The organism is Streptomyces sp. NPDC035033, assembly GCF_040636735.1.
Lineage (GTDB): Bacteria > Actinomycetota > Actinomycetes > Streptomycetales > Streptomycetaceae > Streptomyces.
The window spans coordinates 1-54,690 of record NZ_JBEZUZ010000040.1 but is presented as its reverse complement, the minus strand read 5'-3'; the positions used below and the strand labels follow the sequence as shown (position 1 = coordinate 54,690).

General features: G+C 73.9%; 54 protein-coding genes and 1 riboswitch (1 of these 55 only partly in view). Of the genes, 26 read left to right on the top strand and 28 right to left on the bottom strand.

The window, feature by feature from the left end; all coding sequences use genetic code 11:
- Window positions 1–404, bottom strand: the 5' portion of a protein-coding gene (locus AB0E83_RS18385; RefSeq protein ID WP_362112279.1) for a response regulator transcription factor. 241 nt of this gene lie to the left of the window's left edge; only the first 404 of its 645 coding nucleotides appear in the window; its start codon is at window positions 402–404; its stop codon lies off the left edge, out of view.
- The gene (locus AB0E83_RS18380; RefSeq protein ID WP_362112276.1) at window positions 397–1,542 is read right to left on the bottom strand and encodes a GAF domain-containing sensor histidine kinase; all 1,146 of its coding nucleotides are present in this window, start codon (window positions 1,540–1,542) and stop codon (window positions 397–399) included. The genes AB0E83_RS18385 and AB0E83_RS18380 overlap by 8 nt, the downstream gene beginning before the upstream one ends.
- A gap of 681 nt (window positions 1,543–2,223) precedes the next feature.
- Here AB0E83_RS18380 and AB0E83_RS18375 point away from each other — a divergent pair.
- Window positions 2,224–3,003, top strand: coding sequence for a transglycosylase SLT domain-containing protein (locus tag AB0E83_RS18375; protein ID WP_362112273.1), 780 nt, complete (start codon window positions 2,224–2,226; stop codon window positions 3,001–3,003).
- A gap of 72 nt (window positions 3,004–3,075) precedes the next feature.
- On the opposite strand, the gene AB0E83_RS18370 is transcribed toward AB0E83_RS18375, so the two are convergent.
- Entirely contained in the window at window positions 3,076–5,646 is a 2,571-nt protein-coding gene (locus AB0E83_RS18370; RefSeq protein WP_362112270.1) for an FHA domain-containing protein, read from the bottom strand.
- Between the two features lie 385 nt (window positions 5,647–6,031).
- Here AB0E83_RS18370 and serB point away from each other — a divergent pair, with 385 nt between their 5' ends.
- Window positions 6,032–7,270 carry a phosphoserine phosphatase SerB gene (gene serB, locus AB0E83_RS18365; protein WP_362112267.1) on the top strand — a complete coding sequence of 413 codons (1,239 nt, stop codon included), beginning with the start codon at window positions 6,032–6,034 and terminating at the stop codon, window positions 7,268–7,270.
- Window positions 7,271–7,374: 104 nt separating this feature from the next.
- On the opposite strand, the gene AB0E83_RS18360 is transcribed toward serB, so the two are convergent.
- From AB0E83_RS18360 to AB0E83_RS18345, 4 genes are all read right to left on the bottom strand, one after another.
- On the bottom strand, window positions 7,375–7,893 hold the full coding sequence (locus tag AB0E83_RS18360) for a histidine phosphatase family protein (protein ID WP_362112265.1): 519 nt from the start codon (window positions 7,891–7,893) through the stop codon (window positions 7,375–7,377).
- Window positions 7,894–7,928: 35 nt separating this feature from the next.
- Window positions 7,929–8,132 (bottom strand): hypothetical protein, encoded by a 204-nt coding sequence (locus tag AB0E83_RS18355; RefSeq protein ID WP_362112262.1) that lies wholly within the window; start codon window positions 8,130–8,132, stop codon window positions 7,929–7,931.
- A 262-nt stretch (window positions 8,133–8,394) separates the two neighbouring features.
- Complete coding sequence (locus tag AB0E83_RS18350; protein ID WP_277349137.1) at window positions 8,395–8,511, bottom strand: SGM_5486 family transporter-associated protein; 117 nt, start codon at window positions 8,509–8,511, stop codon at window positions 8,395–8,397.
- Between the two features lie 17 nt (window positions 8,512–8,528).
- Entirely contained in the window at window positions 8,529–9,851 is a 1,323-nt protein-coding gene (locus AB0E83_RS18345; RefSeq protein ID WP_362112259.1) for an MFS transporter, read from the bottom strand.
- An 80-nt stretch (window positions 9,852–9,931) separates the two neighbouring features.
- Between AB0E83_RS18345 and AB0E83_RS18340 the strand changes: the two genes are divergently transcribed.
- Window positions 9,932–10,633 (top strand): FCD domain-containing protein, encoded by a 702-nt coding sequence (locus tag AB0E83_RS18340; protein ID WP_362112256.1) that lies wholly within the window; start codon window positions 9,932–9,934, stop codon window positions 10,631–10,633.
- Here AB0E83_RS18340 and AB0E83_RS18335 read toward each other — a convergent pair.
- From AB0E83_RS18335 to fabG, 3 genes are all read right to left on the bottom strand, one after another.
- Window positions 10,581–10,988, bottom strand: a complete 408-nt coding sequence (locus tag AB0E83_RS18335; protein WP_362112252.1) for a hypothetical protein — start codon at window positions 10,986–10,988, stop codon at window positions 10,581–10,583. The genes AB0E83_RS18340 and AB0E83_RS18335 overlap by 53 nt on opposite strands.
- 170 nt (window positions 10,989–11,158) lie before the next feature.
- Window positions 11,159–11,932, bottom strand: coding sequence for an enoyl-ACP reductase FabI (gene fabI / locus AB0E83_RS18330; RefSeq protein WP_362112249.1), 774 nt, complete (start codon window positions 11,930–11,932; stop codon window positions 11,159–11,161).
- A gap of 2 nt (window positions 11,933–11,934) precedes the next feature.
- Entirely contained in the window at window positions 11,935–12,651 is a 717-nt protein-coding gene (fabG, locus tag AB0E83_RS18325; protein WP_362112247.1) for a 3-oxoacyl-[acyl-carrier-protein] reductase, read from the bottom strand.
- A gap of 186 nt (window positions 12,652–12,837) precedes the next feature.
- Between fabG and AB0E83_RS18320 the strand changes: the two genes are divergently transcribed.
- Genes AB0E83_RS18320 through tyrS form a run of 3 tightly spaced genes read left to right on the top strand, consistent with a single transcriptional unit; the run spans window position 12,838 to window position 17,089 of the window.
- Complete coding sequence (locus AB0E83_RS18320; protein WP_362112244.1) at window positions 12,838–14,370, top strand: TldD/PmbA family protein; 1,533 nt, start codon at window positions 12,838–12,840, stop codon at window positions 14,368–14,370.
- Window positions 14,367–15,770: a metallopeptidase TldD-related protein gene (locus tag AB0E83_RS18315; protein WP_362112242.1), complete on the top strand. Its 1,404-nt coding sequence runs from the start codon at window positions 14,367–14,369 to the stop codon at window positions 15,768–15,770. Before AB0E83_RS18320 ends, AB0E83_RS18315 begins: the two co-directional genes overlap by 4 nt.
- A 53-nt stretch (window positions 15,771–15,823) precedes the next feature.
- Window positions 15,824–17,089, top strand: a complete 1,266-nt coding sequence (gene tyrS, locus AB0E83_RS18310) for a tyrosine--tRNA ligase (protein ID WP_362112238.1) — start codon at window positions 15,824–15,826, stop codon at window positions 17,087–17,089.
- A gap of 78 nt (window positions 17,090–17,167) precedes the next feature.
- Here tyrS and AB0E83_RS18305 read toward each other — a convergent pair whose 3' ends face one another.
- Complete coding sequence (locus AB0E83_RS18305; protein WP_362112235.1) at window positions 17,168–17,443, bottom strand: GlsB/YeaQ/YmgE family stress response membrane protein; 276 nt, start codon at window positions 17,441–17,443, stop codon at window positions 17,168–17,170.
- Window positions 17,444–17,612: 169 nt separating this feature from the next.
- Between AB0E83_RS18305 and AB0E83_RS18300 the strand changes: the two genes are divergently transcribed.
- Together AB0E83_RS18300 and AB0E83_RS18295 are read left to right on the top strand one after the other, a co-directional pair.
- Window positions 17,613–17,957, top strand: a complete 345-nt coding sequence (locus AB0E83_RS18300) for a DUF3099 domain-containing protein (protein WP_362112232.1) — start codon at window positions 17,613–17,615, stop codon at window positions 17,955–17,957.
- Window positions 17,958–18,185: 228 nt separating this feature from the next.
- A complete protein-coding gene (locus tag AB0E83_RS18295; protein WP_362112229.1) occupies window positions 18,186–18,440 on the top strand; it encodes a hypothetical protein in 255 nt (84 codons plus the stop codon).
- Here AB0E83_RS18295 and moaA read toward each other — a convergent pair.
- The 3 genes from moaA to AB0E83_RS18280 form a co-directional block, all read right to left on the bottom strand.
- Entirely contained in the window at window positions 18,423–19,412 is a 990-nt protein-coding gene (moaA, locus tag AB0E83_RS18290; protein WP_362112226.1) for a GTP 3',8-cyclase MoaA, read from the bottom strand. The genes AB0E83_RS18295 and moaA overlap by 18 nt on opposite strands.
- A gap of 151 nt (window positions 19,413–19,563) precedes the next feature.
- Window positions 19,564–21,213: a cation acetate symporter gene (locus tag AB0E83_RS18285; RefSeq protein WP_362112223.1), complete on the bottom strand. Its 1,650-nt coding sequence runs from the start codon at window positions 21,211–21,213 to the stop codon at window positions 19,564–19,566.
- Window positions 21,210–21,575, bottom strand: coding sequence for a DUF485 domain-containing protein (locus AB0E83_RS18280; protein WP_362112220.1), 366 nt, complete (start codon window positions 21,573–21,575; stop codon window positions 21,210–21,212). Before AB0E83_RS18280 ends, AB0E83_RS18285 begins: the two co-directional genes overlap by 4 nt.
- A 274-nt stretch (window positions 21,576–21,849) precedes the next feature.
- On the opposite strand from AB0E83_RS18280, the gene AB0E83_RS18275 reads away from it, so the two are divergent.
- Together AB0E83_RS18275 and AB0E83_RS18270 are read left to right on the top strand one after the other, a co-directional pair.
- Window positions 21,850–23,394 (top strand): S8 family serine peptidase, encoded by a 1,545-nt coding sequence (locus AB0E83_RS18275; protein WP_362112217.1) that lies wholly within the window; start codon window positions 21,850–21,852, stop codon window positions 23,392–23,394.
- An 84-nt stretch (window positions 23,395–23,478) separates the two neighbouring features.
- Entirely contained in the window at window positions 23,479–24,777 is a 1,299-nt protein-coding gene (locus AB0E83_RS18270) for a CoA transferase (RefSeq protein ID WP_362112214.1), read from the top strand.
- Here AB0E83_RS18270 and AB0E83_RS18265 read toward each other — a convergent pair.
- The 3 genes from AB0E83_RS18265 to AB0E83_RS18255 are packed head-to-tail and all read right to left on the bottom strand — an operon-like array spanning window position 24,767 to window position 27,333.
- A complete protein-coding gene (locus AB0E83_RS18265; RefSeq protein WP_362112211.1) occupies window positions 24,767–25,810 on the bottom strand; it encodes a zinc-dependent alcohol dehydrogenase family protein in 1,044 nt (347 codons plus the stop codon). The genes AB0E83_RS18270 and AB0E83_RS18265 overlap by 11 nt on opposite strands.
- 15 nt (window positions 25,811–25,825) lie before the next feature.
- Window positions 25,826–26,458, bottom strand: a complete 633-nt coding sequence (locus tag AB0E83_RS18260) for a lysoplasmalogenase (RefSeq protein ID WP_362112208.1) — start codon at window positions 26,456–26,458, stop codon at window positions 25,826–25,828.
- A complete protein-coding gene (locus tag AB0E83_RS18255) occupies window positions 26,455–27,333 on the bottom strand; it encodes a sterol desaturase family protein (protein WP_362112205.1) in 879 nt (292 codons plus the stop codon). The genes AB0E83_RS18260 and AB0E83_RS18255 overlap by 4 nt, the downstream gene beginning before the upstream one ends.
- 377 nt (window positions 27,334–27,710) lie before the next feature.
- On the opposite strand from AB0E83_RS18255, the gene AB0E83_RS18250 reads away from it, so the two are divergent.
- The 5 genes from AB0E83_RS18250 to AB0E83_RS18230 all read left to right on the top strand — a co-directional run bounded on the left by AB0E83_RS18250 (window position 27,711) and on the right by AB0E83_RS18230 (window position 32,608).
- Entirely contained in the window at window positions 27,711–28,682 is a 972-nt protein-coding gene (locus AB0E83_RS18250; RefSeq protein ID WP_362112202.1) for a DEDDh family exonuclease, read from the top strand.
- A 64-nt stretch (window positions 28,683–28,746) separates the two neighbouring features.
- The gene (locus tag AB0E83_RS18245) at window positions 28,747–28,980 is read left to right on the top strand and encodes a hypothetical protein (protein WP_037706760.1); all 234 of its coding nucleotides are present in this window, start codon (window positions 28,747–28,749) and stop codon (window positions 28,978–28,980) included.
- 98 nt (window positions 28,981–29,078) lie between these two features.
- On the top strand, window positions 29,079–29,909 hold the full coding sequence (locus AB0E83_RS18240) for an SURF1 family protein (RefSeq protein ID WP_362112199.1): 831 nt from the start codon (window positions 29,079–29,081) through the stop codon (window positions 29,907–29,909).
- 154 nt (window positions 29,910–30,063) lie between these two features.
- The gene (locus AB0E83_RS18235; protein ID WP_362112196.1) at window positions 30,064–31,848 is read left to right on the top strand and encodes a glycoside hydrolase family 15 protein; all 1,785 of its coding nucleotides are present in this window, start codon (window positions 30,064–30,066) and stop codon (window positions 31,846–31,848) included.
- Window positions 31,849–31,852: 4 nt separating this feature from the next.
- On the top strand, window positions 31,853–32,608 hold the full coding sequence (locus AB0E83_RS18230; protein ID WP_362112193.1) for an SDR family oxidoreductase: 756 nt from the start codon (window positions 31,853–31,855) through the stop codon (window positions 32,606–32,608).
- 18 nt (window positions 32,609–32,626) lie between these two features.
- Here the strand turns inward: AB0E83_RS18230 and amaP are convergent, their stop codons facing one another.
- The 5 genes from amaP to AB0E83_RS18205 are packed head-to-tail and all read right to left on the bottom strand — an operon-like array spanning window position 32,627 to window position 34,922.
- The gene (gene amaP, locus AB0E83_RS18225; RefSeq protein WP_362112190.1) at window positions 32,627–33,238 is read right to left on the bottom strand and encodes an alkaline shock response membrane anchor protein AmaP; all 612 of its coding nucleotides are present in this window, start codon (window positions 33,236–33,238) and stop codon (window positions 32,627–32,629) included.
- Window positions 33,235–33,867: a DUF6286 domain-containing protein gene (locus AB0E83_RS18220; protein WP_362112187.1), complete on the bottom strand. Its 633-nt coding sequence runs from the start codon at window positions 33,865–33,867 to the stop codon at window positions 33,235–33,237. Before AB0E83_RS18220 ends, amaP begins: the two co-directional genes overlap by 4 nt.
- The gene (locus tag AB0E83_RS18215) at window positions 33,864–34,223 is read right to left on the bottom strand and encodes a hypothetical protein (protein ID WP_362112184.1); all 360 of its coding nucleotides are present in this window, start codon (window positions 34,221–34,223) and stop codon (window positions 33,864–33,866) included. Before AB0E83_RS18215 ends, AB0E83_RS18220 begins: the two co-directional genes overlap by 4 nt.
- Before the next feature lie 6 nt (window positions 34,224–34,229).
- Entirely contained in the window at window positions 34,230–34,421 is a 192-nt protein-coding gene (locus tag AB0E83_RS18210) for a hypothetical protein (protein ID WP_362112181.1), read from the bottom strand.
- A gap of 48 nt (window positions 34,422–34,469) precedes the next feature.
- Window positions 34,470–34,922: an Asp23/Gls24 family envelope stress response protein gene (locus AB0E83_RS18205; RefSeq protein ID WP_362112178.1), complete on the bottom strand. Its 453-nt coding sequence runs from the start codon at window positions 34,920–34,922 to the stop codon at window positions 34,470–34,472.
- Between the two features lie 93 nt (window positions 34,923–35,015).
- Between AB0E83_RS18205 and AB0E83_RS18200 the strand changes: the two genes are divergently transcribed.
- A complete protein-coding gene (locus AB0E83_RS18200) occupies window positions 35,016–35,699 on the top strand; it encodes a hypothetical protein (RefSeq protein ID WP_362112175.1) in 684 nt (227 codons plus the stop codon).
- A 15-nt stretch (window positions 35,700–35,714) separates the two neighbouring features.
- On the opposite strand, the gene AB0E83_RS18195 is transcribed toward AB0E83_RS18200, so the two are convergent.
- From AB0E83_RS18195 to AB0E83_RS18185, 3 genes are all read right to left on the bottom strand, one after another.
- Complete coding sequence (locus AB0E83_RS18195) at window positions 35,715–36,515, bottom strand: enoyl-CoA hydratase/isomerase family protein (protein WP_362112172.1); 801 nt, start codon at window positions 36,513–36,515, stop codon at window positions 35,715–35,717.
- 132 nt (window positions 36,516–36,647) lie between these two features.
- Window positions 36,648–36,869: a helix-turn-helix domain-containing protein gene (locus AB0E83_RS18190; protein WP_006123601.1), complete on the bottom strand. Its 222-nt coding sequence runs from the start codon at window positions 36,867–36,869 to the stop codon at window positions 36,648–36,650.
- 321 nt (window positions 36,870–37,190) lie between these two features.
- Window positions 37,191–38,789, bottom strand: coding sequence for an ABC-F family ATP-binding cassette domain-containing protein (locus tag AB0E83_RS18185; protein WP_362112169.1), 1,599 nt, complete (start codon window positions 38,787–38,789; stop codon window positions 37,191–37,193).
- Between the two features lie 266 nt (window positions 38,790–39,055).
- On the opposite strand from AB0E83_RS18185, the gene AB0E83_RS18180 reads away from it, so the two are divergent.
- Window positions 39,056–39,949, top strand: a complete 894-nt coding sequence (locus AB0E83_RS18180) for a neutral zinc metallopeptidase (protein ID WP_362112166.1) — start codon at window positions 39,056–39,058, stop codon at window positions 39,947–39,949.
- 103 nt (window positions 39,950–40,052) lie between these two features.
- Window positions 40,053–40,454, top strand: a complete 402-nt coding sequence (locus AB0E83_RS18175; protein ID WP_362112163.1) for a VOC family protein — start codon at window positions 40,053–40,055, stop codon at window positions 40,452–40,454.
- Window positions 40,455–40,476: 22 nt separating this feature from the next.
- On the opposite strand, the gene AB0E83_RS18170 is transcribed toward AB0E83_RS18175, so the two are convergent.
- Window positions 40,477–41,898: a hypothetical protein gene (locus AB0E83_RS18170; RefSeq protein ID WP_362112160.1), complete on the bottom strand. Its 1,422-nt coding sequence runs from the start codon at window positions 41,896–41,898 to the stop codon at window positions 40,477–40,479.
- A gap of 402 nt (window positions 41,899–42,300) precedes the next feature.
- On the bottom strand, window positions 42,301–43,428 hold the full coding sequence (locus AB0E83_RS18165) for a hypothetical protein (RefSeq protein ID WP_362112157.1): 1,128 nt from the start codon (window positions 43,426–43,428) through the stop codon (window positions 42,301–42,303).
- Between the two features lie 414 nt (window positions 43,429–43,842).
- Here AB0E83_RS18165 and AB0E83_RS18160 point away from each other — a divergent pair, with 414 nt between their 5' ends.
- The 7 genes from AB0E83_RS18160 to AB0E83_RS18130 all read left to right on the top strand — a co-directional run bounded on the left by AB0E83_RS18160 (window position 43,843) and on the right by AB0E83_RS18130 (window position 52,220).
- Window positions 43,843–45,114 carry an inorganic phosphate transporter gene (locus AB0E83_RS18160; RefSeq protein ID WP_362112154.1) on the top strand — a complete coding sequence of 424 codons (1,272 nt, stop codon included), beginning with the start codon at window positions 43,843–43,845 and terminating at the stop codon, window positions 45,112–45,114.
- Window positions 45,115–45,151: 37 nt separating this feature from the next.
- Window positions 45,152–45,373, top strand: coding sequence for a hypothetical protein (locus AB0E83_RS18155; RefSeq protein WP_030492788.1), 222 nt, complete (start codon window positions 45,152–45,154; stop codon window positions 45,371–45,373).
- Between the two features lie 157 nt (window positions 45,374–45,530).
- Window positions 45,531–45,610, top strand: a riboswitch (cobalamin riboswitch).
- 54 nt (window positions 45,611–45,664) lie between these two features.
- The gene (locus AB0E83_RS18150; protein WP_362112151.1) at window positions 45,665–46,639 is read left to right on the top strand and encodes a cobalamin biosynthesis protein; all 975 of its coding nucleotides are present in this window, start codon (window positions 45,665–45,667) and stop codon (window positions 46,637–46,639) included.
- Window positions 46,636–48,144 carry a cobyric acid synthase gene (locus AB0E83_RS18145; protein WP_362112148.1) on the top strand — a complete coding sequence of 503 codons (1,509 nt, stop codon included), beginning with the start codon at window positions 46,636–46,638 and terminating at the stop codon, window positions 48,142–48,144. The genes AB0E83_RS18150 and AB0E83_RS18145 overlap by 4 nt, the downstream gene beginning before the upstream one ends.
- Window positions 48,145–48,238: 94 nt before the next feature.
- Complete coding sequence (locus AB0E83_RS18140) at window positions 48,239–50,278, top strand: putative cobaltochelatase (RefSeq protein WP_362112145.1); 2,040 nt, start codon at window positions 48,239–48,241, stop codon at window positions 50,276–50,278.
- On the top strand, window positions 50,278–50,886 hold the full coding sequence (cobO, locus tag AB0E83_RS18135; RefSeq protein WP_362112143.1) for a cob(I)yrinic acid a,c-diamide adenosyltransferase: 609 nt from the start codon (window positions 50,278–50,280) through the stop codon (window positions 50,884–50,886). The genes AB0E83_RS18140 and cobO overlap by 1 nt, the downstream gene beginning before the upstream one ends.
- Entirely contained in the window at window positions 50,880–52,220 is a 1,341-nt protein-coding gene (locus AB0E83_RS18130; RefSeq protein WP_362112140.1) for a cobyrinate a,c-diamide synthase, read from the top strand. The genes cobO and AB0E83_RS18130 overlap by 7 nt, the downstream gene beginning before the upstream one ends.
- Window positions 52,221–52,222: 2 nt before the next feature.
- On the opposite strand, the gene AB0E83_RS18125 is transcribed toward AB0E83_RS18130, so the two are convergent.
- Window positions 52,223–52,951, bottom strand: a complete 729-nt coding sequence (locus AB0E83_RS18125) for a ZIP family metal transporter (RefSeq protein WP_362112137.1) — start codon at window positions 52,949–52,951, stop codon at window positions 52,223–52,225.
- A gap of 30 nt (window positions 52,952–52,981) precedes the next feature.
- Between AB0E83_RS18125 and cobC the strand changes: the two genes are divergently transcribed.
- Window positions 52,982–54,559 carry an Rv2231c family pyridoxal phosphate-dependent protein CobC gene (gene cobC, locus AB0E83_RS18120; protein WP_362112134.1) on the top strand — a complete coding sequence of 526 codons (1,578 nt, stop codon included), beginning with the start codon at window positions 52,982–52,984 and terminating at the stop codon, window positions 54,557–54,559.
- Window positions 54,560–54,690: the final 131 nt, after the last annotated feature.

Genomic DNA, 54,690 nt, shown 5'->3' with positions numbered 1-54,690 from the left:
CCGGCGACCTCGGGTTCGAGGAGGACGTGGCCGGCGTGGACGGAGCGGATGGCGCCGGCGAGGGCGTCGGGGTCGATGTCCTTGTAGACGTACCCGGAGGCGCCGGCGCGCAGGGCGGGGACGACGGTGCGCTGCTCGATGAAGCTGGTGACGATCAGGACCCTGGCCGGGTTGTCGAGGGCCCGCAGCCGCTTGAGGGCCTCGATGCCGTCGGTGCCGGGCATCTTGACGTCCATGAGGACGACGTCGGGGCGGAGCTCCTCCGCGCGGGCGACGCCCTCGGCGCCGTCGGCGGCCTCGCCGACGACCTCTATGTCGTCCTGGACCTCCAGGAAGGTGCGCAGGCCGCGGCGGACGACCTGGTGGTCGTCGACCAGGAGCACGCGGATGGGCTTGTCAGCCACCGGGGACCTCCATCTCGATCGTGGTGCCCTCGCCGGGGGCGGAGGTCACGGTGAGGGCGCCGCCGGCTCCGGCGGCTCGGTCGCGCATGGACACCAGGCCGAGGTGGCGGCCGGCGCTGCGGACCGCCTTCGGGTCGAAGCCGCGGCCGTCGTCGGTGACGGTGAGGCGGGCGCCCTGGCCGTGCCGGGCGAGGGTGACGGTGACCAGCGCGGCGCCGGAGTGGCGCAGCGCGTTGTGCAGGGCCTCCTGGGCGACCCGGAGGACGGCCTCCTCCTGGGCGGCGGGCAGCGCGCGGACGCCGGGGCTGTCGAAGACGACCCGGGCGGTGTGGGCGCGGTCGAGGACCTGGACCTGGGTGCGCAGGGTGTGGACGAGGCCGTCCTCGTCCAGGGCCGCCGGGCGGAGCTCGACGACGGCGGCGCGCAGCTCGTCGGCGGCCTCGGCGGCGAGGACGGCGACCTGCTGGAGCTCGCCCTTGGCGCGGGCGGGGTCGCGGTCGACGAGGGCGGCGGCGGCCTGGGCGGTGAGCCGGAGGGAGAAGAGCTTCTGGCTGACGGCGTCGTGCAGCTCGTGGGCGAGCCGGGAGCGCTCCTCGGCGATGGTGAGCTCGCGGCTGCGCTCGTAGAGGCGGGCGTTGGTGAGGGCGATGGCGGCGTGCTGGGCCAGGATGCCGAGGAGTTCCTCGTCCTCGGCGGTGAAGCCGCAGCTCCCCTCCGGCTTGGGACAGCGCTTGTTGGCGAGGAAGAGGGCGCCCAGGGTCTCGTCGCCGTCCCGGACGGGCAGGCCGAGGAAGTCGGAGAGCTCGGGGTGGGCGTCGGGCCAGCCGCCGAAGCGGGGGTCCTCGCGGACGTCGGCGAGCCGCTCGGGCTCGGCCTTGCGGAGCATCGCGGCGAGGACGCCGTGCTGCCGGGGCAGCGGGCCGATGGCCCGCCACTGCTCGTCGCTGACGCCGTCGACGACGAACTGCGCGAAGCCACCGTGGTCGTCCGGGACGCCGAGGGCCGCGTACTCGGCGTCGAGGAGTTCGCGGGCGGAGGCCACGATCGTCTTGAGGACGTCGCGGACCTCCATCTGCCTGCTCATCGCCAGGAGGGCGCTGCTCACGGCGGCGAGGCCGGAGCTCGGTCGGTGGCTCATGGTGCCACCGTACCGGCGGGGTGTGACGGTCCGTATGGGGCTGTGGACGGCGTGGGGGCGGGCCGCGGGACCTAGGTCGAAGGGCCTCCGCCGTGGGGGTGCCTCCCTGAGTGGGGCGCCCCTGGGCGACGGGCCGAGGGGAGCAAGGGGAGCACGCGCGCGTGCGCGAGGGCCGGCGGCGGGGCGGGCGGGGCGGGCGGCGGTCCGGGCGGGCTGGGTGCCGGGGCGTGGGGTGGCCGGGTGCCGGCCCGAACGGGGCGTGGGATGGCCGGGCGGCGGCCCGGCGGGGCGTGGGGCCTAGTGGGGCGTGGGGCCTGGTGGGGCTTCGGGAGGAGTTTTCCGGGGGTGCTCTCCTCCTGGGGGCGGAGAAGGGTCACCGTGTGCATTGCTGCCGCAACGGCTGGTGAGTTCGTTACGGGGCCGATGTGAGCCCGCGCATAGGACGCAGGTCACTTACGAGGCTGCTTAGTGGAGGCTTTCGGGCGGGTTCAGGGCGGGGCGAAACGGACCTGAAGCCATGTCTCGGGCACGTACACGGGTCCCTGATCCACTAGCCGGGATAGTACGTCACACCTTTGCCACGAGATTTTGCGGCCGCTAAGAATTGCCCCCGTCGCCGCCGAGCAGGCGCAGCGCCGCCCCGGCCCAGCGACCCCCAGCGATTCGAAGAGGTAGTCCTGCATGTCTCAGAACACCCCTGGCCACAGTCGTGGTCTGAAGAAGACCCACAAGGCCACGATCGCCGGCGTCGCCGCCCTGGGCGCAGCCGCTCTGACGCTCTCCCTCGTGCCGGGCAACGGCTCCACGGAGACCGAGCCGCAGGCGCTGCACACCAGCCAGAAGGTCGCCTGGTCCTACGACGCGGGCAGCCCGCAGGCGAAGGCGCTGGCCGCGAGCGTGACCGACCAGCACACCACCATCGGCCTGAAGGCCCAGCAGGACGCGGCGAAGGCGAAGGCCCAGGCCGCGGCCAAGGCCGCGAAGGCGAAGGCCGAGGCGAAGGCGAAGGCGAAGGCCGACGCGGCCGCGAAGAAGCGGGCCGCCCAGGCGAAGGCCGCGGCGAAGGCGAAGGCCGACGCGAAGAAGCGCGCCGCGAAGAAGACGGCCGCGAGCCGTTCCGTCACCCGGACCCCGGTCTTCGCGAACAACCTCGACGGCTGGATCCGCGAGGCGCTCTACATCATGGACAAGCACAACATCCCGGGCACCTACCACGGGCTGCACAAGAACATCATGCGCGAGTCCAGCGGCAACCCGTACGCGATCAACAACTGGGACATCAACGCCCGCAACGGCGTGCCGTCCAAGGGTCTGCTCCAGGTCATCTACCCGACCTTCAAGGCCTACCACGTGAAGGGCACCAAGTTCGACCAGTACGACCCGGTCGCCAACATCGTCGCCGCCGCCAACTACGCGGCCGACCGCTACGGCTCGATCGACAACGTCAACAGCGCGTACTGATCCGGTCGCGCGACGCCGGAGGGCGGCACCCCACGATCGGGGTGCCGCCCTCCGGGCGTGGTTCCGGGGCCGTTACTTGCGCATGACCTCGGGCTCGTGGCGGCGCAGCAGACGGGCGACCGCGATGCCGAGGACCGTGGTCATGAAGAGCAGCACGCCGACGTTGAAGCCCCACTGGCCGGCGCTGTGCTCCCACAGCGGGTCCAGGTCGGTGGGGTTCTTCGGGTCCCACGGCGCCATGAGGTGGGCGAGGTCGAGCGTGGTGCCGGCGCCGGCGATGGCCCAGCGGGACGGCATGAGCCAGGCGAACTGCTCCAGGCCGGGCGAGCCGAACACCTTGAAGAGGATGCCGGTGAAGACGACCTGGACGATCGCGAACATGACGAGCAGCGGCATGGTCTTCTCTGCGGTCTTCACCAGCGAGGAGATGACCAGGCCGACCATCATCGAGGTCAGGCCGAGCGCGATGACGGTGAGGCAGAGCTCGACGGCCGGCGGCATGAGCAGGCCCTCGGCGGGCAGGTCGCGGATGGCGAAGCCGATGGCGCAGAGGATGACGCCCTGGAAGGCCGTGATGACGCCGAGGACGATGACCTTGGACATCAGGTAGGCGGAGCGGGAGAGGCCGGTGGCGCGCTCCCGTTCGTAGATGACCCGTTCCTTGATCAGTTCTCGGACGGAGTTGGCGGCTCCGGAGAAGCACATGCCGACCGTGAGGATCAGCATGATGATGCCGGCGTCGCCGTTGAAGCGGGCCGGCGGCGTGGGCGGGGCGAGGCCGAAGTCGGCGGGGATGACGACGGAGACCGAGCCGATGACCGCCGGGAGGATCACCATGAGGGCGAGGAAGCCCTTGTCGGAGGCGATCACCGAGGTGTAGCGGCGGATCAGGGTCCACAGCTGGGAGCCCCAGCCCTGCGGCTTGGGCGGGCGGGACATCGCCTGCTGCGGCACGTGGACGGGCTGGGCGGCGACGGCGTCGATGTCGGCGGCGTACAGCTGGTAGTGCTGCGAGCCCTTCCAGCGGCCGGCCCAGTCGTAGTCGCGGTAGTTCTCGAAGGCCGAGAAGACGTCGGCCCAGGAGGAGTAGCCGAAGAAGTTCAGCGCCTCGTCCGGCGGGCCGAAGTACGCCACGGAGCCGCCGGGCGCCATCACGAGGAGCTTGTCGCACAGGGCGAGCTCGGCGACGGAGTGGGTGACGACGAGGACCGTGCGGCCGTCGTCGGCGAGGCCGCGGAGCAGCTGCATGACGTCGCGGTCCATGCCCGGGTCGAGGCCGGAGGTCGGCTCGTCGAGGAAGATCAGCGACGGCTTTGTCAGCAGCTCCAGGGCGACCGAGACGCGCTTGCGCTGGCCGCCGGAGAGGGAGGTGACCTTCTTCTCCTTGTGGATGTCGAGCTTGAGCTCGCGCAGCACCTCGTCGATGCGGTCGGCGCGCTCGCGCTCGCTGGTGTCCGCGGGGAAGCGGAGCTTGGCCGCGTACTTGAGCGCCTTCTGGACGGTCAGCTCCTTGTGCAGGATGTCGTCCTGCGGGACCAGACCGACGCGCTGGCGCAGCTCGGCGAACTGCTTGTAGAGGCTGCGGTTGTCGTAGAGGACGTCGCCCTCGTTGGCGGGCCGGTAGCCGGTGAGCGCCTTGAGGAGGGTCGACTTGCCGGAGCCGGAGGGGCCGATGACGCCGATGAGCGACTTCTCGGGGACGCCGAAGGAGACGTCCTTGAGGATCTGCTTGCCGCCGTCGACGGTGACCGTGAGGTGGCGGGCCGAGAAGGAGACCGAGCCGGTGTCGACGAACTCTTCGAGCTGGCCGCCGACGATCCGGAAGGTGGAGTGGCCGACGCCGACGATGTCCTGCGGGCCGAGGAGGGCGGTGCCGCCCTTGGGGATCGGCTGGCCGTTGACGTAGGTGCCGTTGTGCGAGCCGAGGTCGCGGATCTCCATGCGGCCGTCGGGCGTGGCGTGGAACTCGGCGTGGTGGCGCGAGACCTGGAGGTCGGAGACGACCAGTTCGTTCTCGAGCGCGCGGCCGATGCGCATCACGTGGCCGAGGGCGAGCTGGTGGAAGGTGGTCGGGCTGCGGTCCGAGTAGGCCGACGACGCCCCCGCGGCGCCGCTGGTCTTCTGGGCCAACTGCTCCACCGGACCGGGCCCCTGGTGGGGCACCTGCGGCGGGACCTGGCCGCCGTGCTGCGGGGCGGGCTGCTGCCAGCCGCCCTGCTGGGGCGGGGCGGCGGCCCACCCGGCCTGCGCGGGGGGCTGCGCCGGGGCGCCGCCCTGGTGGGCGTGGGCCTGCTGGGCGTGGGCCTGCTGCGCGGGCTGGGCCGGGACCTGTCCCGCGTGCGCGGCGGAGAGGTTCAGGCGCGGGCCGTCCGTCGGGTTGCCGAGGTGGACGGCGGTGCCGGGGCCGATCTCCAGCTGCTGGATCCGCTGCCCCCCGACGAAGGAGCCGTTGGTGGAGCCGTGGTCCTCGATGACCCAGCTCCGGCCGTTCCAGCTGATCGTGGCGTGCCGCCACGAGACCCTGGCGTCGTCGATGACCAGGTCCCCCTGGGGATCCCGGCCCAGGGTGTACGACCGGGACGGCTCGAGCGTCCAGGTCCTGCCGTTGAGTTCGAGTACGAGTTCTGGCACTCCATGCCCCACTGTGTGTCCCCCGATGCGCCCCCGTCTCGGGGGCCAGGGATGGCGAATCATCCTGGGGAACTATTTCAGGCCGGGTCCCGGATCCGAAAGTCGGGCGGCGTGAAGACCCGAGGGAGGGCTGGAAGGGGCGCCCGGCCGGGGAGCGGGGGCGGGCGGGGCGGGAGCGGAGAGCCGCCGGGCCGGGGGTGGGGAGCTGCCGGGCGGGGGTGGGAAGCCGCCGGGTGGGGACAGGGAGCCGCCGGGGCCGGGCGGGAACGGAAAGTCGCCAGGTGGGGACGGGGAGCCACCGTCCGGGGCGGGGAGCCGTCGGGTGGGGCCGGTCGGGTGTCCGGTACGCGGGACGGGGGGCCGGGGCGCGGCGGGTGCCCGATACGGTGGGAGCACCATGAGCGCATCGCAGACTCCGGACGTGCCCGCCGTTCCGCCCGCGGACGTCCCCACGCTTCTCGTCAAGATCTTCGGGAAGGACCGTCCCGGGATCACCGCCGGTCTCTTCGACACCCTGGCCGCCTTCTCCGTGGACGTCGTCGACATCGAGCAGGTCGTCTCGCGCGGCCGGCTCGTCCTGTGCGCGCTCGTCACCGAGCCGACCGTCGCCACCCAGGGCGAGCTGCGCGCCACCGTGCACAGCTGGGCCGAGTCCCTGAAGCTCCAGGCCGAGATCATCTCGGGCATCGGCGACAACCGGCCGCGCGGCGAGGGCCGCTCGCACGTGACCGTGCTCGGGCACCCGCTGACGGCCGAGCAGACGGCGGCCATAACGGCCAGGATCGCCGGGTCGGGCGGCAACATCGACCGCATCTTCCGGCTGGCGAAGTACCCGGTGACGGCGGTGGAGTTCGCGGTCTCGGGGTGTGCGACGGAGGCGCTGCGGACGGCGCTGGCCACCGAGGCGCACACCATCGGCGTGGACGTGGCCGTGGTCTCGGCCGGGCTGCACCGGCGGGCCCAGCGGCTCGTCGTGATGGACGTGGACTCGACGCTGATCCAGGACGAGGTCATCGAGCTGTTCGCGGCGCACGCCGGGTGCGAGGAGAAGGTCGCCGAGGTGACGGCGGCGGCGATGCGCGGCGAGCTGGACTTCGAGCAGTCGCTGCACGCGCGCGTGGCGCTGCTGGAGGGCCTGGACGCCTCGGTGGTGGACAAGGTGCGGGCCGAGGTGCGGCTCACGCCGGGGGCGCGGACCCTGATCCGGACCCTGAAGCGGCTCGGCTACCAGGTGGGGGTCGTCTCGGGCGGCTTCACCCAGGTCACCGACGATCTGAAGGAGCGGCTCGGGCTGGACTTCGCCCAGGCCAACACCCTGGAGATCGTGGACGGGAAGCTCACCGGCCGGGTGACGGGCGAGATCGTGGACCGGGCGGGCAAGGCGCGGCTGCTGCGCCGGTTCGCCGCGGAGGCCGGGGTGCCGCTGGCGCAGACGGTGGCGATCGGCGACGGCGCCAACGACCTGGACATGCTGAACGCGGCGGGGCTCGGGGTGGCGTTCAACGCGAAGCCGGTGGTGCGCGAGGCGGCCCACACGGCGGTGAACGTGCCGTTCCTCGACACGGTCCTGTACCTGCTGGGGATCACCCGCGAGGAGGTCGAGGCGGCGGACGGCGGCGAGGAGCTGCTGCACTGAGCCCGCGGGCCCGTGGAGCCCGTACGCGGAGGGGCCCGGCCGTCGTGAGGACGGCCGGGCCCCTCCGCGTGCGGGTGCGCCGGTCGGGCGTGCGGGTGCGCCGGTCAGGCGTGCGGGCTCCAGAACTCGACCAGGCGGGCGACGCCGTGCTCGACCGACTTCCAGCCGCCGGTGAAGGTGAGGACGGCGAAGGCGGAGGTCGGGTAGCCGCTGCGGTTCATGCGGGCGAGGGCGTCCCCCTCGGCCTCGCCGGCGAGGGCGTCGGCCAGGGCGTGCATGCCGGGGTTGTGGCCGACGAGGAGGACGTCGTTCACGTCCTCCGGGAGCTCGTTGAGGAGGGCGATGAGCTCGCCGAGGGACGCCTCGTAGATCCGCTCCTCGTAGACGGTCCGGGGGCGCTCGGGCAGTTCGTGGACGGCGAGCTTCCAGGTCTCACGGGTGCGCGCCGCGGTCGAGCAGAGGGCCAGGTCGAAGGCGATGCCCGTCTGGGCGAGCCGGCGGCCCGCCACGGGCGCGTCCTTGCGGCCGCGCTCGGCGAGCGGGCGTTCGTGGTCGGTCTCCTGGCCCCAGTCTGCCTTCGCGTGCCGGAGCAGCACGATCCTGCGGATTGTTTCGACGCTCATGGTCCACAGCTTGGCACGGATCCGCCCGTCCTGACTCAGAGAGCGAGGGTTTGCCCGATCCGCTGGACGAACCGGCCGATGCCGTCGTCCCCGCCGGTGGCGGCGGCCTCGCCGGGGCCGGTGACGAGCAGCAGGAGGACGGTGAAGGCGGCCACCGGGAGGGCGAGGGCCCACCAGGGCAGCCGGGTGTCGACGCCGGCGGGCGTGGTCCGGTCGCCGGTGCGGGTGAGGGCCGTCATGACCGCCTCCGTGGTGGAGTCCCGGGCGAGGCGCCGGGGAGAGGGTGGGCACCGCGGGATCGCGGTGTGTCTCCACCGTAGGGAGCGCGACGGGCGCGGCCCATCCGGTGATCCACCCACTCGCCCCTGAGACGTTCCCCTAGGGGATGCGGGGGTTGTCCCTACCCCGGCGGGACGTCCCTACCCCGGCGGGACGTCCCCGCCCCGGCGGATCGTCCCCGTTCTGGCGGGTCGTCCCCGCCCCGGGGCGCCGGGGAGGCGGTCACGGGGAGGCGATCGAGGCGATGACGGCGATGACGACCGTGATGCCGAGCATCGCGCCGAGCACGACGAGCAGCTTCTTCTGGCCGCCCTGGGGATTGGGTTCGAGAACGGGCATGGGCCCAGTCTCGCATCTCAGGATTCGTCCTCGACCGTCCGGTCCCGTCCGGCGAGGGTGCCCACGATCATCTGCGGGATCATCAGGCCGCCCATGAGGGCGATCGGCACGCCCCAGCCGCCGCTGTGCTGGTAGAGCACGCCGACGAGGAGGGGGCCGGGGATGGAGATGAGGTAGCCGACGCTCTGGGCGAAGGCGGAGAGGCGGACGACGCCGGCGCCGGTGCGCGAGCGCATGCCGATCATGGTGAGGGCGAGCGGGAAGGAGCAGTTGGAGACGCCGAGGAGCACCGCCCAGACCCAGGCGCCGCCGGCCGGGGCGAGGAGGAGGCCGGTGTAGCCGACGAGGCCGCAGGTGCCGAGGGCGACGACGATCGGGCCCTGGTGGCGCATCCGGGTGGCGAGGCGCGGGATGACGAAGGCGAGGGGGACGCCCATGACCATGGTGACCGCGAGCAGGACGCCCGCCGTGGAGGCGGGGACGCCGGCGTCGCGGAAGATCTGCGGCATCCAGCCCATGGTGATGTACGCGCCGGTGGCCTGGAGGCCGAAGAAGCAGGCGAGGGCCCAGGCGGTGCGGCTGCGGAACATCGGGCGGGGGGCGGCCTGGGCCGCCGGGGCGGCGGAGGTTTCCGCGGCGGTCCCGCCGGCCGGGGCGCCCGGCTCCGTACGGGCGGTGCCGGCGCGGTCCCTGACGAGCGGGAGCCAGGGCAGGACGGCGAGGGCGGCGATCACGGCCCAGACGCCGAGGCCGAGGCGCCAGTCGCCGCCGAGCGCGTCGGTGACGGGGACGGTGAGGGCGGCGGCGAGCGAGGTGCCGAGCGCGAGGGCCATGGAGTACAGGCCGGTCATGCTGCCGATGCGGTCGGGGAAGTACCGCTTGACGATCACCGGCATGAGGACGTTGCTGACGGCGATGCCCATGAGGGCCAGGGCGCTGGCGGCCAGGAAGGCGGCGGTGCCGGTCGCGAAGGGGCGCAGCAGCAGGCCGGTGAAGACGGCGGCCATGCCGGCGCAGACGACGGCGGCGGGGCCGAAGCGGCGGGCGAGGCGCGGGGCGGTGATGCCGAAGATCGCGAAGCAGAGCGGCGGTACGGAGGTGAGGACGCCGGCCACGGTGCCGCTCATGTGGAGGTCGGCGCTGACCTCTTCGAGGAGGGCGCCGAGGCTGGTGATCGCGGGGCGCAGGTTGAGCGCGGCGAGGACGAGCCCGACGGAGACGAGGCCGAGGGTCCAGCGGGGGGCGCGGGTGCCCTCCGGGGCGGCGGGGGCGGGGTGTTCCGGGGTGGGGGCCGGCCGGGTCGCGGCGGCGGGGTCGAGGGTCTTCGGCTCGTCTGACATGGAGCCATCATAGAATCATGGGATGATTGGTTGTCCAATCTCGAACATTTCCTCCGACCCCTGCGGAAGGTGAGTCCCCCATGGCCCTCGGCCACCCCCGGCGCACCGGTCTGACCGACCAGGTGATCGCCGAGCTGCGGAACCAGATCACCTCCGGCGAGTGGCCGGTCGGTTCGCGGATCCCGACCGAACCCGAGCTGGTCGAGCAGCTGGGCGTGGCCCGCAACACGGTCCGCGAGGCGGTCCGGGCCCTCGCCCACAACGGGCTGCTCGACATCCGGCAGGGTTCGGGCACGTACGTGGCGGCGACGAGCGAGCTGGCCGGGGTGATGCACCGGCGGTTCGCGGGCTCCGACCCGCGGCACGTGGCCGAGCTGCGCTCCACGCTGGAATCGGCCGCCGCGCGGTTCGCGGCGCTGCGCCGCTCCGAGCGGGACCTCAAGCAGCTGGACGCGCTGCTGGTCCGGCGCGAGGAGGCGTGGGACTCGGGGGACGCGGAGCGGTTCGTGACGGTGGACGCGGCCTTCCACCACGCGGTGGTGGCGGCCTCCGGCAACGACGTGCTGACGGAGCTCTACGCGGACCTGGGCGATCTCCTGCGGGAGTGGCTGCGCGGGGACGTGGGGCAGGTGCTGCGGCCGGAGAACCACATGGACCACGCGCGCCTGGTGGACGCGATCCGCGACGGGGACGCGGAGCGGGCGGCGGAGGAGGCGGCCGGCTATCCGTTCATGTGCCTGGGCGGCCGGAAGGAGCAGGAGCCGCCGCCGGTTCGTGGGTGATCCAGGCGGCGCGGACCCGCTTCCAGCAGCGGGCGGTGAGGGTCGCGTGGTCGGCGGGGAGGACGTCCACGGGCGCGCTGTCGGCGTCCACGTCCCACCAGGGGTCGCACTCGACGTGCAGCCGTATGCGGTCGGGCCGCGGGTAGGTGTTCCGGCAGTGGGCGGTGACCCGGGTGCCCTCGACGACGGTGTGGCAGGAGGCTCCGAAGTCCTCCGGCGCGCCGGCGGACGGGACGGTCGCGGTGATCTCCTCGGCGGGGGCGGGGGCCGCGTGGACCTCCGCGGCGACGGCGGTCCCAAGGAGCAGGGCGGCGACCGAGGCGTGGGCGGCGAAGCCGCGGTGGAGCGCGCGCATGCCCGTACCTCCTCCCCGTGAGTAGCCGGAACGACACGCTCCGACCAGTCTGCGGTGATCCGCCGGACTTTTCGAGTCGGGGCCCCGGGAGCCCGGAAACGGCCCGGGCCGGGCGCGCGGTCCCGTGGGGGACGCGCACCCGGCCCGGGCCGGAGCGGTACGCGGGGCGGTCAGGCGCCGATCGCGTGCAGACCGCCGTCGACGTGGACGATCTCGCCGGTGGTCTTCGGGAACCAGTCGGAGAGCAGCGCGACGATCGCGCGGCCGGCCGGCTCCGGGTCGGAGAGGTCCCACTCCAGCGGGGAGCGGCTGTCCCAGACCTTCGCCAGCTCGCCGAAGCCCGGGATGGACTTCGCGGCCATGGAGCCGAGCGGGCCGGCCGAGACCAGGTTGCAGCGGATGTTCTGCTTGCCCAGGTCGCGGGCCATGTAGCGGCTGGTGGCCTCCAGGGCGGCCTTGGCCGGGCCCATCCAGTCGTACTGCGGCCAGGCGAACTTGGCGTCGAAGGTGAGGCCGACGACCGAGCCGCCCTCGCTCATCAGCGGCAGCAGCGCCATCGTCAGGGACTTCAGGGAGAAGGCCGAGACGTGCATGGCGGTGGAGACGGACTCGAACGGCGTGTTGAGGAAGTTGCCGCCGAGCGCGTCCTGCGGCGCGAAGCCGATGGAGTGCACGACGCCGTCGATGCGGTCGCCGAGGTGCTCGCGGACCTGGCCCTCCAGGCGGGCGAGGTGCTCGTCGTCGGAGACGTCGAGCTCCAAGACCTTCACGTCCGGGTTCGGGAGCTTCTTGGCGATGCGCTCGGTCAGCGACGGCCGGGGCCAGGCGGTGAGGATGATCTCCGCGCCCTGCTCCTGGGCCAGCTTCGCGGCGTGGAAGGCGATGGAGGACTCCATCAGCACACCGGTGATGAGGATCTTCTTGCCCTCGAGGATTCCAGCCATGATCAGTGACCCATTCCCAGTCCGCCGTCAACCGGGATGACGGCTCCAGTGATGTACGAGGCGTCGTCGGAGGCGAGGAACCGCACGGCGGCGGCGATCTCCGCCGGCTGCGCGTAGCGGCCGAGCGGGACCTGCGACACGATGCCCGCGCGCTGCTCGTCGGTGAGCACGGCGGTCATGTCGGTGTCGACGAAGCCGGGCGCGACGACGTTGAAGGTGATGTTCCGCGAGCCGAGCTCACGGGCGAGCGAGCGGGCGAAGCCCACCAGACCGGCCTTGGAGGCGGCGTAGTTGGCCTGGCCGGCGGAGCCGAGCAGACCGACGACCGACGAGATCAGGACGACGCGGCCCTTCTTGGCGCGGAGCATGCCGCGGTTGGCGCGCTTCACGACGCGGAAGGTGCCGGTGAGGTTGGTGTCGAGGACGGACGTGAAGTCCTCCTCGGACATGCGCATGAGGAGCTGGTCCTTGGTCACGCCGGCGTTGGCCACGAGGACCTCGACCGGGCCGTGCTTCTCCTCGATCTCCTTGTACGCCTGCTCCACCTGCTCGGCGTCGGTGATGTCGCACTTGACGGCGAGGAAGCCCAGCTTCTCGAGTTCCGCCGGGTCGCCCGAGCGGTACGTGATCGCGACCTTGTCGCCCGCCTCGGCGAACGCGCGGGCGATGGCGAGGCCGATGCCCCGGTTTCCTCCGGTGACGAGAACCGAGCGGCTCAACGGATCACCCTTTCGATCAGCGGTCTGGTACGTCGAAAACCTATCGGTCCGTTCCGCGATCCGCGGAATCGGGCCCTGACAGTGGCGTACGGATGTCACTGTCGGGTCCCTACAGAAAACTCTGGGCATCCCGGCCCGGAGCGCGACATGATCGGGGCGACCGGTCGTACACGTCAGGAGACATCAGTGCCAACTGGGGCCCATTCCATCGACCCGGCCTTCACGGCCCTTCCGCTGAGGGCGCTGGCCGACGCGGCGCTCGCGCGGGCGCGGGCGCTCGGCGCCGAGCACGCGGACTTCCGCCTCGAAAGGGTCCGCAGCGCCGCGTGGCGGCTGCGGGACGCCAGGTCGGCGGGGTCGTCGGACACCACCGACCTCGGGTACGCCGTGCGGGTGGTGCACGGCGGGGCCTGGGGGTTCGCCTCCGGGGTCGATCTGACCATGGACGGGGCGGCGAAGGTCGCCTCGCAGGCGGTGGCCATGGCCAAGCTGTCGGCGCAGGTCATCGCCGCGGCCGGGTCGGACGAGAGGGTGGAGCTGGCGGCGGAGCCGGTGCACGCGGACAAGGTGTGGATCTCCTCGTACGAGATCGACCCGTTCTCCGTGCCGGCCGAGGAGAAGAGCGCGCTGCTCGCCGACTGGTCGGCGCGGCTGCTGCGGGCCGACGGGGTGGCGCACGTGGACGCCTCGCTGCTCACGGTCTTCGAGAACAAGTTCTACGCGGACACGGCGGGCACCGTCACCACCCAGCAGCGGGTGCGGCTCCACCCGGAGCTGACGGCGGTCGCCGTGGACGGCACCACCGGCGAGTTCGACTCGATGCGGACGATCGCGCCGCCGGTCGGCCGGGGCTGGGAGTACCTGACCGGCACCGGCTGGGACTGGGACAAGGAGCTGGAGGAGATCCCGGAGCTGCTCGCCGAGAAGATGCGGGCGCCGAGCGTCGAGGCCGGCCGGTACGACCTGGTCGTCGACCCGTCCAACCTGTGGCTGACGATCCACGAGTCCATCGGCCACGCCACCGAGCTGGACCGGGCGCTAGGGTACGAGGCGGCGTACGCGGGGACCTCCTTCGCCACCTTCGACCAGCTGGGCAAGCTGGCGTACGGCTCCTCGGTGATGAACGTGACCGGTGACCGGACGGCCGAGCACGGGCTCGCGACGATCGGGTACGACGACGAGGGCGTCGAGGCGCAGTCCTGGGACCTGGTGAAGGACGGCACGCTCGTCGGCTACCAGCTGGACCGGCGGATCGCGAAGCTCACCGGCCTCGGGCGGTCCAACGGCTGCGCCTTCGCGGACTCCCCCGCGCACGTGCCGGTGCAGCGGATGGCGAACGTCTCGCTCCGGCCGGACCCGGGCGGCCTGTCCACGGAGGACCTGATCGGGGGCGTGGAGCGGGGCATCTACGTGGTCGGCGACCGGTCCTGGTCGATCGACATGCAGCGGTACAACTTCCAGTTCACCGGGCAGCGCTTCTTCCGCATCGAGAACGGCCGGCTGGCCGGGCAGCTGCGGGACGTGGCGTACCAGGCCACCACCACCGACTTCTGGGGCTCGATGGAGCAGGTCGGCGGCCCGCAGACCTACGTCCTCGGCGGTGCCTTCAACTGCGGCAAGGCCCAGCCGGGCCAGGTCGCGGCCGTCTCCCACGGCTGCCCCTCCGCCCTCTTCCGGGGCGTCAACATTCTGAACACGACGCAGGAGGCCGGTCGATGAGCCGCGTCAGCAAGCCGTACGAGATCGTCGAGCGGGCGCTGGAGCTGTCCCGCGCGGACGGGTGCGTCGTCATCGCGGACGAGGAGTCCTCGGCCAACCTGCGGTGGGCGGGCAACGCGCTCACCACCAACGGCGTGACCCGGGGCCGTACCCTCACCGTGATCGCCACCGTGGACGGCGCCGAGGGCACCGCCTCCGGGGTGGTCTCCCGCTCCGCGGTGACCGCGGAGGACCTGGAGCCGCTGGTGCGGGCCGCCGAGGCGGCGGCGCGGGCGGCCGGGCCGGCCGAGGACGCGCAGCCGCTGGTGGAGGGCGTGCCGTCCTCCCCCGACTTCGCCGACGCGCCCGCCGAGACCTCCTCCGCCGTCTTCGCGGACTTCGCGCCGGCGCTCGGCGAGGCCTTCGCACGCGCGCGTGCGGGCGGCCGTGAGCTGTACGGCTTCGCCCGCCACGAGCTGACCTCCACCTACCTGGGCACGTCGACCGGGCTGCGGCTGCGGCACGACCAGCCCACCGGCGCCCTGGAGATCAACGCCAAGTCGCCGGCGACCGCCGAGGGCCACGCCCGCTCCGCCTGGGCCGGGTGCTCCACCCGGGACTTCAAGGACGTCGACCCGGCCGCGCTCGACGCGGAGCTGGCCGTCCGGCTGGGCTGGGCCGAGCGGCGGATCGAGCTGCCGGCCGGGCGGTACGAGACGCTGCTGCCGCCGACCGCCGTGGCCGACCTGCTGATCTACCAGCTGTGGTCGTCGATGGCCCGGGACGCGGTGGAGGGCCGTACGGTCTTCTCCCGGCCCGGCGGCGGCACCCGGCTCGGCGAGACCCTCTCGCCGCTGCCGCTGACCCTGCGCAGCGACCCGAACGAGCCGGGCCTGGAGTCCGCGCCGTTCGTGATCGCGCACGCCTCCGGCGACGACGAGTCGGTCTTCGACAACGGGCTGCCGGTCGCGCCGGTGGAGTGGATGCGGGCGGGCACGCTGAACCGGCTCATCGCCACCCGGCACGCGGCGGGCCTCACCGGGCTGCCGGTGGCGCCGGGGGTGGGGAACCTGATCCTGGACGGCGGCGGCAGCCGCTCGCTGGAGGAGATGGTGGCGGCGACCGAGCGCGGTCTGCTGCTGACCTGCCTGTGGTACATCCGGGAGGTCGACCCGGCGACGCTGCTGCTCACCGGGCTGACCCGGGACGGCGTCTACCTCGTCGAGAACGGCGAGGTGGTCGGCGAGGTCAACAACTTCCGGTTCAACGAGTCGCCGGTGGACCTGCTGTCGCGGGCCACCGAGGCGGGCCGGACGGAGCGGACCCTGCCCCGCGAGTGGAGCGACTGGTTCACCCGGGCCGCGATGCCCGCGCTGCGGGTGCCGGACTTCAACATGAGCTCGGTCAGCAAGGGCGTCTGACCCGCCTAGACTGGGCTGTCACACTTCCACCGATTCCGAGGAGACTGACGATCGTGACGGACATCGTCGACGAGCTGAAGTGGCGTGGGCTCTTCGCCCAGTCCACCGATGAGGACGCCCTGCGCAAGGCTCTCGCGGACGGTCCCGTCACCTTCTATTGCGGTTTCGACCCGACCGCGGCCAGTCTCCACGTCGGCCACCTGGTGCAGGTCCTCACCGTCCGCCGGCTCCAGCAGGCCGGGCACCGGCCGCTGGCGCTGGTCGGCGGGGCCACCGGGCAGATCGGTGACCCCCGTCCGACCGCCGAGCGCACCCTGAACGACCCGGAGACGGTCGCGAACTGGGTGACCCGGCTGCGGTCGCAGATCGAGCCCTTCCTCTCCTTCGAGGGGGAGAACGCGGCGGTCATGGTCAACAACCTGGACTGGACCGCCGGGATGTCGGCGATCGAGTTCCTGCGGGACATCGGCAAGCACTTCCGGGTCAACAAGATGCTGACCAAGGACTCGGTGGCCCGCCGGCTGGAGTCCGAGCAGGGCATCAGCTACACCGAGTTCAGCTACCAGCTGCTCCAGGGCATGGACTTCCTGGAGCTGTACCGGCGCTACGGCTGCACGCTCCAGCAGGGCGGCTCGGACCAGTGGGGCAACCTGGTGGCCGGTCTCGACCTGATCCACAAGCTGGAGCCGGGCGCCGAGGTGCACGCGCTCGCGACGCCGCTGATGGTCAAGGCGGACGGCACCAAGTTCGGCAAGACCGAGAGCGGGGCCGTCTGGCTGGACCCGGAGATGACCACCCCGTACGCGTTCTACCAGTTCTGGCTGAACGTGGACGACCGGGACATCTCCACCTACATGCGGATCCTCTCCTTCAGGTCCCGCGAGGAGCTGGAGGAGCTGGAGGCGCAGACCGCCGAGCGGCCGCAGGCGCGGGCCGCGCAGCGGGCGCTGGCCGAGGAGCTCACCACGCTGGTGCACGGCGAGGAGCAGTGCCGGGCGGTCATCGAGGCGTCCAAGGCCCTCTTCGGTCAGGGCGACCTGGCCGAGCTGGACGAGAAGACGCTGGCCGCGGCGCTCTCCGAGCTGCCGCACGCGCGGGTGACCGAGCTGGGCCAGGTCGTGGACCTGTTCGCCGAGGTCGGTCTGGTGGCGAGCAAGTCGGCGGCGCGGCGCACGGTGAAGGAGGGCGGCGCCTACGTGAACAACGCGAAGGTGACGGCCGAGGACGCCGTGGTCGGGGCCGACGAGCTGCTGCACGGGCGGTGGCTGGTGCTGCGGCGCGGCAAGAAGAACCTGGCGGCGATCGAGTACGCCGGCTGAGCGCCGTCACGGCGCGTTCACACCGGGAGGCCCGGTACGGCGGTCAGCCGTACCGGGCCTCCCGGCTCTCGGTCCTCGTCAGGCGCGCCGTCTGTTGCCCTTGATCGAGGCCCAGACCATGTCGCCGACGCCGACCACGGCCACGGCGCCGATGAGCTGGAGCAGGTGTCGGGTCCAGTCGATGCCCTTGGTGTCGTTGACGCCGATCCAGGTGGCGACCGCGTTGCCCAGGACGCTGCCCAGGATGCCGAAGACCGTCGTCAGCCAGAGTGGGATCTGCTGCTTGCCCGGCAGGATCGCCTTCGCGATCAGGCCCAGGACGAAACCGACGATGATCGCCCACAACCAACTCATATCCGCCTCCTCGTGCGCATGTGGCCCCAGTCTCGGCCTCTCGGCCGTACGACGCATGTCGGGCGCGTCCGTACGTGCCCCGGCCTCGTGGGCCCGGAGCGGTGGGCGTACGGTGGTACGAGGACCGGGCCGGGGAGGGTCCGGCGCGAGCGGCGGGTGGTGGAACACGATGCGGAAGCGAGGCGGTCCCGAGGTCTTCCGGATCACCGGGGCCCGGCAGGGGCTCGCGGACGACGTCCGGGGCAGGCAGCGGCGGTACGTCATCTCCATGTCGGTCCGGACGCTCTCGGTGATCGCGGCGGCGGTGCTGTGGAACGTGGAGCGGCACGTGGCGGTCGTGGCCCTGGCGCTCGGGGTGCTGCTGCCGTACATCGCCGTGGTGATCGCGAACGCGGGGCGGGAGACCGCCCCGTCGCTCCCGTCGGCGTACCTGCCGGCGCCGGTGCGGCCGGCGCTCGGCGCGGGCGAGGGCGGAGCGGAACCCGGACCGGAACGGCCGTACGGGCACGCGTGAACCGGCCCCTCGTACCCCGGTCACGGAACGTGGCGGGAAGGCTGCCGGGAACCTCAAGAAAAGCTCAGATCAATCATGAAGTTCCGGTGCACCGTACCCGGTGTGCCGTGACATACTGCGTACGCGCTCCGCATCCCCCGTCGGAGCGACGGACCGATGCCGGGCAGCTCCCCCCGTGGCTGCTCGGCATCGCCCTTGCTGGACAATGATCGTGTGATCAATGGTCCAGTGAGCGAAGAGAAGCCGATCTGTTCCGCCAAGGGCTGCCGGGCCGACGCCGTCTGGGTGCTCGCCTGGAACAACCCCAAGGTGCACGCGCCGGAGCGGCGCAAGACCTGGCTCGCCTGCGAGGAGCACCGCGAGCACCTCTCCCAGTTCCTGGGCGTGCGGGGTTTCCTGAAGGACGTCGTCCCGTTCGCGGAGTGGGACGAGGACGGGAACGGGAACGGGAACGGAGCCGGGGAGTCAGCCGCCGATCGCTGACATCGGGCGGTCCGGCTGGAGGAAGCTCGGGTCGTCCAGGCCCGAGCCGGCCTTCTTCCCCCACATCGCCTTCTTCCACAGCTCCGCGACGTCCGCGTCGGGGGCGTCCGAGCGGAGCGCGGCCCGCAGGTCGGTCTCCTCGGTGGCGAAGAGGCAGGTGCGGATCTGGCCGTCGGCGGTGAGCCGGGTGCGGTCGCAGGCCCGGCAGAACGGGCGGGTGACGGAGGCGATGACGCCGACCGTGTGCGGTCCGCCGTCGACGACCCAGCGCTCGGCCGGGGCGGAGCCGCGCTCCTCGGCGCCCTCGGGGGTGAGGGTGAAGCGGGTGCGGAGGGACTCCAGGATGTCGCCGGCGGTGATCATGCCGTCGCGCTTCCAGCCGTGCTGGGCGTCGAGCGGCATCTGCTCGATGAAGCGGAGCTCGTACTCCTGCTCCATCGCCCAGGCGAGGAGGTCGGGGGCCTCGTCCTCGTTGAGTCCCGGCATCAGGACCGCGTTGACCTTCACCGGGGTGAGGCCGGCCTCGCGGGCGGCGGCCATGCCGTCGAGGACGTCGTGGTGGCGGTCGCGGCGGGTGAGGGTCTTGAAGACCTCGGGGCGCAGGGTGTCCAGGGAGACGTTGACCCGGTCGAGGCCGGCGGCCTTGAGGGCGGCGGCGGTGCGCTTGAGCCCGATGCCGTTGGTCGTCAGGGACATCTTGGGGCGGGGCTCCAGGGCGGCGCAGCGCTCGACGATCCCGACGAGGCCGGGGCGGAGCAGCGGCTCGCCGCCTGTGAAGCGGACCTCGGTGACGCCGAGGTCCGTGACGGCGATCCGGATGAGCCGGACGATCTCGTCGTCGGTGAGGAGGTCGGGCTTGGCGAGCCACTGCAGGCCCTCTTCGGGCATGCAGTAGGTGCAGCGCAGGTTGCACCGGTCCGTGAGGGAAACGCGCAGGTCGGTGGCGACTCGGCCGTACGTGTCGAGGAGCACGGTTCCCCTCCCCTTCTCGAGGTTCGCTTCTCTTCGTGAGCCTACGTGACCGCGCGGACATCGGGCAGGGGCCGATTGTCACGAGGACGGGCCCGGCCGCGTCGTAGAACTCTACGACGCGGCCGGGGTGCGTACGACCGGTGGCTCCCGGTCAGTGCTCGACGGCGGCCGCGGTGCCGACGCCGGTGAGGGACTTGACCTCCAGTTCGGCGTACTTGCCCGCGTCCGGCTCCTCCTTGGAGAGGAGGGAGCCGAGCCAGCCGAGGAGGAAGCCGAGCGGGATGGAGACCAGGCCCGGGTTCTCCAGCGGGAACCAGTGGAAGTCGACGCCCTTGAACATCGAGGCCGGGCCGCCGGAGACGACCGGGGAGAAGAGGACGAGGACGACGGAGGAGATCAGGCCGCCGTAGATCGACCAGAGCGCGCCCTGGGTGGTGAACCGCTTCCAGAAGAGCGAGTAGAGGATCGTCGGCAGGTTGGCGGAGGCGGCGACCGCGAAGGCGAGGGCGACCAGGCCGGCGACGTTGAGGTCGCGGGCGAGGGCGCCGAGCGCGATGGAGACGATGCCGATGAAGACGGTGGACCAGCGGGCGGCCCGCATCTCCTGCTTCTCGGTGGCCTGGCCGCGCTTGATCACGTTGGCGTAGATGTCGTGCGCGAAGGACGAGGAGGAGGCGAGGGTCAGTCCGGCGACGACGGCCAGGATGGTGGCGAAGGCGACGGCCGAGATGACGGCGAGGAGGATGGCGCCGGCGGTGGAGTCGGCGCCGCCGCCGACCTCCAGGGCGGTGAGCGGGGCCGCGGTGTTGCCGGCCTTGTTGGAGGAGGTGATGGTCTCGGGGCTCAGCAGGGCGGCGGCGCCGAAGCCGAGGACGATCGTCATCAGGTAGAAGGCGCCGATGATGCCGATGGCCCAGTTGACCGACTTCCGGGCGGCCTTGGCGGTCGGCACCGTGTAGAAGCGGATCAGGATGTGCGGCAGGCCGGCGGTGCCGAGGACGAGGGCGATGCCGAGGGAGAGGAAGTCGAGCTTCGAGATCTCGGTGACGCCGTACTTGAGGCCGGGCTCCAGGAAGGCGTCGCCCTTGCCGCTGTTGGTGGCGGCGGCGCCGAGCAGGTCGGAGAGGTTGAAGTCGAACTTCAGCAGGATGAGGAAGGTGATGAGGAGGGTGCCCGCGATGAGGAGCACCGCCTTCACCATCTGCACCCAGGTGGTGCCCTTCATGCCGCCGATCGTCACGTAGACGATCATCAGGACGCCGACCAGGGCGACGATCGCGATCTTGCCGCCGTCGCTGGTGATGCCGAGGAGCAGCGAGACGAGGACGCCGGCGCCGGCCATCTGGGCGAGCAGGTAGAAGATCGAGACGACGATGGTGGAGGTGCCGGCGGCGGTGCGGACCGGGCGCTGGCGCATCCGGTAGGCGAGGACGTCGCCCATGGTGAAGCGGCCGGAGTTGCGCAGCGGTTCGGCGACGAGGAGCAGGGCGACGAGCCAGGCGACGAGGAAGCCGATGGAGTAGAGGAAGCCGTCGTAGCCGTAGAGGGCGATGGCTCCGGAGATGCCGAGGAAGGACGCGGCGGACATGTAGTCGCCGGAGATCGCGAGGCCGTTCTGGAAGCCGGTGAACTGGCCGCCGCCGGCGTAGAAGTCGGCGGCGCTGCGGGTCTGCCGGCCGGCCCAGACGGTGATGGCCAGGGTGGCGATCACGAAGGCGCCGAAGAGGGCGATGATCAGCGGCCGGTGCTCGGTGGTGGCGCTGTCGGCGGCGAGCAGGGCGGGGGTGGCGAGGGTGCTCATGCGTCGCCCTCCATACGGGCCTTGATGGCCTCGCCCTTGGGGTCGAGGCGGAGGGCGGCGTGGCGGGAGTAGAGCCAGGCGATGAGGAAGGTGGTGGCGAACTGGCCGAGGCCCAGGACGAGGGCCACGTTGATGTTGCCGAACAGGCGGATGCCCATGAAGCCGCCGGCGTAGTTGGAGAGCAGGACGTAGAGCAGGTACCAGGTGATGAAGGCGATCGTCAGGGGGAAGGCGAAGGAGCGGTAGGTGCGGCGGAGTTCGCCGAACTCCTCGCTGCGCTGGACCTCGACGAACTGCTCCGTGGTGGGGGCGGGGGCGGTCCCGGTGCCCTTTCTCGGCGGCGGCGGTGCTTCGGTAGCCACGGACTCTCCTCGTGACGCGGGGACGGACGGCATGGTCAAGGGGGCCTCACCTGGGGGCGGGAACGGGGGGCTCCGGCCGGAGCCCCTCCCCTGCTCAACGGCACGGAGCCGGATGCGAAGTGGTTCAGCGGGGGGAAATTCTTCGGCGGAATCTTCATGAAGTCCTCTCAGCGCATTGATGAGCGGGGAAGACCAGCGATAGTTTCGGCCGTCATGCACCTGACCAGTCACAACCCCGCGACCGGTCAGTACAGACGGATGATGTGGAGAACCCATGGCTCATCTGGGATCGAGGCGCGGCCGAGTACTCGCTCTGCCCGCTGGTCTCGCGCTCACCGCCTCGCTCGGCCTGCTTCCCTCCGGCGCCGCCTCCGCCGCGGAGCCGGGCGTCGCCCCGGCGGCCGCCGCCGTCGCGACGAACGGGGAGAAGCTCTCGTACGTCGTCAACGTCGAGGGGGGCCACTGGACCGCCGCCTCGGTGAAGAGGGCGATAGCCGCCGCCGGCGGCGAGATCGTCATCGCCTACGACCGGATAGGCGTGATCGTCGTCCACTCGCGGAACCCGGCGTTCGCCCGGCAGATGCGGATGGTGCGCGGTGTGGTCTCGGCCGGTGCGACCCGGACCGCTCCGCTCTCCGTCCAGTTCGACGACTCCGTCGACGAGGGCGGGCAGACGCCGGCCCCGGGCCTGATCGAGGCCGCCGCGGCCGCCGCCACGGCCGGTCAGGATCCGATGGAGCCCCTCCAGTGGGACCTCCGGTCGATCAAGGCCGACAAGGCGCACGAGAAGACCCTCGGCAGCAGCGAGGTCACCGTCGGCGTCATCGACACGGGCGTCGACGACACCCACCCGGACCTGGCTCCGAACTTCGACGCCGCCGCGTCCGCCAACTGCGTCTCCGGCAAGCCGGACACCACCCCGGGCTCGTGGCGTCCGATGCCGGGCGAGAGCGACCACGGCACGCACGTCGCCGGCACCGTCGCCGCCGCCAAGAACGGCGTGGGCATCACCGGGGTCGCCCCGGGCGTCAAGGTCTCCGGCATCAAGGTGTCGACCCCGGACGGCTACTTCTACACCGAGGCCGTGGTCTGCGGCTTCGTGTGGGCGGCCGAGCACGGCGTCGACATCACGAACAACAGCTACTACACCGACCCGTGGAAGTTCGCCTGCACGACGGACGAGGACCAGAAGGCCCTCGTCGAGGCGGTGACCCGGGCGTCCCGGTACGCGGAGAAGAAGGGCGCGGTCAACGTGGCCTCGGCCGGCAACTCCAAGTTCGACCTCGCCGCCGACGAGATCCTGGACAACTCCAGCCCGAACGACGGCACTCCGGGCGACCGGGTCATCGACCCGAGCGTGTGCCTCGACTTCCCGGCGCAGCTGCCGGGCGTCGTGACGGTCTCCGCGACCGGCGCGAAGGACCTGAAGGCGTCCTACTCCAACTACGGTCTCGGCGTGGTCGACGTCGCCGCCCCCGGCGGTGACCGCACCGAGTTCCAGACCCCGGACGCCCCGGCGGTCAACGGCCGCGTCTGGTCGACCTCGGTCAACGGCGGCTACGCCTACAAGGCCGGTACGTCGATGGCGGCGCCGCACGCCTCCGGTGTGCTCGCGCTGCTGAAGTCGGCGCACCCGAAGGCGAGCCCGGCCGCGCTGAAGGCGCTGCTGTACGCGCAGGCCGACGAGCGCTCCTGCACCGACCCGTACGACATCGACGGCAACGGCACCGTCGACGCCGTCTGCGAGGGCGGCAGGGAGAAGAACGGCTTCTACGGGGCCGGTCTGGTGGACGCGCTGGACGCGGTCCGCACGCACTGACGTCCTGACGTCGGGCCCCGGTGCGGTCGGCCGCACCGGGGCCCTTCGCGTCTCCGGGATGGCACCGGGTGCCATAGTGCGGGCATGGAGAGCACGGTGCGGAGCGGTACGGAAGCGCTGTGGTCGGTCCTGGGCGGCGATCCCGCCCTGGTCGACCGGGTGGAGTTCGGCGGGGTGTCGGGGCTGCTGCCGGCCCGGCTGCCGGTGATGGACCTGGCGCGGGCGGCGGTCGCGGTCTGCGGGCTCGCGGCCGTGGAGCACGCGCGCGTGGCGGGGCCCGTGCGGGTGGACGACGGGGCGGTGGCCACCGCCTTCGTGAGCGAGCGTCACCTGCGGGTCGACGGGCGGGCGCCGGTGAGCTTCGCGCCGCTGTCGCGGTTCTGGCGGGCGGCCGACGGCTGGGTCCGTACGCACGCCAACTACCCGCACCACAAGGCCGCGTTGCTCGCGGCGCTGGGCGCGGCCGACTCGGTGGAGGCGGTGGCGGAGGCGATCGGCGGGCGGCGGGCGGTCGACGTGGAGACGGCGGTGTACGGCTCCGGGGGCCTCGCGGTGGCGCTGCGGACGCCCGGGGAGTGGGCCGGCCACGAGCAGGGCCGCCGGGTGGCGGCGCGGCCGGTGCTGAGCCGGGAGCGGGTCGACGAGGCCCCGCCGCGGCGCCGTCCGGGTCCGCCGCGGGTCCTGGACCTGACCCGGGTGATCGCGGGGCCGGTGGCGACCCGGACGCTGGCGCTGCTCGGCGCGGACGTGCTGCGGATCGACCCGCCGGGGAACCCGGAGCTGCCGGACCAGCACGCGGACGCGGACGTCGGGAAGCGGACGGCGGTCCTGGACCTGGACCGGCGGTCGGACCGGCGGACCTTCGACGAGCTGCTGGACGCGGCGGACGTGCTGGTGACCGGGTACCGGCCGGGGGCGCTGGAGCGGTACGGCCTGGAGCGGCCGGGGCTGGTGACGGCCCGGCTGTCGGCGTGGGGCGACTACGGGCCGTGGGGCGGCCGGCGGGGCTTCGACAGCCTGGTGCAGGCGGCCACCGGGATCGCGGTCGTGGAGGGGTCGGCGGAGGAGCCGGGGGCGCTGCCGGCGCAGGCGCTCGACCACGGGACGGGGTACCTGCTGGCGGCGGCGGTGCTGCGGTCGCTGACGGAGCGGGAGCGGGAGGGCGGCGGCCGCCTGGTCCGGCTGGCGCTGGCGCAGACGGGGCACTGGCTGGCGCACGGGCTGCCGCGGTACGACCCCGCGCGGTACCTGGTGGAGTCGGCGGGGCCGCTGGGGCGGTTGCGGCACGCGGTGTCGCCGGTGGCGTACGAGGGCGGCCCGGCGGGCTGGTCGCGCCCGCCGGGGCTGCCCGGCGGGGACGCCCCCGCCTGGGTCACGGCTTGACGAGGACCTTCAGGGCGGTGCGCTCGTCCATGGCCTTGTAGCCGCCGGGGACGCCGTCGAGGCCCACGGTGAGGTCGAAGACCGGGGAGGGGTCGACGCGGCCGTCGAGGACGTCGGGGAGCAGCTCGGGGATGTAGGCGCGGACGGGGGCGACGCCGCCGCGCAGGGCGATGTTCCGGTCGAACATGACGGAGAGGTCGAGGCCGGTGCCGGAGCCGTGGGGGACGCCGACGTAGCCGACGGAGCCGCCGTCGCGGGTGATGTTCACGGCGGTGCGCATGGACTGCTCGGTGCCGACGGCCTCGATGACGCCGTGGGCGCCCTGGCCGCCGGTGAGTTCGCGGACGGCGGCCTCGGCGGCCTCGCCGCGCTCGGCGACGACGTCGGTGGCGCCGAAGGCGCGGGCGAGGTCGGTGCGGGCGGTGTGGCGGCCGAGCGCGATGATCCGCTCGGCGCCGAGCCGCTTGGCGGCGAGGACGCTGCAGAGGCCGACGGCGCCGTCGCCGACGACGGCGACGGTGGAGCCGGGGCGGACGCCGGCGCCGAGGGCGGCGTGGTGGCCGGTGCCCAGGACGTCGGAGAGGGCGAGCAGGGCGGTGAGGAGCCGGTCGTCGGAGGCGGCGTCGGCGGGGAGCTTGACGAGGGTGCCGTCGGCGAAGGGGACGCGGACGGCCTCGCCCTGGCCGCCGTCGGAGCCGACGGAGCCCCAGAAGCCGCCGCGGGGGCAGGAGGTCTGGAGGCCCTCGGCGCAGTAGTCGCAGGTGCCGTCGGACCAGACGAAGGGGGCGACGACGAGGTCGCCGGTCCGGAAGCCGCGGACCTCGGGGCCGGCGGCCTCGACGACGCCGAGGAACTCGTGGCCGATGCGCTGGCCGGGCTGCCGGGCGGCCTCGCCGCGGTAGGCCCACAGGTCGCTGCCGCAGACGCAGGCGCGCAGGACCCGGACGACGACGTCCGTGGGGTCCTGTACGGCCGGGTCGGGCACCTCCTCCACGCGCATGTCGAAGGGGGCGTGGATGGTGGTGGCGCGCATGGTTCCTCGTCCGGGTCAGTTATTTGTACGACGTTCACCGTACATCGCCTGGAGGGCGCCCGCGGTCAGCAGGTACTGGGCGGCGATGTAGGTCAGCATGACCCAGAAGTCGGGGACCGGCAGCTGGGGCCAGTCGGCGACGCCGGTGGCGATGAGGGTGTCGGAGAGCAGGAAGAGGGCGCCGCCGGTGCCGGCGAGGACGCCGAGGGCGCCGGCGCGCCAGGCCATCGCGGTGAGCAGCAGGGAGTAGCCGGCGACGGGGACCCGCAGGTCGGCGGGGAGGTCGGGCCAGAGGGCGACGAGGGTCCCGCCCAGGGCGAGGGCGTAGGCCGCGCCGAGGGCCGGGGAGGTGCGCCGCTTGCCGAACAGCACCAGGTAGCAGACGTGGCCGAGGGCGAAGGAGCCCATGCCGACGAGGAAGGCCGCGTCGGCGTCGGAGAGCAGGAAGACGTCGCCGCCCCAGCCGAACGCCAGCGCGGCGAGGAGGAGCTTGGGGGCGCCGCGGGTGGCGGCGTACGCGGCGAGCAGCGGCATCAGGAGCGGTTTGGCGACCAGGTGGCCGGTGTCGGCGCCGGCGAGGAGGGAGCCGAGGTCGACGGCGGCGGCGAGGAGGAAGGCGCCGAGCAGGGTCCGGGAGAGGGCGGTCACGCGGCGGGCTCCGGGGCGGTGCGGTCGCGGTGCGGGGCGGGGTGGGGCGCGGGCTGCCACCCGGGGCCGCGGAAGAGGCGGCCGGCGCGCTCGCGCCAGCTCCGGGCGGCGCGGAGGTCGCGGGCGATGGCGGCGTACTCGTGGGTGGCGACGCGGAGCGGGTTGTACGTCTCGATGTTCTTGGTGAGGCCGTAGACGGGGCGCTCGGTCTCGCCGACCCAGGAGCCGAACATCCGGTCCCAGACGATGAGGATGCCGCCGAAGTTGCGGTCCAGGTAGCCGCCCTGGGAGGCGTGGTGGACGCGGTGGTGGGAGGGGGTGTTGAAGAGGTACTCGACGGGCCGGGGGAGCGTGCCGACGCGCTCGGTGTGGATCCAGAACTGGTAGACGAGGTTGACCGAGTAGCAGAAGGCGACGGCGGCCGGGTGCACGCCGAGGGCGATCAGCGGCAGGTAGAACGGCCAGCCGGTGACGCTGGTCCAGGGCTGCCGCAGGGCGGTGGTGAGGTTGAACTTGCGGCTGCTGTGGTGGACGACGTGGCAGGCCCACAGGACGCGGATGACGTGGTGGCCGCGGTGCTGCCAGTAGTAGAAGAAGTCCTGGGCGAGCAGCATCAGCGGGACCGTCCACCACAGGACGGGCACCCGCAGCGGCGTCAGCTCGTGGACGGCGGTGTAGATCGCGACGATCGGGATCTTCCACAGGGCGTCGAAGGCGAGGCTGCCGAGCCCCATCCCGATGCTGGTGGCGGCGTCCTTCGCCTCGTACCCGGCGGCCTCCTCGTCGGGGCGCAGCCGGACGCTCACCACCTCCACCACGGTGAGCAGCACGAACGCCGGTATGGACCAGAGCACGACATCGGGCAGGTTGGGCATGCCGTCGACGGTAGGGCTCGCCCTCGGCGCGCGGCTAGACGTTGTTACCAACAAGTATGCGAGACGAGTTGTCAGCAGCCTTTGGCGGCTTCCGACAAGACGGCCCCGGGCGGGCTCCCGCCGGTCACACCCCGCCGCGTCCAGGAGGGAGCCGGCCGGGCGGGTGCGGCGGGTCTCGCGGACGGCCTCGTCGGCGTCGCCCGGGAGGATCCGCGCGACGCCCGCGCGCTCGCCGCCCCGTGGCCCCGTGACCCCGGAGCGGCTCTTCGCCGCGTCGGTGGAGGGGCTCCCGGGCGGGACCCGCCCCCCGCCGAGGGGGACATAGCGGGAATAGGGGACACGGGGGGCGGCGCTGTCGGTCGTGGGACGTATTCTCAATGACCATGCTCGACGACCGCACGACAGCAGCGACCTGGCCGACCGCCTACCCGCAGGGGTACGCGGTCGTCGACGTGGAGACCACCGGCCTCGCCCGCGACGACCGGATCGTGTCCGCCGCCGTCTACCGGCTCGACGCCCGGGGCGAGGTGGAGGACCACTGGTACACGCTGGTGAACCCGGAGCGGGACCCCGGCCCGGTCTGGATCCACGGCCTCACCAGCGACGTCCTCGACGGGGCGCCGCTCTTCGCGCAGATCGCCGAGGAGTTCTCGGCCCGCCTCGACGGCCGGGTCCTCGTCGCGCACAACGCGATGTTCGACTGGCAGATGATCGCCCGGGAGTACGCGCGCGCCGAGCGGACCGCGCCCGTGCGGCAGCGGCTGTGCACCATCGCGCTCTCCAAGGAGCTGGCGCTGCCGCTGCCCAACCACAAGCTGGAGTCGCTGGCCGCCCACTTCGGCGTGGTGCAGCGGCGCGCGCACGACGCCCTCGACGACGCCCGGGTGCTCGCCGAGGCCTTCCGCCCCAGCCTGCACGCGGCCGCCGAGCGGAACGTCCGGCTGCCGCTCCTGGAGTGCCGCCCGCTGACCGAGTGGGCGTCGGCGCCCTCCGGCCCGCCCGGGCAGCAGTCCGCGTACCGGGCGGGCGGCTGGCGCCCCTCCCGGAAGCGGCCGGCCTGCCCGTACCCCAACCCCGGCCGGTACGAGACCGACAAGCCGCTCAAGCAGGGCATGCGGGTGGCCTTCTCCGGCGACACCTCCGTCGACCGCGAGCTCCTGGAGGACCGCACGGTGGAGGCCGGGCTGCACGTCGCCACCTCCGTCTCCCGGCTGACCAGCCTCCTCGTGACCAACGACCCGGACGCCGGCACCTCCAAGACGGCCAAGGCGAAGACCTTCGGCACCCCGATCGTCGACGAGGCGGCCTACGCCCACCTGCTGCGCGACGTGGCCCCGGCAGACGGGTGACACCCCCGCCCCCGGCGGGCGTGCCGCGCGGCGCGCGCGGGCCCGGGGCCCCACCCTGTGGCGCATGGCACGTTGTGAGGTCTGCGGAAACGATTACGGCATGTCGTTCGAGGTGCACGCGCAGGGCGCGGTGCACGTCTTCGACTGCTTCGCCTGCGCCATCCACCGCATGGCGCCCATCTGCGAGCACTGCCGGGTCCAGGTCATCGGGCAGGGCGTCGAGGCCGACGGGAAGTGGTACTGCGGCGCCCACTGCGCCCGCGCGGAAGGGAAGGCGGGCATCGTCGACCGGGTGTGAGCCTTCCGGTCGCTTGTGAGGAAACGATCCTGGACGGGTGGCACCGGTCACCCGACCCCTGTGCGGTCGCCCCACGCGCCTGACGGTACGGTCGTGGGGTGTACCGCTTCCTGTTGTCCCGGCAGTGGGTGATCCTCACCCTCGTCGCCCTCGTCCTCATCCCCGTGATGATCGAGCTGGGCTTCTGGCAGTTCCACCGGCACGAACGCCGGGTGGCCCAGAACACCCTGATCGAGGACAACCTGAAGGCCCGGCCGGTCCCGGTCGAGGAGCTCACCTCCCCCGGCCACACCGTCCCGCGCGCCGACCACTGGCGCCAGGTCACCGCCACCGGCACCTTCGACACCGCCCACGAGGTGGTCGTCCGCCGCCGCACCTCCTCCGACGACCGGGTCGGCGCGCACGTGCTCACCCCGCTGGTCCTGAAGGACGGCCGGATCGTCCTGGTGAACCGGGGCTGGGTGCCCGCCGCCGCGAACCAGCGCGACTACCCCGACGTCCCGGCCGCCCCGAAGGGCGAGGTCACCGTCACCGGCCGGCTCAAGGCCGACGAGACCACCGGCGCCAGCGGCATCAAGGACCTCAAGGGCCTGCCGGACCGCCAGGTGATGCTCATCAGCAGCGCCCAGCAGGCGGAGCTGACCGGCCGCGAGGTGCTGGGCGGCTACATCGAGCAGACCGCGCCCGCGGCGCCCGGCGGCTCCCCCGAGCAGATCCCCGAGCCCGATCACGACTCGATCGGCGCCCACATGGCGTACGCGGTCCAGTGGTGGCTCTTCGCCGCCGGCGTGCCGGTCGGCTGGTGCGTCCTCGTCCGGCGCGAGAAGCGGGACCGCGAGGCGGCCGCCGCGCACGGGGAGGAGGCGCCGGGGGAACCGCCGTCGGAGCCGGCGGACGGCGCCGCGGTGGAGGCCGCCTCGCCGCGCTGATCCCCGCCGGCCCCCGCCGGTCCCGCCGCGCTGATCCCCGCCGCCCCCGCCACGCCTCCCCCGCCGGCCCGCCGCTCCGTCCCGCCGAGCCCCCGGCGGTCCCCGCCCGGCCCGCGCTGATTGACCGCGGCCGCTTCCGGGAACAGCCCAGAGCGTGACCCGACGCATCGACGACTACGCCCTGATCGGTGATCTCCAGACCGCCGCGCTCGTCGGCCGCGACGGTTCGATCGACTGGCTGTGCCTGCCCCGCTTCGACTCCGCCGCCTGCTTCGCCGCCCTCCTCGGCGACGAGGACAACGGTCACTGGCGGATCGCCCCCACGGGCGCCACCGCCTGCACCTCCCGCCGCTACGCCGAGGACTCCCTGGTCCTGGAGACGTACTGGGAGACCCGCACCGGCACGGTCAAGGTCACCGACTTCATGCCCCAGCGGGACCGCGCCCCGGACGTCGTCCGGATCGTCGAGGGGCTCAGCGGCCGCGTCGAGATGAACTCCGTGCTCCGCCTCCGCTTCGACTACGGCTCGATCGTGCCGTGGGTGCGGCGGTCCGAGGGGCACCGGGTCGCCGTCGCCGGGCCCGACGCCGTCTGGCTGCGCAGCGAGCCGCCCGTGAAGACCTGGGGCCAGCAGTACGCCACCTGTTCCGCCTTCACCGTGGCCGCCGGGGAGCGGGTCGCGTTCGTCCTCACCTGGCACCCCTCCCACGAGCGGCGGCCCGCGCTCGTCGACCCCCACGAGGCGCTGGAGCACTCGCTCGCCGACTGGCGGGAGTGGGTCGGCCGCTGCGCCTACCGGGGGCCGTACCGGGCGGCCGTGGTCCGCTCCCTCATCACCCTCAAGGCGCTCACCTACGCCCCCACCGGCGGGATCGTCGCCGCCCCCACCACCTCCCTGCCGGAGGAGATCGGCGGCGTGCGGAACTGGGACTACCGGGCCTGCTGGCTGCGGGACTCCTCCCTCACCCTGGGCGCGCTGCTCGCCGCCGGATACGCCGAGGAGGCCGCCGCCTGGCGCGACTGGCTGCTCCGCTCGGTCGCCGGTGACCCCGCCGACCTCCAGATCATGTACGGACCGGCCGGCGAGCGGCGGCTCCCCGAGACCTCGCTGCCCTGGCTGCGCGGCTACGCCGACTCGCTCCCCGTACGGATCGGGAACGCGGCGGTGGAGCAGTTCCAGCTCGACGTGTACGGGGAGGTCATGGACACCCTGTACCTCGCGCGCGCGGCGGGCATCCCGGCCGAGCGGCACGCCTGGAACCTCCAGCTGAGCCTGCTCGGCTTCCTGGAGTCGCACTGGCGCGACCCCGACGAGGGGCTGTGGGAGGTGCGCGGTCCGCGCCGGCACTTCACCCACTCCAAGGTGATGGCGTGGGTGGCGGCCGACCGGGCGGTGCGCACCCTGGAGGACGATCCCTCGCTGCCCGGGGAGCCGGACCGCTGGCGGGCGCTGCGCGACGAGATCCACGCGGACGTGTGCGCCAAGGCGTACGACCCCGTGCGGAACACCTTCACCCAGTCGTACGGCTCGCGGGAGCTCGACGCCGCCACCCTGCTCATCCCCCGGGTGGGTTTCCTGCCGCCGGACGACCCCCGGGTGGTGGGGACGGTCGACGCGGTGCGGGCGGAGCTGACCCACGAGGGCTTCCTGCGGCGCTACAGCCCCGACTCGGGCGCGGTCGACGGGCTGCCCGGCCGGGAGGGCACCTTCCTCGTCTGTTCCTTCTGGCTCGCGGACGCGCTGCGGACGACCGGGCGGGAGGCGGAGGCCCGGGAGCTGTTCGAACGGCTCGTGGAGCTGACCAACGACGTGGGGCTGCTCGCGGAGGAGTACGACCCGGCGACGGGCCGCCAGCTCGGCAACTTCCCTCAGGCCTTCAGCCACATCGGCCTGGTGGGCACGGCTCTCGCCCTGGCCGGGGACGAGGCGGCAGGATAGGCCCATGGATCTTGGACTGAAGGACCGCGTGTACGTCGTCACCGGCGCGACCCGGGGGCTCGGCAGGGCCTCCGCGGAGGCCCTGCTCGCCGAGGGCGCCCGGGTGCTGATCACCGGGCGCGAGGAGGCGACCGTCGCCGAGGCGGCCGCCGCGCTCGGCGAGGGGGCGGCGGGCCTCGCCGCCGACAACGACGACCCGGAGACGCCGGCCCGGCTGATCGCGGAGGCCCGCGCCCGGTTCGGGGGCTTCGACGGCATTTTGATCAGCGTCGGCGGCCCGCCGCCGGGCTTCGCCGCGGACAACACCGACGAGGAGTGGACGGCGGCCTTCGGCACCGTCTTCCTCGGCGCGGTCCGGCTCGCCCGGGCGGCGGCCGAGACGCTGGGCGAGGGCGGGGTGATCGGCTTCGTCCTGTCGGGGTCGGTGCACGAGCCGATCGCGGGCCTGACGATCTCGAACGGGCTGCGCCCGGGACTCGCCGGCTTCGCCAAGTCCCTCGCCGACGACCTGGGCCCGCGCGGGATCCGGGTGGTCGGCCTGCTGCCGAGCCGGATCGACACGGACCGGGTCCGGCAGCTCGACGCCCTCTCCGGCGACGCGGAGGCCGCCCGCGCGGCCAACGAGGCGAAGATCCCGCTGCGCCGCTACGGCACCCCGGAGGAGTTCGGCCGCACGGCCGCCTTCGTCCTCTCCCCCGCCGCCTCGTACCTGACGGGGCTGATGCTGCCGGTGGACGGCGGCGCCCGCCACGGCTTCTGACGGGGCCGCGGTCCGGGCTCAGTTCACCCGGCGGGCCCGGTGCTTGACCGCCCGCAGGCGGGCCTCGGTGGGCAGGGCGGCCAGGCCCGCGGAGGTCCGGGCCCGGGTCAGGGCCTCGCCGCCGAGGCGGGCCAGGGTCTCGCCCGGGGAGGCGTACGGCTCCAGGAGGAGCGCGACGCGGGTGCGGGGGGCGGTGCGGCGGCCGGTGAGGGCGACGCGGGCCTGGGCGACGCCCTCCTGGGCGGCGGCGTCGGCCTCCAGGACGCCCGCCAGGGCCCGGCCGCGCAGCACGGCGGCGTCGCCGTCGCCGGTGTCGACGAGGACCTCGGCGAGCCGGCCCCGGCGGAACTGGGCGAGCAGCCACCACAGGGCGAGCAGGACCAGGACCCCGAGGGCGGCGATGACCGCCGGCCACCACCAGCTCTCCTCGCGCCACCGCCGGCGGTCGGCGGCGGTCAGGAGCACGTCGTCGGGGCCGGCCCAGGGCCACCAGGAGGGGACGGGCAGGTCGAGGGCGGCGGCGAGGACGGCGCCGCCGACGAGGAGGAGCAGCAGCCCGGCGAGGCCGAGCAGGACCCGGTTGACGCGCCGGAGGACGGTGGTGACGGGGGCGTTCACGGGTGCCTTCATCCCTTCTTCGACGGGCGGTCCACCCGGACGGTCAGCGCGGGCGGGCGGGCGAGCCCGAGTTCCTCGATGCCGTCGGTGAGGACGGACTCGACGTCGGCGCGGACGTCGTCGAGCGGGCGGAAGTGGGAGACGGCCCGGACGGCGACCTTGGCGCGGCCGGCCCGGACCTTCACGGACTGCACGCCGGAGACCTCCATGGCCCGGTCGCGCAGGGCGAGCGCGGCGGCCTCCCGGTCGAGCCCGGCCCGTACGTCGGGGTGGGTGCGGCGCATCGGCAGCACGGCCCGCAGGCCGGGGGTGAGCGCCAGGACCAGGAGCCAGACGCCGAGCAGGGCGGCGACGGCGGCGCCCGCGAGGACCCAGGGGTCGTCGAGGGGCCGGGTCGCGAGCCCGTCGGCGAGTTCGCGCCGCCAGCTCATGGCCGACCGGTCGGCCCGGACGGCGGCCACGTCGTACAGCAGCAGTCCGGCGCCGCCGAGGACGACGGCGGCGAGCAGCGCGGCGGGGATCCGCCGGACGGACCAGAAGCGCCGGGCCCGGTCGGGGACCTCCCGGCTCCCGGAGAGGACCGGGACGGCGCCGCCGTCGGATTCCGGGGCGGCGCTGGGCCGTTCGGGTGTCGTCGTCATGCCAGGCGCCCCTTCCGGGCGGTGGGCGCGGTGTGCGGGGAGTGGAGGCGCTCGACGTGGACGGCGACCTCGTGGACCTCCATGCCGACCAGGCCCTCCACCCGGCTGCGGACCCGGCTCCGGACGGCCCCGCAGCGGCGGCCGACGTCCGTCGGGTAGCCGAGTTCGAGGCTGATCGAGATCCGGGCCGCGTCCCGGTGGACGACGACCGAGGCGTGCGGCGGGTGGCCGCCCTCCGGCACGCCGCCCAGGGCTTCCCGGGCGGCCTGCGCGGAGATCTTGGCGACCACCCGGTCGGCGATCGTGGTCGCGCCCCGCTCCCGTACCGGCGGGCGTTCCGTGACGTCGGTGACCACCCGCCGTCACCGCCGGCGGTCGACGCGGTCGCGGCTGCGGAACAGATCTCCGGGTTCGAGGTCGCCGTCGAGGAAGCGGCCGACCACGAAGCCGATCGCGCCCAGGGCGGCGACCAGCAGAAACGCCCCGAAGCCGCCGAAGTACCCGGCGAAGCCGAGTCCCATGCCGGCCAGTAGGCCGACCACGGCCATGCTCATCCTGAACCCCTTTCCGGGCCCTGTGGGCCCGTCGTCCTCACCGGTCGGTCACTGGAGCCGCGACTCGGGCTCGTCTTCCTCTTCGTCGGGCAGTTTCACGTCGCTGACCGCGATGTTGACCTCGACGACCTCCAGTCCCGTCATCCGTTCCACGGCCGCGATCACGTTCTCGCGGACGGCGCCGGCGACGTCGGCGATGGAGACGCCGTAGTCGACGACGATCTCCAGGTCGAGGGCGGTCTGCACCTCGCCGACCTCGGCCTTGACCCCGCGGGTGACACCGGCCTTGCCGCCTCCGCCGGGGACGCGGTCGCGGACCGCGCCGAGGGTGCGGGAGAGCCCGCTGCCCATGGCGTGGACGCCGACGACGTCGCGTGCGGCCATTCCGGCGATCTTCTCGACCACTCCGTCGGCGATGGTGGTCCGGCCGCGGGTGGCGGCGGCGCCGACGCCCTTCTTGGTGACCGTGGTGGTCTCACCGCTGCGTTCACTGTCCGTCATCTGATTCAGCCCCTTCTGGGATATTTCGGGGTTCTTCGCTCAGATTAAGTGCGGTTACCCGACCTCGCCCCAGGGATACGGCAGGCTGGGGCAATGACCACGGGTGACAGTTGGACGGCGGCGGTGCGCGACCGCCTGGCGCCGGGCAGGCTGCTGCCGCTCGGCACGGCGGCGGACGGGGCGTGGCTCGCGGAGCGGGCCGCGCGGGAGGTGCTGGGGCGGGCGGCCTCGGCGGTACGGGGCGTGGTGCCGGGCCCGCTACGGGTCGGCGCGGCGGATCCGGAGCCGGAGGCCGCTCCGGAGCGGCCGTTCCCGGTGCCGCCGGGCGGGCTGCCGGCGGGGCCGCTGCGGATCGACGCGGAGTTCGCGGTGGTGGCGGCGGCCGGGCGGTCGCTCCCCGAGGCGGCCGGGGAGGTGCGGGCGGTGCTCCTCGCGGCGGCGGCGGGGCTGGGCCTGGCGGTGACGGAGGCCGATCTGCGGGTGACGGACCTGCTGGACGAGGCCCCGGCGGCGCGGGACGTCCCCCCGCCGCCGGGCCGGACCTCGCCGGCGGTGGACGACCCGGTGGCGCTGGCGGTGCTGCGGGTGCCGGGCGTGGCGGCGGTGACGGACGCGCTGGGGCCGCCGGTGCACCGGGCGGCGGACGCGGTGCGGGTGGAGTTCGCGGTGACGGCGGACCGCCCGGCGGTGGAGACGGCCCGGGCGGCGCGCGCGGCGGCGACCGCGGCGGCCCCCTCGGGCACCGCGGTCACCGTCCTGGTCACGGAGGTGCGCTAGCGGGGCGGTGCGGTGTCAGTCGCCGAGGCCCGCGAGGTCGCGCAGGCGGCGGGCCTGGGCGGCGCGCTCGGCGACGCGCTGGTCCTCGTAGGAGCGGCCGGAGGCGCCCTGGAGCAGCGCCTTGGTCTCGACGACCGCGTCGCGCGGCGCGGCGAGCAGGGCCGCGCTGAGGTCCCGTACGGCCGCGTCGAGTTCGGCGGCGGGCACGGCGATGTTGGCCAGGCCGATGCGCTCGGCCTCGTCCGCGTGGACGAAGCGGCCGGTGGCGCAGATCTCCAGGGCGCGGGCGTAGCCCACGAGGGAGACGAGCGGGTGCGTCCCGGTCAGGTCCGGGACGAGGCCCAGGCTGGTCTCGCGCATCGCGAACTGCACGTCCTCGGCGACGACCCGCAGGTCGCAGGCGAGGGCGAGCTGGAAGCCCGCACCGATGGCGTGGCCCTGGACGGCCGCGATGGACACGAGGTCGCTGCGGCGCCACCAGGTGAACGCCTCCTGGTACTCGGCGATGACCGCGTCGAGGTCCGCGTCGGAACCCCGCGCCATGTCGAGGAAGGACGGCTCTCCGTCGAAGCCCTCGGGCGTGAAGGCCTGTCGGTCGAGTCCGGCGGAGAAGGACTTGCCCTCACCGCGCAGGACGACGATCCGCACGCTGCCCGGAAGAGACCGGCCGGCTTCCGTCAACGCCCGCCACAGAGCGGGAGACTGGGCGTTGCGCTTCGCCGGATTGGTCAGGGTCACCGTGGCAACGGCGTCCTCGACGGTGAGCCGTACACCGTCCTTGTCGAAGACGAGCTGGGAGTCGTCGGGCGTGGTCATGGGGCGCCTCCGGTTCCGGTGCAGCACTGCATCCGATGCTAAGTGACTGCACAGTAACCACCCGGTCCGCCCCAGGACCGACCGGGTGCCCACCGGGAGGGTCCCGGTGGACCGGTCGAGCCGCCCCCGGCGTCAGGCCGAGGCCGCCTTCTTGCCTCGCGTCGCTCCGCCGCGACCACGCAGCGTCACTCCGGATTCACTGAGCATCCGGTGGACGAATCCGTAGGAGCGGCCCGTTTCCTCGGCCAGCGCCCGGATGCTCGCACCGGAGTCGTACTTCTTCTTCAGGTCTGCCGCGAGCTTGTCGCGCGCGGCGCCGGTCACCCGGCTGCCCTTCTTCAGAGTCTCGGCCACCCGTGCCTCCTCATGGGAAGTGCGCTCTGGACTTCTCATGATCACCCCTCCCCGCTCTCCTGGCCACCCATTCGACAAGGTCCGCCCTGCCGGGTTTGCGGACGAGTACGGCGTCCTCACGATCGGAAGCGCTCATTCCGCGCAGCCGGAACCCGATGTCCAGCCGGATGGATCAAGGAACCGCCAGGTCAGCGACACAGGGGGAACGAACGTACGACGCGGGCCCTGCCGGAAGGATTCAGCAGGGGCCCGCGCCGGGGGTATGAGACCTTCTCACTCAGATGACGGATCCGGCGATGCGCCGAATGATCCAGCCCGGGCTCAGGCCAGGGCGACCAGGTCCGCGTAGTCCGGGCCCCACAGGTCCTCGACGCCGTCCGGGAGCAGGATGATCCGCTCCGGGTCGAGCGCCTCGACGGCGCCCTCGTCGTGGGTGACCAGGACGACCGCGCCCTTGTAGGTGCGCAGCGCGCCGAGGATCTCCTCGCGGCTGGCGGGGTCCAGGTTGTTGGTGGGCTCGTCGAGCAGGAGCACGTTGGCCGAGGAGACGACCAGGGTCGCGAGCGCGAGCCGGGTCTTCTCGCCGCCGGAGAGCACGCCGGCCGGCTTGTCGACGTCGTCGCCGGAGAAGAGGAAGGAGCCGAGCACCTTGCGGACCTCGACCAGGTCGAGGTCGGGCGCGGCCGACCGCATGTTCTCCAGGACCGTGCGCTCCGGGTCCAGGGTCTCGTGCTCCTGGGCGTAGTAGCCGAGCTTGAGGCCGTGGCCGGGGGTGACCTGGCCGGTGTCGGGCTGCTCGACCCCGCCGAGGAGGCGGAGCAGGGTGGTCTTGCCGGCGCCGTTGAGGCCGAGGATGACGACCCGGGAGCCCTTGTCGATGGCCAGGTCGACGTCGGTGAAGATCTCCAGCGAGCCGTACGACTTGGACAGGCCCTCGGCCGTGAGCGGGGTCTTGCCGCAGGGCGCGGGCTCCGGGAAGCGCAGCTTGGCGACCTTGTCGGAGACCCGGACCGCCTCCAGGCCGGAGAGCAGGCGCTCGGCGCGCTTGGCCATGTTCTGCGCGGCGACGGTCTTGGTGGCCTTGGCGCGCATCTTGTCGGCCTGCGAGTTGAGCGCGGCGGCCTTCTTCTCGGCGTTCTGGCGCTCGCGCTTGCGGCGCTTCTCGTCGGCCTCGCGCTGCTGCTGGTAGAGCTTCCAGCCCATGTTGTAGACGTCGATGACGGAGCGGTTGGCGTCCAGGTAGAAGACCTTGTTGACGACGGTCTCGACCAGGTCGACGTCGTGGGAGATCACGATGAAGCCGCCGCGGTAGGTCTTGAGGTAGTCGCGGAGCCAGGTGATCGAGTCGGCGTCGAGGTGGTTCGTGGGCTCGTCGAGGAGGAGCGTGTCGGCGTCCGAGAAGAGGATCCGGGCCAGCTCGATCCGGCGGCGCTGACCGCCGGAGAGGGTGTGCAGCGGCTGGCCGAGGACGCGGTCGGGCAGGCCGAGGGCGGCGGCGATGGTGGCCGCCTCGGCCTCGGCGGCGTACCCGCCCTTGGTGAGGAACTCGGTCTCCTGGCGCTCGTACTGCTTGAGGGCCTTCTCGCGGGTGGCGCCGGAGCCGTTCGCGATCCGCTCCTCGTTCTGCCGCATCTTGCGGAGCAGGACGTCGAGGCCGCGGGCGGACAGGACGCGGTCGCGGGCGAGGACGTCGAGGTCGCCGGTGCGCGGGTCCTGCGGGAGGTAGCCGACCTCGCCGGAGCGGGTGATGGTGCCGGCGGCGGGCTGGCCCTCGCCGGCCAGGCACTTGGTGAGGGTGGTCTTGCCCGCTCCGTTGCGGCCGACGAGGCCGATGCGGTCGCCCTTGGCGACGCGGAAGGAAGCGTTCTCGATGAGGATGCGGGCGCCGGCGCGCAGCTCGATGCCGGAAGCGGTGATCACGGACAGACTCCAGGGCGGTGGGAAGACGGCGGAAGAGACGGCTGGTGGGGGGCGTCGGCGCCGCTAGTGCACCCAGAGGAGAACGGCCATGCGGCCAGTCTAACGGGCGTCTGCAACTGGTTTTCGGCCACACGGACGACGGACGAAGGATCGGGATTTTCGTCTCAGTGCGCCACAGAGGGAACAAAAGGGGCGGAGTGCTGGTGATCGTCCGATACTCGGCGGAGGGCGGCGGTCGGACCGCCGCGGTGACGCGGAGGTGGACCGTGCAGTTCGACGACGACGCCCGTCTGGACACCTCGGAGGTGAAGGACGTCCGCGGCAGCCGCGTCCCCGGCGGAAAGGCGACGGTCGGCGGCGGGATCATCGGCCTCGTCGCCCTGGTCCTCGGCATCCTCTTCGGGGTCGGCCCCGACCAGCTGGGCCTCTCCTCCGGCGGCGAGGAGGAGCCCGCGGCCAGCGCCTCCTCGGCGGAGCGGGTGAACCGGGCCTGCCGGACCGGCGCGGACGCCAACAGCCGCCAGGACTGCCGGACGGTGGCCGTGGTCAACAGCCTCCAGGACTACTGGCGGGACGAGTACACCCGCCGGGGCGGCACCTACTCCCCCGCCTCCACCGTGCTCTTCACCCAGCGGGTGAACACCGCCTGCGGCGCGGCGAGCTCGGCGGTCGGCCCCTTCTACTGCCCCGGCGACCGGCAGGTCTACCTGGACCTGGGCTTCTTCGAGGAGCTGCGGACCACGTTCGGCTCCAGCGGCGGCCCCTTCGCGCAGGCGTACGTGGTGGCCCACGAGTACGGGCACCACATCCAGAACCTGATGGGGACGCTCAGCCGCTCCCAGGACGGGCGGACCGGCGCGGACTCCAACGCCGTCCGCGTCGAGCTCCAGGCCGACTGCTACGCGGGCGTGTGGGCCCGGCACGCGGCGGGGACCCCCGACGACGTCACCGGCCGGCCACTGATCACCCGGCTCGACGACGCCGACATCCGGGACGGCCTGGACGCGGCGGCGGCCGTGGGGGACGACCGGATCCAGGAGCGCTTCCAGGGCCGGGTGACCCCGGAGAGCTGGACGCACGGCTCGGCCGAACAGCGGCAGCAGTGGTTCCGCACGGGCTACCTGACCGGCGACATGGCGCGGTGCAACACCTTCCGCTGAGCCCGCCGCCCGCCCTTCCGGCGGGCTTCCGGCGGGCTGTCGGTGCCGCCTGTGAGACTGTGTCCCAGATCACATTCAGCGGGCACGAGAGGGAGTGAGCGGGATGTCCGAGGCACCCGACATCTGTCCGGCGCTGAGGTACCGGGACGCGAAGGCGGCGATCAGACTGCTCACGGAGGCCTTCGGGTTCACCGCCACCGCGGTCTACGAGGGCGAGGACGGCCTGGTCGCGCACGCCGAGCTGAGCCACGGGAACGGGACGGTGATGCTCGGCAGCTCCGGCACGGGCAGCACGTTCGACAAGCTGATGGCCGGGTCCGGCCCGGTCGGGGTCTACGTCCGGGTCCGGGACGTGGACGAGCACCACGCGCGCGCCGTGGCGCACGGCGTGGAGATCGTGATGCCGCCCACGGACCAGGAGTACGGCTCCCGGGACTACATGGCCCGGGACGCCGAGGGCAACGTGTGGGGCTTCGGCACGTACGCCCCCGGCACGGCGGACTGATCCGGGGCGGCCCGGCGGCCGGTCAGGCCCCTCCGGTGTGGACCTGGAAGGCGGCCCGGCGGACCGCCTTGGCCAGGGCCGGGTCGGGGTGGGCGGCGGCCAGCGCCACGAGGACCTGCACGGTACGGGGGTGGCCGACGGCCCTGACCTCGTCGAGCAGCGCGGGCACGGTGCCCTGGACCGCCGAGTCCAGGTGACGCACCAGCAGCTCGCTCTCGCCGTGGTCGGCGACGGCCGCGGCGGTGTCCACCCAGAGCCAGGTCGCCTCCTCGCGGGTGAGGACCTCGGGGGCGTCGTCCGGGTCGGTGCCCTCGTACTCGGCGAGCCAGAGCAGCGCGTAGGGGCGCAGCGACGGCTCGGCGACCGCGGCGCGGACCTCCGCCTCCGCGGGGGCGCCGACGACCCGCAGCGCCTCGAAGGCGAGGCCGCGCAGCAGGGCGTCCTCGCCCCGGGCGGCGGCGAGGAGTTCGGCGATCGCGCTGGAGAGGGTGCGGGCGGCGAGCCAGGCGCGGTACTCGTCGCGGGCCGGGCCCGGGGTGAGCCGGGCGCAGCCGCGGAGCATGTCGGCGGCGGACTGCTCGATGTTGCCGGCGGGGCTCTGCGCGGCGACGCAGATCTGCTCCAGCTTGACCCAGACCGCCCAGTTGCCGAGGGGGGTCAGGGTGGCGTGACGTCCGTCCGGGCCGCTCCCCCCGTCGAGGGTGAGCGCGCCGACCTCGGCGAGGCCCTCCAGGGCCCAGTCGAGGAGGGAGGGCAGCCCCTCCCCGGGGGCGGGCGCCGGGGCGGGGGCGCCGTCGGCGGGCACCTCGCAGCGCTCCTCGCGGAGTTCGTCGACGCGCTGCCCGAGGAGGTCGAGCAGGACGGGGACGGCGACCGGGCCCTGGGAGAGCTGGAGCAGCGACAGGACCTGCGGCACGGCCTCCACGACCTCGGCGACCGCGCCGGGCGCCACGCCCTCGGGGGCGGGGTGGACCAGCGACCAGGCGTCGAGGAGGGCGACCCAGCCGCGGAGCACGGCGGAGTCGTCGCGGTCCCAGGCCTGGAGCCGCCAGCCGGGGCGGACGGTGGCGCCGTGCAGCTCGACGAGGCCGGCGAGCCGGGCCCGGTCCCAGCCGGCGCGGATCCGTCCGGGCGTCAGACCGAGGTCGGCGGCGGCCCGTTCGACGGCGGCGGGGCCGTCGAGCGGGCCGGAAGCGGAGGCCGGGGCGGCGGTCTGGACGGCGGCCGTCCGGGGACCCGCCTGCGGGCCGCGCGGGGTGGCGGCCCAGCGGGCGATCCGTACGGCGTCGGCGAGGACGAGCCGGGCCTGCCGGGCCAGTTCCGCGCGGGGCGGGGTGCCCTCGGGCGGTCTCGGGGCAGGCCGGGTGCGCCGCGTCGTCGCGGCCCGTCGGGCGGTGGCCAGCGACCGCGGACGGACGAGTCGGAGTCTGGAGTTGCGCGCCAATGGTTCATCGGGCTTTCGAGACGTCACGGGGGCAGTCTTCCCGCTGACGGCCCGAAAGCCCAATCGGAATGCGGCACGCCGTCACCGGGCGTCGCCGTGGGCTGCGCCCGCCGTCCCTGTGGGCAATCGTCCCGCTGGGGCGGGACGGGTGGGCACAGGGACGGCGCCCCCTGCCGGGCCTAGGCTTTCCGGGCCTGGGCCCGCACCCCTTGTACGGCGCCGTACGGGTGCGGGTTCAGGCCCGGTCGCGGAGGCACCGCTAAGGGTGCCGTTCCGTTGTGCCCACCCGTTCCGCCCCTTGCGGAACGCCTGCCCACAACGAAACGGTGGCGCGGCCCACAACGGAACGGCGCGGCAGCACCGCAACCAGCCCCGGCGGGCGCAGCCCGCGGCGGGGCGGGGCTACATGAGGGGGGTGAGGTGGCGGCGGAGGGCTTCTTCGTAGCGGAGGGGGTCCGCGTTCCACATCGCCGCGTGGGGCGCCTGGCGGACCGTGAGGAGGCTGACCAGGTCCGGGCGGCGGGCCGCGAGCTCGACCGAGGGCTCCCAGGGGGCGATCGTGTCGTCGGGCCCGTGGGCCAGCAGCACGGGGACGCGCAGCGCGTCCGGCGCGCTCGCGGCGGCCACCCGGTCGGCGTGCGGGCCGGTGCGGCCGAGGGCGGCGCGGACCGCGAGCGGGAGCAGCGGTCCCGGGACGCCCCGGGCGGCGGCGAGGTTGCGGACGGTGGCCTCCCAGTCGAGGACCGGCGAGTCCAGGACGAGGCCGACGATCCGGTCCCGCACCCCCGACTCGGCGGCGGCGCGCAGCGCCATCGTGGCGCCGGTGCCCCAGCCGTGCAGGACGATCTTGGCCGCGCCCAGCCGGACCGCGTGGCGCAGGACGGCGTCGACGTCGCGCCACTCGGTGTCGCCGAGCTGGGCGAGGCCCTCCGCCGGCGCGGGGGCGCCCTCGTCGCCGCGGTAGGCGGGGACGAGGACGGGGACGCGGCGGCGGGCGTAGAAGGGGACGAGGTTCAGCGCGTGCTCGCGGGTGGCGCCCAGGCCGTGCAGGGTGACCACCCAGGTGGGGCGGGGGCCGGTGACGAGCCAGGCCGGGAGGGGGCCGAGCTCGCCGGGGATCTCGATGTCCTCGTGGGGCAGGCCGAGGGCGGTCTCCGGGGTCCCGGTGTGCAGCTGGGGGGTGAGCCGGACGCGGCTGCCGGGGCCGAGGGCGCCGAGCTCGACCCGTTCGAGGCGGCGGACGACGGTGTCGGCGGTGTGCGGGACGCGGTCGAGGACGGGGCCGGCGACCGCGTGCAGTCCGGGCGCCGTCATCCCGTACGTACCGGGGCGCAGGGAGGCGAGGCTGCGGGTGAGGGTGACCCGCTCCGGTCCCGTGGCGTGCACGGTGAGGCGGGGGTCGCCGGGGAGGGGCCGTCCGGACGTGGCCTTGAGGGCGACGTCGCTGGCGTAGCGGCCGGCCGCCACGGCGGCCGCACCGACACCGATCAGGGTGGTGACGGCCGCTGCCGTCGCTGTAGCCGGGCGCACCCCGTCAGTCTCGTCACGGGGCGGGGAGGCCGCCACCGGACGGGGCCGGGCGGGTGCCCGACGGGGGCCGGGGGGAGTCCGGCGGAGGCCCGGCGGGGGTCCGGCGGGTGCCTCTGGAGAGTGACAAGGGTCTCCTCGGCGGCTGCCTCGTCCGGATGACCCCGCCCGGGGGTGTCCAGGGGGTGGAACGCGGCGGGCGGGCGGAGGGCGGCGCGGGGGCGGCGGGGCCCGCGAGGGGCGGGATCACCGGCGGTCACGGGTGACCACATGGTGGACACCGGGGGGCTCCGAAGGGCTAAGCGGAACCTCGTGACCCCGGTTAGGGACACCGTGATGCCCTGCCCAGTTCACCTTCCGTTCACTCAGGTTGCCTACGTTCGACGAGCCACTGACGTCAAACGATTGCCTGGGTAAATGGAACACATCACGCTGCTGCTCGCCATTGTGGTCGTGACAGCTCTCGTGTTCGATTTCACGAACGGTTTCCACGACACCGCCAACGCGATGGCCACGACCATCTCGACCGGTGCGCTCAAGCCCAAGACGGCGGTGGCCATGTCCGCCGTGCTCAACCTGGTCGGCGCGTTCCTCTCCGTCGAGGTCGCCAACACGATCTCCAAGGGACTCGTGAACGAGGAGGGCATCCAGCCCGAAGTCATCCTCGCCGCGCTCGTCGGAGCGATCCTCTGGAACCTGCTGACCTGGCTGGTCGGACTGCCCTCCAGCTCCTCCCACGCCCTCATGGGCGGCCTCATCGGCGCGACCGTCGCCTCGATCGGTTTCAGCGGTGTCAACGGCGGGGTCGTCGTCACCAAGGTCCTCATCCCCGCGATCGCCGCCCCGATCGTCGCCGGCGTCGCCGCGATGCTGGCCGCCCGGCTGACGTACCGCCTGGACCGGAACGCGGACGCCAAGACCACGGAGAAGGGCTACCGCGCCGGTCAGATCGCCTCCGCCGGCCTGGTCTCCCTCGCCCACGGCACCAACGACGCGCAGAAGACCATGGGCATCATCACCCTCGCCCTGGTCGCCGGCGGCGCGCTCGTCCCCGGCTCGAACCCGCCCCTGTGGGTCATCGTCTCCGCCGGTCTGGCGATCGCGCTCGGCACCTACCTCGGCGGCTGGCGCATCATCCGCACCATGGGCAAGGGCCTCACCGACCTCCAGCCGCAGCAGGGCTTCGCCGCCCAGACCAGCGCGGCCACCGTCATCCTGGCCTCCTCGAACCTCGGCTACTCCCTCTCGACCACGCACGTCTGCTCCGGCGGCGTGATGGGCGCGGGCCTCGGCCGCAAGGGCGGTGTCGTCCGCTGGTCGACCGCCACCCGCATGTTCGCCGCCTGGGGCCTGACCCTGCCGGCCGCCGGCCTGGTCGCGGCCGGAGCCGAGTTCGTGGCCCGTCAGGGCGACTGGGGCGTCTACCTGGTCGCGGGCTTCCTGGTCGCCTCCTGCCTCGGCATCTGGCTCGTCTCCCGCCGCCAGGTCGTCGACCACACCAACGTCAACGACGATGACGACGAGAACACCCCCGAGCCCGCGGGCGTCGTGACCACCGCCATCGCGGCCGTCACCCCGCCGCCGGCCGGCTCCGTCGCCGCCGTCGCGGACGAGGGCCTCAAGACCACCATCCACGCGCCGGCGCCGGGCGACCCGGCCGCTCCCCCGGCCCCCGCCGCCGCGGTCTGAGACCTCCAAGACCTCCAAGGAAACGGGAAACCAAGCCATGAAGATCGACTGGGCAGCTCTCGGCTCCGTCTTCGGAGTCAGCCTCGTGGCGACCGTCGCCCTCGTGGGCCTCTTCACCCTCGGGATCGTCGGCCTCGGCAAGCAGGAGAAGGCCGCCGCCGCGGGCGGCTCCGCCGTCCTCGCCCGGACCGGCGCCTACGCCTGCTTCGCGCTGTGCGCGGCGGCCGTCGCGTACGGCATCTATCTGATCGTCGCCTGACCCGCGCCGCTCCGGGGCCGGGCCCGCACCTCCTCCGAGGGCGGGCCCGGCCTTCGTGTCTGTGGCGCTTCGCACAGTGACCCGTCGCAGGTCAAGGGTGAGTTGACGGCCCTTCGCGGGGCGTGGTGGACTTCCGGGGCCAGTACGGCGGCAATGGAGAGGAAGCCCGGTGCGAATCCGGCGCGGTCCCGCCACTGTGACCGGACCCGCGAGAGCGGGGCCGGGAGCCAGGAACTCTCGCCGCCCGTCACGTCGACCCAGGGCGCGGACCCTGAGTGAGGACACGCCGCCATGCCCGGCCGCACCCCCGTGGCTTCCCGAGCCACCGCAGTCTTCGCGTACGGAGCGGCCGTCGGCCTCGCCGTCGACGCCCTCGTGGGCGACCCCCGCCGCGGGCACCCCGTCGCCGCCTTCGGGCGGGCCGCCGCCGCCGTCGAGAAGCGCCTGTGGCGCGACCACCGCGGCCGGGGCGCCCTGCACACCGCCGTCTGCGCGGGCGGCGCCGTCGCCGCCGGAGCGCTGGCCGCCCGTACGGCGCGGGGCAGCCGCGCCGCCTCCACCGCCCTGACCGCCGCCGCCGTGTGGGCCGTCGTCGGCGGCACCACCCTGGGCCGGGAGGCCCGGGCGATCGGCGGGGCGCTCGCCGCCGGCGACCTGGAGGTCGCCCGGGAGCGGATGCCGCACCTCGTCGGGCGCGACCCCGAGGCCCTGGACGGCCCCGCGATGGCCCGCGCGGTCGTCGAGTCCGTCGCCGAGAACACCTCCGACGCCGTGGTCGGCGCCCTCGTCTGGGGCGCGGTCGCGGGCGTGCCGGGGCTGCTCGGCTTCCGGGCGGTCAACACCCTGGACGCCATGGTCGGGCACAAGTCGCCCCGCCACCGCCGCTACGGCTGGGCCTCCGCCCGCCTCGACGACCTGGCCGGCTGGCCGGGCGCCCGGCTCACCGCCGCCCTCGCCGTCCTCGCGGGCGGTGACCCGCGCGGCGCCGTCCGGGCCTGGCGGGCGGACGCCGGACGGCACCCCAGCCCCAACGCCGGACCGGTCGAGGCGGCTTTCGCGGGCGCGCTCGGGGTACGGCTCGGGGGGACGCTCTCGTACGGCGGGCGGGTCGAGCACCGGCCGGTCCTCAACGGGGAGGGGCGGCCCGTGGAGGTCGCCGACGTCGACCGGGCCGTCCGGCTCTCCCGCCGGGTGACCTGGCTGACGCTGGCCGTCTGCGTGGGCGGCCGGCTGATCACGGACACGGTGAAGCGGAGGACGAAGTGAAGGGTGGGGGGCTGCTCGTCGCCGGGACGACCTCCGACGCGGGCAAGAGCGTCGTCACGGCGGGCATCTGCCGCTGGCTGGTCCGGCAGGGCGTCAAGGTGGCGCCGTTCAAGGGGCAGAACATGTCCCTCAACTCCTTCGTCACCCGCGAGGGCGCCGAGATCGGCCGCGCCCAGGCCATGCAGGCGCAGGCCGCCCGCGTCGAGCCGACCGCGCTGATGAACCCGGTGCTGCTCAAGCCGGGCGGCGACCGCTCCAGCCAGGTCGTGCTCATGGGCAGGCCGGTCGGCGAGATGAGCGCGCGCGGCTACCACGGCGGGCGGCAGCAGACCCTCTTCGAGCCGGTGCTCGCCTGCCTGGAGGAGCTGCGGGCCACCCACGACGCGGTGATCTGCGAGGGCGCCGGCAGTCCGGCCGAGATCAACCTGCGGCGCACCGACATCGTCAACATGGGCATCGCGCGGGCCGCCCGGCTGCCGGTGGTCGTGGTCGGCGACATCGACCGGGGCGGGGTCTTCGCCCAGTTCTTCGGCACCACGGCGCTGCTCGCCCCCGAGGACCAGGAGCTGATCGCCGGCTACCTGGTGAACAAGTTCCGCGGCGACGTGACCCTGCTGGAGCCGGGCCTCGACATGCTGCACGGACTGACCGGGCGCCGGACCCTCGGCGTGCTGCCGTACGCGCACGGGCTCGGCATCGACGAGGAGGACGGGCTCCGGGTCTCCCTGCGGGGCACCGTCCGCGAGTCGGTCGTCGCGCCGCCGCTCGGCGCGGACGTGCTGCGGGTCGCGGTCTGCGCCGTGCCGCTGATGTCGAACTTCACCGACGTGGACGCGCTGGCCGCCGAGCCGGGCGTGATCGTGCGGTTCGTGGACCGGCCGGAGGAGCTGGCCGACGCGGACCTCGTCGTCGTGCCGGGCACGCGCGGGACGGTCAAGGCGCTGGCGTGGCTGCGCGAGCGGGGGCTGGCCGGCGCTCTGGCCCGGCGGGCCGCCGAGGGCCGCCCGGTCCTCGGCATCTGCGGCGGCTTCCAGGCCCTCGGCGCGCACATCGAGGACGAGGTCGAGTCGAAGGCGGGCGCCGTCGACGGGCTCGGGCTGCTGCCCGTACGGGTCCGGTTCGCGCGCGAGAAGACCCTCGCCCGGCCGGTCGGCGAGGCGCTCGGCGAGCGGGTCGAGGGGTACGAGATCCACCACGGCGTGGCCGAGGTGCTCGGCGGCGAGCCGTTCCTCGACGGGTGCCGGGTCGGCTCCGTCTGGGGCACCCACTGGCACGGCTCCCTGGAGAGCGACGGCTTCCGGCGCGCCTTCCTCCGCGAGGTCGCGGCGGCGGCCGGACGCGCCTTCGTCCCGGCCCCCGACACCTCCTTCGGCACGCTGCGCGAGGAGCAGCTGGACCGGCTCGGCGACCTGATCGAGGAGCACGCCGACACGGACGCGCTGCTGCGGCTCATCGAGGACGGGGCGCCCAAGGGGCTCCCGTTCGTACCGCCGGGTGCCCCGTGAGGGGGCGCGGGGCGGAATCCCGCCCGCGGGTGGCCCCCGTGGGCGGTCGCCCGCCGTCGGCGGCCGACAGTCATCTTCTGGAGAGGAACACGCGATGAGCACCCGGTATCCGTTCACCGCCGTCGTCGGGATGGACGATCTGCGGCTCGCGCTGCTGCTGAACGCGGTCTCGCCGGCCGTGGGCGGGGTCCTCGTGCGGGGCGAGAAGGGAACGGCGAAGAGCACCGCCGTGCGGGCGCTCGCCGAGTTGCTGCCCGAGGTGGCCGTCGTCGCCGGGTGCCGGTTCAGTTGTGACCCGGGCTCGCCCGATCCGGGGTGTCCGGACGGGCCTCACCTGGACGGAGAGTCGGAGGCGCGGGCCGCGCGGATGGTGGAGCTGCCCGTCGGGGCCTCCGAGGACCGGCTCGTCGGGGCGCTCGACATCGAGCGGGCGCTCGCCGAGGGGGTGAAGGCGTTCGAGCCGGGGCTGCTCGCCGCCGCCCATCGGGGGATCCTGTACGTCGACGAGGTCAACCTGCTGTCCGACCACCTGATCGACCACCTCCTCGACGCCGCCGCCATGGGCGCCTCGCACGTCGAGCGCGAGGGCGTCTCCGTGCGGCACGCCGCTCGGTTCCTGCTCGTCGGGACGATGAACCCCGAGGAGGGCGAGCTGCGGCCGCAGTTGCTCGACCGGTTCGGGCTGACCGTGGAGGTCGCCGCCTCCCGGGTGCCCGAGGAGCGGGTCGAGGTGGTGCGGCGCAGGCTCGCGTTCGAGGACGACCCGGCCGGGTTCGCCGAGCGGTGGGCCGGCGAGGAGGCCGCGCTGCGGGAGCGGATCGTCGCCGCGCGGGAGCTGCTGCCGAAGGTGTCCCTCGGGGACGCCGTGCTGCTCCAGATCGCCGCCACCTGCGCCGCGTTCGAGGTCGACGGCATGCGCGCCGACATCGTCATGGCCCGGACCGCGACCGCGCTCGCCGCGTGGGCCGGGCGGGAGGAGGTCACGAGCGAGGACGTGCGGCAGGCCGCGCTGCTCGCGCTCCCCCACCGGCGGCGGCGCAACCCCTTCGACGCGCCGGGGATGGACGAGGACAAGCTCGACGAGACCCTGGAGCGGTTCAAGGGGGACGAGCCCGAGGACGACCCGGACCCGGGGCCGGACGGGCCGGGGGACGGCGGGCCCGGTGGTGGTGGCGGGGTGCCGCCGCAGGGCGGTGAGGGGGCCGCGCCCGAGACCGACTCCGTACCGGAGCGGGCACCTGGCCGGGCGCCCGAGCAGGCGCCCGTTCCGCAGGGCGCGGCCGGGGAGCGGGCCGCCGTGAAGGCCGCCGAGCCGTTCCGTACGCGGATGCTGAGCGTGCCCGGGGTCGGCGACGGGGCCGCCGGGCGGCGGTCCCGGGCCCGGACCGAGCACGGCCGGACCACCGGCGCGACCCGGCCCCGGGGCGCGCTGACCAAGCTGCACCTGGCCGCCACCGTCCGGGCCGCCGCACCGCACCAGCGGGCGCGCGGGCGGTCCGGTCCGGGGCTCGTGGTGCGCCGGGACGATCTGCGGCAGGCGGTCCGGGAGGGGCGCGAGGGCAACCTCGTGCTGTTCGTCGTGGACGCCTCCGGCTCGATGGCGGCGCGGAAGCGGATGGGCGCGGTGAAGGGCGCCGTGCTGTCGCTGCTGCTCGACGCGTACCAGCGGCGGGACAAGGTGGGTCTGGTGACCTTCCGGGGGCGGGGCGCCGAGCTGGCGCTGCCGCCGACGTCCTCCGTGGACGCGGCCGCCGCCCGTCTGGAGGAGCTGCCGACCGGGGGCCGTACGCCGCTGGCCGCCGGGCTGCTCAAGGCGCACGACGTGCTGCGGGTGGAGCGGCTGCGGGACCCCTCGCGCCGGCCGCTGCTGGTGGTCGTGACCGACGGGCGGGCCACCGGCGGCGGGCCGGACCCGGTGGGGCTGGCCGCGCGGGCCGCCCGGCTGCACGCCGCCGACGGCACGGCGAGCGTGGTCGTGGACTGCGAGGCGGGCCCGGTGCGGCTCGGTCTGGCCGGGAGCCTCGCCCGTGATCTGGACGGCACCGCCGTCACTCTGGACGAGCTGCGCGCCGACGCGATCGCCGGGCTCGTCCGGGAAGCACAAGTCAACCGCTCTGTCAGGAGGGCCGCTTAATGCCGCAGGGACAGCCGACCGTCGTGCCCGACGACGGCCTCACGACCCGTCAGCGCCGCAACCGGGCGCTGGTGATGGTGCACACGGGCGTCGGCAAGGGGAAGTCGACGGCCGCCTTCGGGATGGCGCTGCGCGCCTGGAACCAGGGCTGGCCGATCGGGGTCTTCCAGTTCGTGAAGTCCGCCAAGTGGCGGGTCGGCGAGGAGAACGCCCTCAAGGCGCTCGGCGAGACCGGCAAGGGCGGCACGGTCACCTGGAACAAGATGGGCGAGGGCTGGTCCTGGATCCAGCGCGAGGTCGCCGAGGGCGAGCAGTCGCACGAGGACAAGGCGCGCGAGGGCTGGGAGCAGGTCAAGCGGGACCTGGCCGAGGAGCGGTACAAGTTCTACGTCCTCGACGAGTTCGCGTACCTGCTGCACTGGGGCTGGATCGACGTGCAGGAGGTCGTCGAGGTGCTGCGGAACCGCCCGGGCCAGCAGCACGTCGTCATCACCGGCCGCAACGCGCCGCAGGAGCTGGTGGACTTCGCCGACCTGGTGACGGACATGTCGAAGGTGAAGCACCCGATGGACGCGGGTCAGAAGGGCCAGCGGGGCATCGAGTGGTAGCACGTCTCGTCATCGCGGCCCCGTCGTCGGGGGCGGGCAAGACCACGGTGGCGACCGGCCTGATGGCCGCGTTCGCCTCCCGCGGGCTCGCCGTCTCCCCGCACAAGGTGGGGCCCGACTACATCGACCCGGGCTACCACGCGCTCGCCACCGGCCGCCCGGGCCGCAACCTCGACGCGTACATGTGCGGGACGGAGCGGATCGCCCCGCTCTTCGCGCACGGCTCGCGCGGCTGCGACCTGGCCGTGGTCGAGGGCGTGATGGGGTTGTACGACGGCGCCGCGGGCCAGGGCGAACTGGCCTCCACGGCGCAGGTCGCGAAGCTGCTGCGGGCGCCGGTGGTGCTGGTCGTGGACGCCTCCTCGCAGTCGCGGTCGGTGGCGGCGCTGGTGCACGGCTTCGCCTCCTGGGACCCGGAGGTGCGGCTCGGCGGGGTGATCCTCAACAAGGTCGCGAGCGACCGGCACGAGGAGCTGCTGCGGGAGGCCCTGGAGGAGTCCGGGGTGCCGGTGCTCGGGGTGCTGCGGCGGGCGCCCGCCGTGGCGACGCCGTCGCGGCACCTGGGGCTGATCCCGGTCGCGGAGCGGCAGGCCGCCGCCGTGGAGGCGGTGGCCGCGCAGGCGGAGCAGGTGCGGGCCGGGTGCGACCTGGAGGGTCTCCTCGCGCTCGCGCGGTCGGCGCCGCCGATGGCCGTCGAGGCGTGGGCGCCGCCGGCGGCGGAGTCCCCGGCGGGGCGGCGGCCGGTCGTCGCCGTCGCCGGCGGGGCCGCGTTCACGTTCTCGTACGCCGAGCACGCGGAGCTGCTGCGGGCCGCCGGGGCCGAGGTCGTGACCTTCGACCCGCTGCGGGACGAGGCGCTGCCGGAGGGGACCTCCGGGCTCGTGATCGGGGGCGGGTTCCCCGAGATGTACGCGGCCGAACTGGCCGCCAACGAGCCGCTGCGGAAAGCGGTGGCGGAGCTCGCCGCCTCGGGGGCGCCGGTCGCGGCCGAGTGCGCCGGGCTGCTGTACCTGGCGCGGACGCTGGACGGGACGCCGATGTGCGGGGTCCTCGACGCGGACGCGCGGATGTCGTCCCGCCTCACGCTCGGGTACCGGGACGCGGTGGCGGTGAACGACAGCGTGCTCGCGGCCGCCGGGACCCGGATGCGGGGGCACGAGTTCCACCGCACGGTGATCGAGCCGGGCGCGGGCGCGCTTCCCGCCTGGGGGCTGCGGCAGCCGGAGCGGAGGGTGGAGGGCTTCGTGCGGGGCGGGGTGCACGCCAGTTACGTGCACACGCACTGGGCGGGCGCCCCGGAGGCCGCCGCCCGGTTCGCGGGGCGCTGCGGGTGAGTTCAGTGGCCGGAGAGGCCCGCCACGAGCCAGATGAAGGCCACGCCCGCGACCGTGCAGAGCAGGGTGGTGCGGGCGGGGTGGGTGTGGTGGGCCTCGGGCAGGATCTCGGCGGCGGCGAGGTAGAGCAGGGCGCCGCCGAAGAAGCCGAGATAGCTGCCGAGCAGTTCCTCCGGAAGGGTGAGGAGGGTGGCGAGGCCGGCGCCGGCGATCGGGGCGATCGCGTCGGCGACGAGCATGGCGAGGGCCTTCCGGCGCTCGTTCCCGTACAGGCTGGTGAGCGTGTACGTGTTGAAGCCGTCGGCGAAGTCGTGGGTGATGACGGCGAGCGCGACGGTGGCGCCCATGCCGCCGCCGACCTGGAAGGCGGCGCCGAGCGCGACGCCGTCCATGAGGCTGTGCAGCACCATGGCGCCGGCCGCCACGAGTCCGACCTGCGGGGTCCTCTCCCCCGCCTCGGCGCCGTGGGCGGCGCGGCGGGTGGCGAGGAGGCGTTCCACCACGTGGGCGAAGAGGAAGCCGCCGACGAAGAGCAGCAGGGCCTGGGGGACGCCGAAGACCTCCTCCCCCGCGGCCTCCAGGGCCTCGGGCAGCAGGTCGAGTCCGACGACGCCGAGCATCAGCCCGCCCGCCAGTCCGAGGACGAGGTGCCGGCGGTCGGTGACGCGCTGCGCGACCCAGCCGCCGAAGAGCGTCATGAGGAACGCGCCGAGCGCGACGACCACAGCCATGGCCCCTTGGTAGCGGATGGGGGGCCTGGTGTGCACGTCGGCGTCGGGGCCCGCTCGGGGGCGACGGCGGACGAGGTCCTGGCGCTGGTCCGGGCGGCGCTCGCGGAGGCGGGCGGGCCGGGGCACGCGCGCGTGCGGGGGCTGGCGACGCTGGACGCGCGCGTGGCGGAGCCGGGGATCGTGGCGGCGGCGGAGCGGCTCGGGGTGCCGGTGACGGGCTTTCCGGCCCGGGAGCTGGCCGGGGTGGCGGTGCCGCATCCGTCGCGGGTGCCGCTGGCGGCGACGGGGACGGCGTCGGTGGCGGAGGCGGCGGCGCTGCGGGCGGCGGGGCCGGGCGCGGTGCTGCTCGTGCCGAAGCGGAAGTCGCGGCGGGTGACGTGCGCGATAGCCGCTTCCGTCCCGTTTCCTCCCGAGAAGGAGGGGTCCGGGGCGGACGAAGTGACGTCCGTCGCACGGTTGTTGCCCTTGACGTGCGGGTACATCGCTGGCGAGCCTGACTCCCCCCACATCCCCACCCCCCACACGACGGCGGACATGGACACCCACACGGACGGCCCTCACACGGGCAGCCACACCCACGACCTGCGTCATCACGGTGACGCCGAGGTCCGGGACGAGAAGCTCATCGACCTCGCGGTCAACGTCCGGACGGACACCCCGCCGGACTGGCTGCGGGAACGGATCGCGCACTCCCTCACAGGTCTCGCGCTCTACCCGGACGGGCGTTCGGCGCGGGCGGCGGTGGCCGCGCGGCACGACCTCCCGCCGGGCCGGGTGCTGCTGACCGCGGGCGCGGCGGAGGCGTTCGTGCTGCTCGCGCGGGCGCTGCCGGTGCGCCGGCCGGTGGTGGTGCATCCGCAGTTCACCGAGCCGGAGGCGGCGCTGCGGGACGCCGGGCACGAGGTGGGCCGGGTGCTGCTGCGCGAGGAGGACGGCTTCCGGCTGGATCCGGCGGCGGTCCCGGAGGACGCGGACCTGGTGGTGATCGGCAACCCGACCAACCCGACGTCGGTGCTGCATCCGGCGGAGGCGATCGCGGCGCTGGCGCGGCCGGGCCGGTACCTGGTCGTGGACGAGGCGTTCATGGACGCGGTGCCGGGCGAGCGGGAGGCGCTGGCCGGGCGGACGGACGTGCCGGGCCTGGTGGTGCTGCGGAGCCTGACGAAGACCTGGGGCCTCGCGGGGCTGCGGATCGGGTACGTGCTCGCGGAGCCCGCGACGGTCGCGCTCCTGGAGCGGGCGCAGCCGCTGTGGCCGGTGTCGACGCCGGCGCTCGTGGCGGCGGAGGCCTGCATGGGGCGGGCGGCGCTGGCGGAGGCGGAGGAGGCGGCGCACCGGATCGGGACGGACCGGGCGCACCTGCTGGCGGGGCTCGCGGAGTTCGACGAGGTGCGGACGGTGGCGGCGGCCGAGGGGCCGTTCGTGCTGGTCCGGATCGAGGGCGCGGACGTGGTGCGGGAGCGGTTGCGGCTGCTGGGGTTCGCGGCCCGGCGCGGGGACACGTTCCCGGGTCTGGACCGGCACTGGCTGCGGCTCGCGGTCCGGGACCGGGTGACGACGAATCGTTTCCTCCAGGCGCTGGACCAGGCGCTGCTGCTGGGCGGCTGAGCCGTCCCGGAAGCGGCTGAGCCGTCCGCGGCGGCTTGAGCCGTCGGCGTACCCGTGATCGGGGACGGCCCGGGGCGGGCGGCGCGTGCGGGCGCCCCCCCCCCCCCCGGCCGGGGCCGGAGGCGGCGTCG

Excerpts from the sequence above, each read along its gene's own strand:
- AB0E83_RS18380 (WP_362112276.1), bottom strand. The coding sequence starts at position 1,542 with ATGAGCCACCGACCGAGCTCCGGCCTCGCCGCCGTGAGCAGCGCCCTC.
- AB0E83_RS18375 (WP_362112273.1), top strand. The coding sequence starts at position 2,224 with ATGTCTCAGAACACCCCTGGCCACAGTCGTGGTCTGAAGAAGACCCAC.
- serB (WP_362112267.1), top strand. The coding sequence starts at position 6,032 with ATGAGCGCATCGCAGACTCCGGACGTGCCCGCCGTTCCGCCCGCGGAC.
- AB0E83_RS18360 (WP_362112265.1), bottom strand. The coding sequence starts at position 7,893 with ATGAGCGTCGAAACAATCCGCAGGATCGTGCTGCTCCGGCACGCGAAG.
- AB0E83_RS18355 (WP_362112262.1), bottom strand. The coding sequence starts at position 8,132 with ATGACGGCCCTCACCCGCACCGGCGACCGGACCACGCCCGCCGGCGTC.
- AB0E83_RS18350 (WP_277349137.1), bottom strand. The coding sequence starts at position 8,511 with ATGCCCGTTCTCGAACCCAATCCCCAGGGCGGCCAGAAGAAGCTGCTC.
- AB0E83_RS18345 (WP_362112259.1), bottom strand. The coding sequence starts at position 9,851 with ATGTCAGACGAGCCGAAGACCCTCGACCCCGCCGCCGCGACCCGGCCG.
- AB0E83_RS18340 (WP_362112256.1), top strand. The coding sequence starts at position 9,932 with ATGGCCCTCGGCCACCCCCGGCGCACCGGTCTGACCGACCAGGTGATC.
- AB0E83_RS18335 (WP_362112252.1), bottom strand. The coding sequence starts at position 10,988 with ATGCGCGCGCTCCACCGCGGCTTCGCCGCCCACGCCTCGGTCGCCGCC.
- fabI (WP_362112249.1), bottom strand. The coding sequence starts at position 11,932 with ATGGCTGGAATCCTCGAGGGCAAGAAGATCCTCATCACCGGTGTGCTG.
- AB0E83_RS18315 (WP_362112242.1), top strand. The coding sequence starts at position 14,367 with ATGAGCCGCGTCAGCAAGCCGTACGAGATCGTCGAGCGGGCGCTGGAG.
- AB0E83_RS18305 (WP_362112235.1), bottom strand. The coding sequence starts at position 17,443 with ATGAGTTGGTTGTGGGCGATCATCGTCGGTTTCGTCCTGGGCCTGATC.
- AB0E83_RS18300 (WP_362112232.1), top strand. The coding sequence starts at position 17,613 with ATGCGGAAGCGAGGCGGTCCCGAGGTCTTCCGGATCACCGGGGCCCGG.
- AB0E83_RS18285 (WP_362112223.1), bottom strand. The coding sequence starts at position 21,213 with ATGAGCACCCTCGCCACCCCCGCCCTGCTCGCCGCCGACAGCGCCACC.
- AB0E83_RS18275 (WP_362112217.1), top strand. The coding sequence starts at position 21,850 with ATGGCTCATCTGGGATCGAGGCGCGGCCGAGTACTCGCTCTGCCCGCT.
- AB0E83_RS18270 (WP_362112214.1), top strand. The coding sequence starts at position 23,479 with ATGGAGAGCACGGTGCGGAGCGGTACGGAAGCGCTGTGGTCGGTCCTG.
- AB0E83_RS18265 (WP_362112211.1), bottom strand. The coding sequence starts at position 25,810 with ATGCGCGCCACCACCATCCACGCCCCCTTCGACATGCGCGTGGAGGAG.
- AB0E83_RS18255 (WP_362112205.1), bottom strand. The coding sequence starts at position 27,333 with ATGCCCAACCTGCCCGATGTCGTGCTCTGGTCCATACCGGCGTTCGTG.
- AB0E83_RS18250 (WP_362112202.1), top strand. The coding sequence starts at position 27,711 with ATGACCATGCTCGACGACCGCACGACAGCAGCGACCTGGCCGACCGCC.
- AB0E83_RS18245 (WP_037706760.1), top strand. The coding sequence starts at position 28,747 with ATGGCACGTTGTGAGGTCTGCGGAAACGATTACGGCATGTCGTTCGAG.
- AB0E83_RS18230 (WP_362112193.1), top strand. The coding sequence starts at position 31,853 with ATGGATCTTGGACTGAAGGACCGCGTGTACGTCGTCACCGGCGCGACC.
- amaP (WP_362112190.1), bottom strand. The coding sequence starts at position 33,238 with ATGAAGGCACCCGTGAACGCCCCCGTCACCACCGTCCTCCGGCGCGTC.
- AB0E83_RS18220 (WP_362112187.1), bottom strand. The coding sequence starts at position 33,867 with ATGACGACGACACCCGAACGGCCCAGCGCCGCCCCGGAATCCGACGGC.
- AB0E83_RS18210 (WP_362112181.1), bottom strand. The coding sequence starts at position 34,421 with ATGAGCATGGCCGTGGTCGGCCTACTGGCCGGCATGGGACTCGGCTTC.
- AB0E83_RS18205 (WP_362112178.1), bottom strand. The coding sequence starts at position 34,922 with ATGACGGACAGTGAACGCAGCGGTGAGACCACCACGGTCACCAAGAAG.
- AB0E83_RS18200 (WP_362112175.1), top strand. The coding sequence starts at position 35,016 with ATGACCACGGGTGACAGTTGGACGGCGGCGGTGCGCGACCGCCTGGCG.
- AB0E83_RS18195 (WP_362112172.1), bottom strand. The coding sequence starts at position 36,515 with ATGACCACGCCCGACGACTCCCAGCTCGTCTTCGACAAGGACGGTGTA.
- AB0E83_RS18175 (WP_362112163.1), top strand. The coding sequence starts at position 40,053 with ATGTCCGAGGCACCCGACATCTGTCCGGCGCTGAGGTACCGGGACGCG.
- AB0E83_RS18160 (WP_362112154.1), top strand. The coding sequence starts at position 43,843 with ATGGAACACATCACGCTGCTGCTCGCCATTGTGGTCGTGACAGCTCTC.
- AB0E83_RS18155 (WP_030492788.1), top strand. The coding sequence starts at position 45,152 with ATGAAGATCGACTGGGCAGCTCTCGGCTCCGTCTTCGGAGTCAGCCTC.
- AB0E83_RS18150 (WP_362112151.1), top strand. The coding sequence starts at position 45,665 with ATGCCCGGCCGCACCCCCGTGGCTTCCCGAGCCACCGCAGTCTTCGCG.
- AB0E83_RS18140 (WP_362112145.1), top strand. The coding sequence starts at position 48,239 with ATGAGCACCCGGTATCCGTTCACCGCCGTCGTCGGGATGGACGATCTG.
- cobO (WP_362112143.1), top strand. The coding sequence starts at position 50,278 with ATGCCGCAGGGACAGCCGACCGTCGTGCCCGACGACGGCCTCACGACC.
- AB0E83_RS18125 (WP_362112137.1), bottom strand. The coding sequence starts at position 52,951 with ATGGCTGTGGTCGTCGCGCTCGGCGCGTTCCTCATGACGCTCTTCGGC.